43 protein-coding genes, 2 tRNA genes and 1 rRNA gene (1 of these 46 running past the window's edge) are annotated in these 57,671 nt (G+C 43.3%); 18 read left to right on the top strand and 28 right to left on the bottom strand.

Annotated elements, in window-relative coordinates; genetic code table 11:
- Window positions 1-125, bottom strand: partial view of a GTPase ObgE gene (gene obgE, locus AAAH86_RS00230; RefSeq protein WP_343485483.1) — the beginning only. The gene continues 877 nt to the left of window position 1, outside the view; the window shows 125 of its 1,002 coding nt (coding positions 1-125); its start codon is at window positions 123-125; its stop codon lies off the left edge, out of view.
- 80 nt (window positions 126-205) lie between these two features.
- On the bottom strand, window positions 206-1,312 hold the full coding sequence (locus AAAH86_RS00225) for an adenylate kinase (protein ID WP_343485482.1): 1,107 nt from the start codon (window positions 1,310-1,312) through the stop codon (window positions 206-208).
- A 119-nt stretch (window positions 1,313-1,431) separates the two neighbouring features.
- Here AAAH86_RS00225 and AAAH86_RS00220 point away from each other — a divergent pair, with 119 nt between their 5' ends.
- From AAAH86_RS00220 to AAAH86_RS00205, 4 genes are all read left to right on the top strand, one after another.
- Window positions 1,432-2,586, top strand: a complete 1,155-nt coding sequence (locus tag AAAH86_RS00220) for a 5-(carboxyamino)imidazole ribonucleotide synthase (protein WP_343485481.1) — start codon at window positions 1,432-1,434, stop codon at window positions 2,584-2,586.
- Window positions 2,583-3,074 carry a 5-(carboxyamino)imidazole ribonucleotide mutase gene (gene purE / locus AAAH86_RS00215; protein WP_343485480.1) on the top strand — a complete coding sequence of 164 codons (492 nt, stop codon included), beginning with the start codon at window positions 2,583-2,585 and terminating at the stop codon, window positions 3,072-3,074. Before AAAH86_RS00220 ends, purE begins: the two co-directional genes overlap by 4 nt.
- Window positions 3,075-3,223: 149 nt before the next feature.
- Entirely contained in the window at window positions 3,224-5,269 is a 2,046-nt protein-coding gene (locus tag AAAH86_RS00210) for a M3 family metallopeptidase (protein WP_343485479.1), read from the top strand.
- A 136-nt stretch (window positions 5,270-5,405) separates the two neighbouring features.
- Complete coding sequence (locus AAAH86_RS00205; protein ID WP_343486804.1) at window positions 5,406-5,960, top strand: sigma-70 family RNA polymerase sigma factor; 555 nt, start codon at window positions 5,406-5,408, stop codon at window positions 5,958-5,960.
- Between the two features lie 241 nt (window positions 5,961-6,201).
- Here the strand turns inward: AAAH86_RS00205 and AAAH86_RS00200 are convergent, their stop codons facing one another.
- Window positions 6,202-7,014 (bottom strand): hypothetical protein, encoded by an 813-nt coding sequence (locus tag AAAH86_RS00200; RefSeq protein ID WP_343485478.1) that lies wholly within the window; start codon window positions 7,012-7,014, stop codon window positions 6,202-6,204.
- Between the two features lie 121 nt (window positions 7,015-7,135).
- Between AAAH86_RS00200 and gcvP the strand changes: the two genes are divergently transcribed.
- The 5 genes from gcvP to AAAH86_RS00175 all read left to right on the top strand — a co-directional run bounded on the left by gcvP (window position 7,136) and on the right by AAAH86_RS00175 (window position 13,363).
- Window positions 7,136-9,979 carry an aminomethyl-transferring glycine dehydrogenase gene (gcvP, locus tag AAAH86_RS00195; protein ID WP_343485477.1) on the top strand — a complete coding sequence of 948 codons (2,844 nt, stop codon included), beginning with the start codon at window positions 7,136-7,138 and terminating at the stop codon, window positions 9,977-9,979.
- A gap of 167 nt (window positions 9,980-10,146) precedes the next feature.
- Complete coding sequence (locus AAAH86_RS00190; RefSeq protein ID WP_343485476.1) at window positions 10,147-11,205, top strand: ketoacyl-ACP synthase III; 1,059 nt, start codon at window positions 10,147-10,149, stop codon at window positions 11,203-11,205.
- Window positions 11,206-11,301: 96 nt separating this feature from the next.
- Window positions 11,302-11,826, top strand: a complete 525-nt coding sequence (locus AAAH86_RS00185) for a methyltransferase (RefSeq protein WP_343485475.1) — start codon at window positions 11,302-11,304, stop codon at window positions 11,824-11,826.
- Between the two features lie 186 nt (window positions 11,827-12,012).
- Window positions 12,013-12,879, top strand: a complete 867-nt coding sequence (locus AAAH86_RS00180; protein ID WP_343485474.1) for a glycosyltransferase — start codon at window positions 12,013-12,015, stop codon at window positions 12,877-12,879.
- Complete coding sequence (locus AAAH86_RS00175) at window positions 12,869-13,363, top strand: hypothetical protein (RefSeq protein WP_343485473.1); 495 nt, start codon at window positions 12,869-12,871, stop codon at window positions 13,361-13,363. The genes AAAH86_RS00180 and AAAH86_RS00175 overlap by 11 nt, the downstream gene beginning before the upstream one ends.
- A 14-nt stretch (window positions 13,364-13,377) precedes the next feature.
- Here AAAH86_RS00175 and pafA read toward each other — a convergent pair whose 3' ends face one another.
- The gene (gene pafA / locus AAAH86_RS00170) at window positions 13,378-15,042 is read right to left on the bottom strand and encodes an alkaline phosphatase PafA (protein ID WP_343485472.1); all 1,665 of its coding nucleotides are present in this window, start codon (window positions 15,040-15,042) and stop codon (window positions 13,378-13,380) included.
- A 278-nt stretch (window positions 15,043-15,320) separates the two neighbouring features.
- Between pafA and AAAH86_RS00165 the strand changes: the two genes are divergently transcribed.
- Window positions 15,321-16,058 carry an ABC transporter permease gene (locus tag AAAH86_RS00165; protein WP_343485471.1) on the top strand — a complete coding sequence of 246 codons (738 nt, stop codon included), beginning with the start codon at window positions 15,321-15,323 and terminating at the stop codon, window positions 16,056-16,058.
- Window positions 16,058-16,825 (top strand): ATP-binding cassette domain-containing protein, encoded by a 768-nt coding sequence (locus AAAH86_RS00160; protein ID WP_343485470.1) that lies wholly within the window; start codon window positions 16,058-16,060, stop codon window positions 16,823-16,825. The genes AAAH86_RS00165 and AAAH86_RS00160 overlap by 1 nt, the downstream gene beginning before the upstream one ends.
- Before the next feature lie 16 nt (window positions 16,826-16,841).
- On the opposite strand, the gene AAAH86_RS00155 is transcribed toward AAAH86_RS00160, so the two are convergent.
- Genes AAAH86_RS00155 through AAAH86_RS00145 form a run of 3 tightly spaced genes read right to left on the bottom strand, consistent with a single transcriptional unit; the run spans window position 16,842 to window position 19,992 of the window.
- Entirely contained in the window at window positions 16,842-18,305 is a 1,464-nt protein-coding gene (locus AAAH86_RS00155) for a DUF389 domain-containing protein (protein ID WP_343485469.1), read from the bottom strand.
- A 2-nt stretch (window positions 18,306-18,307) separates the two neighbouring features.
- Window positions 18,308-19,387, bottom strand: coding sequence for a mannose-1-phosphate guanylyltransferase (locus tag AAAH86_RS00150; RefSeq protein WP_343485468.1), 1,080 nt, complete (start codon window positions 19,385-19,387; stop codon window positions 18,308-18,310).
- 2 nt (window positions 19,388-19,389) lie between these two features.
- Window positions 19,390-19,992, bottom strand: a complete 603-nt coding sequence (locus tag AAAH86_RS00145) for a SprT-like domain-containing protein (RefSeq protein WP_343485467.1) — start codon at window positions 19,990-19,992, stop codon at window positions 19,390-19,392.
- A 596-nt stretch (window positions 19,993-20,588) separates the two neighbouring features.
- Here AAAH86_RS00145 and AAAH86_RS00140 point away from each other — a divergent pair.
- Window positions 20,589-22,319, top strand: a complete 1,731-nt coding sequence (locus tag AAAH86_RS00140; RefSeq protein WP_343485466.1) for a hypothetical protein — start codon at window positions 20,589-20,591, stop codon at window positions 22,317-22,319.
- 7 nt (window positions 22,320-22,326) lie between these two features.
- On the opposite strand, the gene AAAH86_RS00135 is transcribed toward AAAH86_RS00140, so the two are convergent.
- The 6 genes from AAAH86_RS00135 to porV form a co-directional block, all read right to left on the bottom strand.
- Window positions 22,327-23,007 carry an SDR family oxidoreductase gene (locus tag AAAH86_RS00135; protein ID WP_343485465.1) on the bottom strand — a complete coding sequence of 227 codons (681 nt, stop codon included), beginning with the start codon at window positions 23,005-23,007 and terminating at the stop codon, window positions 22,327-22,329.
- Between the two features lie 86 nt (window positions 23,008-23,093).
- A complete protein-coding gene (locus AAAH86_RS00130) occupies window positions 23,094-24,113 on the bottom strand; it encodes a M28 family peptidase (protein WP_343485464.1) in 1,020 nt (339 codons plus the stop codon).
- A gap of 125 nt (window positions 24,114-24,238) precedes the next feature.
- A complete protein-coding gene (locus tag AAAH86_RS00125) occupies window positions 24,239-25,891 on the bottom strand; it encodes a pyruvate dehydrogenase complex dihydrolipoamide acetyltransferase (protein WP_343485463.1) in 1,653 nt (550 codons plus the stop codon).
- A gap of 4 nt (window positions 25,892-25,895) precedes the next feature.
- A complete protein-coding gene (gene pdhA / locus AAAH86_RS00120) occupies window positions 25,896-26,894 on the bottom strand; it encodes a pyruvate dehydrogenase (acetyl-transferring) E1 component subunit alpha (protein WP_343485462.1) in 999 nt (332 codons plus the stop codon).
- Window positions 26,895-27,090: 196 nt separating this feature from the next.
- Window positions 27,091-27,582 carry a cytidine deaminase gene (gene cdd / locus AAAH86_RS00115; protein ID WP_343485461.1) on the bottom strand — a complete coding sequence of 164 codons (492 nt, stop codon included), beginning with the start codon at window positions 27,580-27,582 and terminating at the stop codon, window positions 27,091-27,093.
- A gap of 75 nt (window positions 27,583-27,657) precedes the next feature.
- Window positions 27,658-28,800, bottom strand: a complete 1,143-nt coding sequence (porV, locus tag AAAH86_RS00110; protein WP_343485460.1) for a type IX secretion system outer membrane channel protein PorV — start codon at window positions 28,798-28,800, stop codon at window positions 27,658-27,660.
- Between the two features lie 381 nt (window positions 28,801-29,181).
- On the opposite strand from porV, the gene gldJ reads away from it, so the two are divergent.
- The 3 genes from gldJ (at window position 29,182) to AAAH86_RS00095 (ending at window position 32,640) form a co-directional block, all read left to right on the top strand.
- On the top strand, window positions 29,182-30,843 hold the full coding sequence (gene gldJ, locus AAAH86_RS00105) for a gliding motility lipoprotein GldJ (RefSeq protein WP_343485459.1): 1,662 nt from the start codon (window positions 29,182-29,184) through the stop codon (window positions 30,841-30,843).
- Window positions 30,844-30,907: 64 nt separating this feature from the next.
- Window positions 30,908-32,185: a UDP-N-acetylmuramoyl-tripeptide--D-alanyl-D-alanine ligase gene (gene murF / locus AAAH86_RS00100; protein WP_343485458.1), complete on the top strand. Its 1,278-nt coding sequence runs from the start codon at window positions 30,908-30,910 to the stop codon at window positions 32,183-32,185.
- 83 nt (window positions 32,186-32,268) lie between these two features.
- Complete coding sequence (locus tag AAAH86_RS00095; RefSeq protein ID WP_343485457.1) at window positions 32,269-32,640, top strand: DUF393 domain-containing protein; 372 nt, start codon at window positions 32,269-32,271, stop codon at window positions 32,638-32,640.
- Between the two features lie 376 nt (window positions 32,641-33,016).
- On the opposite strand, the gene AAAH86_RS00090 is transcribed toward AAAH86_RS00095, so the two are convergent.
- The 14 genes from AAAH86_RS00090 to nhaD all read right to left on the bottom strand — a co-directional run bounded on the left by AAAH86_RS00090 (window position 33,017) and on the right by nhaD (window position 49,820).
- Window positions 33,017-33,091 (bottom strand) — tRNA-Val (locus tag AAAH86_RS00090).
- Window positions 33,092-33,125: 34 nt separating this feature from the next.
- Window positions 33,126-33,536, bottom strand: coding sequence for a 6-carboxytetrahydropterin synthase (locus AAAH86_RS00085; protein WP_343485456.1), 411 nt, complete (start codon window positions 33,534-33,536; stop codon window positions 33,126-33,128).
- A gap of 92 nt (window positions 33,537-33,628) precedes the next feature.
- Window positions 33,629-35,008 carry a RagB/SusD family nutrient uptake outer membrane protein gene (locus AAAH86_RS00080; RefSeq protein WP_343485455.1) on the bottom strand — a complete coding sequence of 460 codons (1,380 nt, stop codon included), beginning with the start codon at window positions 35,006-35,008 and terminating at the stop codon, window positions 33,629-33,631.
- Window positions 35,009-35,022: 14 nt separating this feature from the next.
- Window positions 35,023-38,043, bottom strand: a complete 3,021-nt coding sequence (locus AAAH86_RS00075) for a TonB-dependent receptor (RefSeq protein WP_343485454.1) — start codon at window positions 38,041-38,043, stop codon at window positions 35,023-35,025.
- Between the two features lie 301 nt (window positions 38,044-38,344).
- Complete coding sequence (locus AAAH86_RS00070; RefSeq protein ID WP_343485453.1) at window positions 38,345-39,049, bottom strand: hypothetical protein; 705 nt, start codon at window positions 39,047-39,049, stop codon at window positions 38,345-38,347.
- A 74-nt stretch (window positions 39,050-39,123) separates the two neighbouring features.
- On the bottom strand, window positions 39,124-40,545 hold the full coding sequence (locus tag AAAH86_RS00065) for a RagB/SusD family nutrient uptake outer membrane protein (protein ID WP_343485452.1): 1,422 nt from the start codon (window positions 40,543-40,545) through the stop codon (window positions 39,124-39,126).
- A 17-nt stretch (window positions 40,546-40,562) separates the two neighbouring features.
- Window positions 40,563-43,589: a TonB-dependent receptor gene (locus tag AAAH86_RS00060; protein WP_343485451.1), complete on the bottom strand. Its 3,027-nt coding sequence runs from the start codon at window positions 43,587-43,589 to the stop codon at window positions 40,563-40,565.
- Window positions 43,590-44,119: 530 nt separating this feature from the next.
- Window positions 44,120-44,599 carry a helix-turn-helix domain-containing protein gene (locus tag AAAH86_RS00055; protein ID WP_343485450.1) on the bottom strand — a complete coding sequence of 160 codons (480 nt, stop codon included), beginning with the start codon at window positions 44,597-44,599 and terminating at the stop codon, window positions 44,120-44,122.
- Window positions 44,600-44,843: 244 nt separating this feature from the next.
- Window positions 44,844-44,918 (bottom strand) — tRNA-Val (locus AAAH86_RS00050).
- A 131-nt stretch (window positions 44,919-45,049) separates the two neighbouring features.
- On the bottom strand, window positions 45,050-46,261 hold the full coding sequence (locus AAAH86_RS00045) for a folylpolyglutamate synthase/dihydrofolate synthase family protein (protein WP_343485449.1): 1,212 nt from the start codon (window positions 46,259-46,261) through the stop codon (window positions 45,050-45,052).
- Window positions 46,261-47,172: an energy transducer TonB gene (locus AAAH86_RS00040; protein WP_343485448.1), complete on the bottom strand. Its 912-nt coding sequence runs from the start codon at window positions 47,170-47,172 to the stop codon at window positions 46,261-46,263. Before AAAH86_RS00040 ends, AAAH86_RS00045 begins: the two co-directional genes overlap by 1 nt.
- Window positions 47,173-47,334: 162 nt before the next feature.
- On the bottom strand, window positions 47,335-47,721 hold the full coding sequence (locus AAAH86_RS00035) for a biopolymer transporter ExbD (protein ID WP_343485447.1): 387 nt from the start codon (window positions 47,719-47,721) through the stop codon (window positions 47,335-47,337).
- 9 nt (window positions 47,722-47,730) lie between these two features.
- Window positions 47,731-48,423, bottom strand: a complete 693-nt coding sequence (locus AAAH86_RS00030) for a MotA/TolQ/ExbB proton channel family protein (RefSeq protein ID WP_343485446.1) — start codon at window positions 48,421-48,423, stop codon at window positions 47,731-47,733.
- 50 nt (window positions 48,424-48,473) lie between these two features.
- Window positions 48,474-49,820 carry a sodium:proton antiporter NhaD gene (gene nhaD, locus AAAH86_RS00025; protein ID WP_343485445.1) on the bottom strand — a complete coding sequence of 449 codons (1,347 nt, stop codon included), beginning with the start codon at window positions 49,818-49,820 and terminating at the stop codon, window positions 48,474-48,476.
- A 220-nt stretch (window positions 49,821-50,040) separates the two neighbouring features.
- Here nhaD and AAAH86_RS00020 point away from each other — a divergent pair, with 220 nt between their 5' ends.
- From AAAH86_RS00020 to AAAH86_RS00010, 3 genes are all read left to right on the top strand, one after another.
- Window positions 50,041-51,183, top strand: coding sequence for an acyl-CoA dehydrogenase (locus AAAH86_RS00020; RefSeq protein ID WP_343485444.1), 1,143 nt, complete (start codon window positions 50,041-50,043; stop codon window positions 51,181-51,183).
- A gap of 192 nt (window positions 51,184-51,375) precedes the next feature.
- Entirely contained in the window at window positions 51,376-55,881 is a 4,506-nt protein-coding gene (gltB, locus tag AAAH86_RS00015) for a glutamate synthase large subunit (RefSeq protein WP_343486803.1), read from the top strand.
- 56 nt (window positions 55,882-55,937) lie between these two features.
- On the top strand, window positions 55,938-57,404 hold the full coding sequence (locus AAAH86_RS00010; RefSeq protein ID WP_343485443.1) for a glutamate synthase subunit beta: 1,467 nt from the start codon (window positions 55,938-55,940) through the stop codon (window positions 57,402-57,404).
- Between the two features lie 176 nt (window positions 57,405-57,580).
- Here the strand turns inward: AAAH86_RS00010 and rrf are convergent.
- Window positions 57,581-57,671: ribosomal RNA gene (rrf, locus tag AAAH86_RS00005) — 5S ribosomal RNA — on the bottom strand; the annotation flags it as partial.

Below are 57,671 nucleotides of genomic sequence, written 5' to 3'. Positions count from 1 at the left end.
CCATCACCACCGTCAGGCCCTCCCCGAGCAACATATTTCTCTCTGCGAAGATGCGTGGAACCCTGACCACCTTTGCCTGAGGCCACATGAACTTTTACATAGTCGACAAAATTGCCTTCAGTCATGTTTGTGGGGGTTTATAGGTTTATAGGTTTGAAGTTAAATATGTCATACTATAAATACATAAACTTCTTAAACATATAAACTACAAGGAATCAATCACCTTACTCAATCTTTTGGTCACCTCATCAATTTCACCAATGCCGTTTACAGAGTGAAACTTGCCTTGAGCCTCATAGTATTTGCGAAGTGGAGCCGTTTTTTGATTGTACTCTTCAAAACGGTTCCTGATTTTTTCTTCATCTTGGTCATCGCTGCGTCCGCTTTCTTTGCCCCGCTCCAAAAGACGTTGCACCAAAACTTCATCATCGGCCTCTAAGGCGATGGTGGCATCGACTTGCATATCCTTTGAATCCAAGAAATTATCCAATGCTTCTGCTTGTGCTGCTGTTCGTGGAAAACCATCAAAGATGAAACCAGCCGCATCAGCGTTCTTTTCTACCTCGGCCTTGAGCATGTCAATGGTCACTTCATCGGGTACCAAATCACCCCTATCGATATACGACTGGGCCAATTTGCCCAATTCGGTGCCATTTTTCATGTTGTAGCGAAACACATCACCGGTAGAAATGTGTTTCAAATTGTATTTTTCTTTCAGAATCCCAGCTTGGGTTCCTTTTCCTGCTCCTGGCTTTCCAAAAAGCACTAGGTTGATCATATCTGTTTGGTTTAGTTGGTAAACTTCTCTCAAATTGCGCCCCAATTCGTTGTAATCGAGACCATAGCCGACGATGAAACTACTGGGTATCTCCAATCCCACATAATCGATATTGTACTCCCCGTTGTAGATTTCCGATTTATAGAACAACGAGGCGATTTTGAACTCTTTCACATTGGTATTTGAGAACAGGTGTACCAATTGCTGTAAGGTTCTGCCCGTATCGATGATATCCTCTAAAATAATGACGCTTCGCCCCTCGATATCCTCAGAAATGTCAAGCAAGGTTTCTACAATTCCCGTTGATGTCAATCCCTGGTACGAACCCATCTTGACAAAAGTTACCTCGCAGGGATGCGGATATTGTTTCAAAAAATCGGAAACAAACATAAAGGCCCCGTTAAGCACCCCAACAAAAATGGGTGTCTTGTTCTTGTAATCACGGGCTACCTCATCGGCGATTTTTTTGACAGCCTGTTGTATATCAGCCTCGCTCAAAAAGGGTTTGAATTGTTTGTCGTGCAACTTTATCACGTGTTCTCAATTTTTTGGGGTTGGCAAAGATAACATTTTGCAGCGTTCTTTTTGAACAGTATTACTGAGCGTTTTAGGATTTCCATGTATTTTTGCGAACACTTGAAAGTGGCGTTCTTATGAACTATTTTTCTTCGGATTTCAAACTCGGAATTTTAGGCGGCGGACAATTGGGAAAAATGTTGCTGTACGAAACCCGAAAATGGGACATTTACACCAAAGTGATGGATGCCTCTGAGGAAGCCCCCTGCAAAATCGCCTGTAACGAATTTGTTTTGGGTAATCTGTTGGATTTTGATGCCGTGTACAATTTTGGGAAGGATGTTGATGTACTCACTATTGAAATCGAGAATGTCAACATAGATGCGTTGGAAAAGCTGGAAGCCGAGGGAAAGAAAGTGTATCCACCGACAAAAGCATTACGGACCATTCAGAACAAAGCCGCTCAAAAACTATTTTACACAGACAACAGCATACCCACAGCGCCCTTTACCCGATTTGCCTACACTTCTGAAATTGAGGATGCCATAGAGAATGGCGGGGTCAATTTGCCTTTCGTTTGGAAAGCGGCACGTTTCGGTTATGACGGTCAAGGCGTAAAAATTGTTCGCAAGCTCGAGGATTTAGAAGGGTTGCCACCAGGGGAATGCATTGCAGAGCAGTTGGTCAACTTCAAGAATGAATTGGCTGTCATCGTGGCAAGAAACACCCATGGCGAGGTCAAAACCTACCCTGTGGTTGAGATGGAGTTCCATCCCGAGGCCAATCAAGTGGAATATGTCATCTGTCCAGCTCGAATTCAAGAAACCGTCGCCAAAAAAGCACAGGAAATAGCTTTAAAAGTTTCAGAACATATCGGCCATGTGGGTTTATTGGCGGTTGAGCTTTTTCAGACCCAGGATGATAAAATCTTGGTGAACGAAGTGGCCCCCCGACCCCATAATAGTGGACATTACAGCATTGAAGCCAGTTATACCAACCAATTTGAGCAACATATCCGTGCCATTTTGGGGCTGCCGTTGGGAAAAACCGATAGCAAGTTAGCTGGCATTATGGTCAATTTGGTCGGTGCCGAAGGGTATACGGGAGAAGTGGTGTATGAAAATATTGAGGCTATTCTTGGGAAAAGAGGAGTGACGCCCCATATATATGGCAAAAAACAAACGCGACCTTTCAGAAAGATGGGGCACGTAACCATTGTCAATGAAAATATTGATAGGGCACGTGAAATAGCGCAACAAGTAAAGGAAAAAATCAAAGTAATCAGCAAATGAGCAAAATAGCCATCATCATGGGCAGCACCAGTGACCTACCGGTCATGCAAGATGCCATTGATATCTTAAAAGAATTTGACATTGAGGTCGATGTGGACATCGTCTCCGCCCATCGCACCCCTGAAAAGATGGTCGAGTTTGGCAAAAACGCCCATAAAAACGGATATGCTGCCATCATTGCAGGTGCAGGCGGTGCCGCACATTTACCAGGAATGGTGGCTTCACTGTCGCCGCTTCCGGTTATCGGGGTGCCTGTAAAAAGCTCCAATAGCATTGATGGTTGGGATTCGGTGCTTTCTATCCTTCAGATGCCTGGTGGTGTGCCCGTGGCAACCGTAGCGTTGAACGGGGCAAAAAATGCAGGAATACTGGCCGCACAGATCATTGGCAGTTCAGATGCCGCAGTATTACAAAAGGTCTTAGACTATAAAGAAGGTCTGAAGAAGAAAGTGATTGAAGGGTCTAAATCTGTCCGAAATTCCAAATGACAAAATCCAAATTCCAAGTTTTTCATTTGTGCAAATTCGTGAAATTAGTGTCCTATAAAGCAATAAGCAAATGAACACCTTTAACCTTTAACCTTTAACCTTTAACCTTTAACCTTTAACCTTTAACAAAGTAAACCCAAGACAAAATTATGTCCCAAGACATCAATAACAATCCTTTACTACAACCCTTCGACCAAGCCCCATTTTCACAAATAAGGAACGAGCATTTTAAACCAGCTTTTTTGGAAGCCATTGAAATGGCGCGAAAAGAAATTGATGCCATTGTTGAAAATCCAGAGCAACCGACTTTCGATAACACCATTGCTGCACTCGATTATTCTGGGTATCAACTGGACCGAATTTCCAGCGTGTTCTTCAACCTCAACTCTGCTGAGACCAATCAAACAATACAGAAAATTGCCCAAGAGGTCTCCCCCCTACTCTCGGAGTTTGGCAATGACATTACCCTAAACGAAGACCTATTCAAAAGGGTAAAAACGGTTTGGGAACAGCGCTCATCGCTTGATTTGACCCCTGAACAAGCTACCTTGCTTAAAAAATGCTATAAAAGATTCAGTAGAAATGGGGCAAACTTGCCCGAAGAAAAAAAGAAACGGTTACGTGAAATCGATGCGGAGCTTTCAAAACTCAAATTGACCTTTGGAGAAAACGTGCTGGCCGAGACCAACAAGTTTGAGATGCACCTGACCAATGAAAATGATTTGGATGGACTTCCGGAAGGGGAAAAAGAGGCGGCGGCACAATTGGCCAAATCCAAAGGAAAAAAAGGCTGGTTGATCACATTGGATTATCCGAGCTACATTCCCTTTATGAAATATGCCAAGAATCGAAACTTACGAAAAAAACTGTCATTGGCCTTTGGGAGCAAAGGGTTTCATGGGGATAAGCTTGATAACCAAGAAAATGTGCTCAAAATTGCCAACCTTCGTCATGAACGTGCCAATCTTTTGGGATATGCGACCCATGCCCATTTTGTGTTGGAGGAGCGCATGGCCGAAACCCCCGAAAAGGTGAAGGACTTTTTGAACGAACTGCTCGAAAAAGCAAAACCAGCGGCTAAAAGTGAATTTCAAGAACTGGAAGCCTTTGCCCATGAACTGGATAGTATTGACCGACTACAGAAGTGGGATGGTGCCTATTATTCTGAAAAACTGAAACAACAGAAGTTCGACCTCGATGATGAAAAGCTCAAGCCGTATTTTAAATTGGAAAATGTCATCGATGGTGTTTTTAAAGTGGCCGAAAAACTGTTCGGACTCCATTTCAAAGAAGTTTTTGATGTGGATACCTATCATGAAGAGGTCAAAACGTATGAAGTTTTTGATGGAGATGGAAATTTCGTATCCCTCTTTTATGCCGATTTTCATCCACGGCTCGGAAAACGTGGCGGCGCTTGGATGACGTCTTACAAACCGCAGTTTAAAAAAAATGGTGAAAATGTGCGTCCGCATATCTCAAACGTGTGCAACTTTACACGTTCTACCAAGAGCAAACCATCATTACTGACCTTCAACGAAGTCACTACGCTTTTTCATGAATTTGGCCACGCACTGCACGGTATGTTGGCGGATACGACTTATCCTGGACTTTCAGGTACTTCAGTCTATTGGGATTTTGTGGAACTGCCCAGCCAAATCATGGAGAATTGGTGCTATGAGAAAGAAGCTCTTGAACTTTTTGCCCATCACTATGAAACAGGTGAAATGATTCCGATGGAGCTGGTTGAGCGAATCAAAGCTTCCTCAAATTTTCAAGAAGGGATGCAGACACTCCGTCAAATCAGCTTTGGTCTGTTGGACATGGCTTGGCATGGTCAAAACCCATCTGAAGTGAAAGGTGTAAAAGCCTTTGAAACCAATACCTTTGAAGGCACACAGCTATTTCCTGATACTCCCGAGACCTGTATGAGCACTGCTTTTGCCCATATTTTTCAAGGCGGGTATTCGTCAGGCTATTACAGCTATAAATGGGCCGAAGTGCTCGATGCTGATGCCTTTGCACACTTTACAGAACACGGCATCTTCAATCAGGAAATTGCCAATAAGTTCAAGTTGCACGTACTTTCAAAAGGAGGCACAGAAAACCCCATGGTACTTTACAAACGCTTTCGTGGCCAAGAACCACAGTTAGAAGCTTTGTTGGAACGGGCGGGGTTATTGAAAAAGTCAGCTTAGGTCATTGATATTGTATTTTGTTAACATTTCCCCAAAGTATTGGTTTGCAATCATTTTGTGATATTTCAAGGGGTTCTTTGTTGCGTACAGAAATCATGAACTAAAAACCGTAATTTTGAGACTTGTTAACCGACAAATGCCCGCACACGAGCTACATCCTGAAACTTGGGTCGACCAATACGCCGACTACCTTTTTAACTATGCAGTTGCCCGTGTGAGCGATGCCGAGATTGCCAAAGATTTGGTGCAAGAGACTTTTTTTGCAGGATTGAAATCTGCTGAGAACTTTAAAGGCGATGCCGCTGAACGTACGTGGCTCATTGCCATACTCAAAAGAAAGGTCATTGACCATTATCGCAAAATCAACTCAAAAAAAGGCAAGGCCGAAGTCAAGATGAGCTACAGCAACCATGATGATGCAGAAGGTGATTGGTTAGAAGAGCGTGTGGCTGACCCTTTTAACCAAGGCGGTGATGGTGCCATAGAAAATGAGGAACTGGGCATGGCCATACAAGATTGTATCTCAAAATTGCCCAAGAAACAATCGCTGGTCTTTAACATGAAAACCATTCAGGGCATGAGCACCGAAGACATTTGTAATGAATTGGGCATTAATCCGTCAAACCTTTGGGTAATGATTCATAGGGCACGAACCGCCTTGATGGGTTGTTTGAATCAAAGTTGGTTTTAGTTATGATGATATCTTGTGACGAAGCGTCAATAATTTGCAACAAATCCCAATATGAAGAGGCTTCTTTTTGGGAGAAAATGAAGCTAAGACTTCATTTGTTCATTTGTAAGAACTGCGCGCGTTTTACCAAAAAGAACACACAATTGACTTCTCTGTGCCAAAAGGCAGAGCTACACTCCCTTTCTGAAAGGGAAAAAGAAATCATGAAAAAGAGCCTTGAGAAAAAAAAATAAGACCTTGATTATAAAACCTGTAGGAGCAGCCACCAAAAAATGGGAACGGCCTCTACCCAGAATGAGGCAAAGTATCTTGACTGTTTTTCCTTTGTGTATTTGAGTAAAAAAACAACGGTCACCATTACCAAAAATCGGGTGACAATTTCCACTGTGCCTATTTCATCCTTTAGAAAAGTAAATCCGAAAAAGAGCAGCAATACGGTATAGCCTATTCGCTTTGTCTTTTCCAACCCCAATCTTTGCGGTATCGTTCGAACCTGGGGGGCATCAAACTTCATATCCCGTATCTCAAAGGGCAATATCAATGCCAAGACCAATAAAAAGCGTTGTAGGCTAACAATAAAAACATCCCAAGTGAATGGAATCTTATTATCCATTATCGGTAGAATGACGGTAAATCCCATCCAGACCAAAGCCACAATAAAAATTTTTAAAATTCCTAGAGAGCGAAGATTTTTTGCTTGGGGCAAAACGGGCAACGCATACACGCCAGAAAGCAATGTCAAAATAACGATTGCTGCCCAAATGGGCATATCAAGGTGCCATCCACAATAGATAATCGGCAAAAAGCAGAGAAAACTGAAAACCTGTATAATTCTGTGGTAGCTGTTGGAGACAATCAAATATTTTTCAGCCTCTACCCCATACTTCACGAAGTTGTAACAAACAATGGTGCTGAAACCAATGAATGCCATCAGATAACCATTGTAATTCAGTTGAGAAAGTTCAACCGTAACGGCATATAACGATACCACTGCCAGAGCTACATGGATACTGGCATCCAAATAAAAATCAAAAATGGATTTTAACCCCCGCATCTATCCGAGCACTAAATTGCAATAGGTTAAATCTCGGTTGAAAACTTTGGATTTGACCATCTTCAAAGGTGCCATTTTTCAGCAAATTAATCGTTAATTTTGTGCACTTTATTGATAGCTTATGAATACCGAATCTTTTGCCCTTCGCCACATTGGCATCACTGAAAGAGACCTTTCAACAATGTTTACGACCATCGGTGTTGATTCGATGGAACAGTTGATTCAAGAGACCATTCCCGATGACATTTTGTTGAAAAACCCTTTAGATTTGCCCAACGCCATCAGCGAACACGAATTTTTATCGCATGTTCAGAAGTTGGGAGAAAAAAACAAGGTCTTCAAATCATACATTGGGTTGGGCTATCATGAAAGTCTGACGCCATCGGTCATCAAACGCAATATTCTTGAGAATCCGGGCTGGTACACAGCCTACACCCCTTATCAAGCAGAGATTGCCCAAGGGCGCTTAGAGGCACTTCTTAATTTTCAGACCATGGTCTGTGACCTTACCGGTATGGAGATTGCCAATGCCTCACTGCTCGATGAAAGCACAGCAGCTGCCGAGGCCATGACCATGCTTTTTGATGTGCGCTCGCGTCAACAAAAGAAAGACGAGGTCGTCAGGTTTTTTGTTTCTGAGGAAGTGTTGCCACAGACCTTGAGTTTATTGGAGACACGTTCAACCCCGATAGGTATTGAGTTGGTAATAGGAAATCATAAGGATTTTGATCTTTCGGATGATTTCTATGGAGCTTTACTGCAATATCCCGGAAAACATGGTCAAATACATGATTATTCCGGTTTTGTTGAAAAAGCACAAGAACATGACATCAAAGTAGCGGTTGCTGCTGATATCATGAGTTTAGTACTTCTCACTCCACCTGGGGAATGGGGCGCAGACGTAGTTGTGGGCACGACACAGCGTTTGGGCATTCCGTTGGGTTATGGAGGCCCACATGCTGCCTTTTTCGCAACGAAGGAAGCCTATAAACGCAACATCCCCGGACGTATCATCGGTAAGACCAAAGACACGGATGGCAACGAGGCACTGCGGATGGCGCTTCAGACCCGTGAACAACACATTAAAAGAGACAAAGCGACCTCGAACATCTGCACGGCACAGGTACTTTTGGCGGTAATGGCAGGAATGTACGCTGTGTACCATGGCCCAGAGGGGTTACGGTTCATCGCAAACAGCATTCACAATAAGACCAGACTGCTTAACAACTTCTTTAAAAAAGCGGGTATCCAACAGCAAAACGATGTCTATTTCGACACCTTGGAAGTGAACGTAGGCAACCTGGCCAAGCTTAAAGAATCGGCTGAATCCTTAGAAATCAATTTTAATTACACCGCCAAAGACACCGTCACGATTTCACTGAATGAGGCAACAAGTTTTGAAGATTTGTTGGCCATCATGAAGTGTTTCTCAAAAGTGGTCGGTTATACCTCAGATTTTGAAATTGACCTTTCTGAACTTGAAACGGTCATCTCTGAACCGTACGCGCGCCGATCTGATTTTCTGGAGCATGAAGTCTTTAATTCGTACCATTCTGAAACCGAATTGATGCGGTACATCAAAAAGTTGGAACGCAAAGATTTGGCATTGAACCATTCTATGATTTCTTTGGGAAGCTGCACCATGAAACTCAACGCGGCCTCTGAAATGTTGCCTTTGAGCTGGGGCAACTGGGGCAACATCCATCCTTTTGCACCAATTGACCAAGCTGAGGGGTATCAAATGATGCTCAAAGAATTGGAATCACAGCTCAATGAAATTACTGGCTTTGCCGCCACTTCGTTACAACCCAATTCTGGGGCCCAAGGCGAGTATGCCGGTTTGATGACCATTCGGGCCTATCATGAATCAAGAGGTGAGGGGCATCGAAACATTTGTATCATTCCCGCTTCGGCCCACGGAACTAATCCTGCTTCAGCGGTCATGGCCGGTATGAAAGTGGTGGTCACCAAAACCGATGAGCGTGGCAACATTGATGTTGCTGACCTCGAAGAGAAAGTAAACCACCACTCTGAAAACCTGGCAGCTCTGATGGTCACATACCCTTCAACGCATGGGGTATTTGAATCCTCCATTCGTTACATCACAAAACTGATCCATGATAACGGTGGTCAGGTATATATGGATGGGGCCAACATGAACGCACAGGTCGGATTGACCAATCCTGCGACCATTGGTGCCGACGTATGCCATCTGAATCTGCACAAGACGTTCTCCATCCCACATGGTGGTGGTGGGCCTGGTGTGGGGCCTATCTGCGTCGCGGAACAGTTGAAACCCTTTTTACCAAGCAATCCCGTAATAGAGACTGGTGGTGGTGAGGGGATTACAGCGATTTCATCTGCCCCTTGGGGTAGTGCCTTGGTATGTTTGATTTCTTATGGATACATCAAAATGTTGGGTGCTCAAGGAGTGGCCGACGCCACAAAGTATGCCATTTTGAATGCCAACTATATCAAAGAAAGACTGAACGGCAAATACGATGTGCTCTACACTGGTGAAAAAGGTAGGGCAGCACATGAAATGATCATTGATTGCCGGCCGTTCAAGGCGTATGGTATCGAGGTGACCGATATTGCCAAACGCTTGATGGATTATGGTTTTCACGCACCGACGGTATCATTTCCCGTGGCGGGCACCATGATGATTGAACCCACTGAAAGTGAGAGTTTGGCCGAGTTGGACCGTTTCTGCGATGCCATGCTAGCAATTCGTGAAGAAATCGACGAATCAGACAACAGTGTGCTCAAAAATGCGCCGCATACATTGGCCATGGTCACCGCAGATGAATGGCCTTTCAGCTATAGCAGGGAAAAAGCCGCTTTTCCGCTGCCTTATGTAGCAGAAAATAAGTTTTGGCCTACCGTACGCAGAACTGACGAAGCCTTTGGCGACCGTAATTTGGTTTGTACCTGTGCCCCTATTGAAGCGTATGCAGAGGCATGAAACATCAGTGTTCATAGCGTTTGAAAAGCTTTTTTAAAAAATTTTCCCACAAAAACGGCAATAACGTGGAAATTAAAAAAGCCATATTGAGTATCGTACAATATAGTATGCGAGCATAGTATTTGGATCCATTCGTTTTATATTAGCTTAACGTTAAGATAACCGTTATGAGAATCGGTATTACCGGAACAGGCAGTTACATTCCCTCTTTAATCACAAAAAACGAAGACTTTTTAGAACATAATTTTTTTGAAGTGGATGGGTCGTCCTTTGAATATCAAAATGATGTCATCATTGAAAAATTCAAAACTATCACCGGTATTCAAGAACGCCGCTATGCCAAGCCAGAATTCAATACTTCAGATCTTGGGCACTTAGCCGCAGAGCGTGCCATAGTTGATGCCAAAATTGATAAAGAGTCATTGGACTATATCATCTTCGCGCACAATTTTGGTGACGTTTCCCATGGAAAAATCCAAGGCGATACCCTGCCCAGTCTGGCCACAAGGGTAAAGCACAAATTGGGCATCAAAAATACGGGATGTGTGGCCTACGACATGCTTTTTGGTTGCCCCGGTTGGCTCGAAGGTGTCATTCAGGCCCATGCCTTTATCAAAAGCGGTATCGCCAAGAAATGTTTGGTGATTGGCGGTGAAACCTTATCTCGAGTAGTTGATGAGCATGACAGGGATAGTATGATCTATTCCGATGGCGCGGGTGCCGCTGTCATTGAAGCCCAAGAAAACAATGGCGAAATACTATCGCATATTACCGCCACGCACGCCAATGGGGAAGCCTATTATCTCTATTTTGACAAGACCAATGATCAAGAGGGTTGCACCAATACCCGATACATCAAAATGCATGGCAGAAAAATCTACGAGTTTGCCTGCACCCATGTTCCCAAAGCCATGAAAGATTGCCTTGATAAAAGTGGCGTGCCCATTGAAAGGGTCAAGAAAATCTTTATTCATCAAGCCAACGAAAAAATGGACGAGGCCATTGTATCACGTTTTTATGGTCTTTATGGAATGGAAATGCCATCTGACATCATGCCGATGATCATCGATACCATGGGTAACAATTCTGTGGCCACGATTCCAACATTGTTAGATCAGGTGAGAAAGGGCGAATTGCCCGAACATTCATTAAAAAAAGAGGATGTGGTCATCTTTGCCAGCGTCGGCGCGGGCATGAACATCAATGCCATTGTGTATCAAGTATGATACTAAAATTCCAAATATCAAATTCCAAAGTCCTCTTAAGTAGATTTATTCGCTAAATATTGGAATTTGTAATTTGTTTTTTGGAATTTGGCACCTATGTACGAAGGCAAATATCCCCATAAGCGTTATCGCTTGACCCTTGATTTTTTAAAAAAGCACATCTCGACCAATGAATCCATTCTTGATTTGGGTGTCGAAAACCCCTTTTCAGAAATCATGAAATCAGAGGGGTATACTGTTACCAACACTTCTGGTGAGGATTTGGATGTGGGTTTCAGCTCCGTTCAAGGTTCAGGTGCAGAGGTCGTCACCGCTTTTGAGATTTTTGAGCATCTGGTGGCCCCCTTCAATGTATTGAAAGAAATAAAAGCTGATAAATTGGTGGCCAGCATTCCGTTACGATTGTGGTTTGCTTCGGCTTACAAGAGCAAAACAGACCCCTGGGACAGGCACTACCATGAATTTGAAGATTGGCAATTTGATTGGCTGCTCGAAAAAGCGGGATGGGAAATCAAAGATTCGATGAAATGGACCAATCCCACCAAAAAAATTGGCCTAAGGCCTTTGCTCCGTTACTTTACCAATCGCTATTATATTATTTATGCGGAGCGAACAAGTTGATGGCTCCCCCTCCCTAGTCAGGGAGGGGTGGCTTTAGCGAAGCTATAGACAGGGTGGGTGGTCAACAATCCCTTCCGTCATTTCCCTGCCGAAAGCAGGTCAATGCCACCTCCCCTTAACCAAGGGGAGGAGTTGAATTTTATTTCTTTATTGGGATTTATAGTATGAAATTAAGAATTTTAGCAAATGTATATTTGCATCATCATCCCCGCACACAACGAACAACAATACCTTCGGGATTGTCTCGATTCCTTCGTCAGCCAAATCCAACCACCGAATGAGCTCATCGTTGTTGATGACAGCTCATCTGACAACACTTTTCAAATTGCTTCCGAATTTGCCGATAGTCATTCATGGATAAAAGTGTTAAAACACAACAGTTTTGACGAACACCGACCAGGGGCCAAAGTGGTCAAAGCTTTTAACCATGGTTTGAAACATGCATCTGAATATGATTTGATAGGAAAGTTTGATGCGGATATCATCCTTCCACCCAACTATTTTGAGCAAATGCGCAACCATTTTCAAAGCGATTGGAAATTGGGTATTTGTTCAGGCCTTCTACACATCAAGAAAAATGGAAAATGGATTTATGAAAACATTGCGGACAAAAGCCATGTTCGCGGCCCCATCAAATTGTACCACAAAGCGTGTTTCAATAAAATCGGAGGGCTCAGGGAAGGTGTGGGATGGGATACCGTTGATGTACTTTTGGCCCAATACCATGATTTTCATGTCAAGACCGATACGCAATTAAAAGTAAAGCACCTGCGCCCGACCGGGCATGGTTACAGCACCAAGAATTACCGCTCAAAGGGCATTGCGCTCTATAAAATGCGCTACGATTTGCCCTTGGCCAAAATCGCCCTCTTAAAAATGGCTTGGCAGGCCAAAAACACCAGATTGTATCTGCAAGCGGTATTTGCCTATTTGGGGGCATGGCTCAAGCAAGAACCCCGTTTTGTGACCAAAGAAGAAGGAAAATTTATCAGAAAACTACGGTGGAAAGGGGCTTTGAAAAAATTGAAAATAAATAATCTTAATGAACGATAGAAAAACAAAAACTTGGTTAACCAATAGAATAAAAGGAACTGTCGCTGAGGTAATAGCAGAACAGTTATTTATTTCTTTGGGCTTTAAAGTTTTCAAATTTGGTATGGAACATTCAGTACCTCATAGTATGGAAGAAATTCAGCAAATGGATGGTAAAGTTGCTAAAAACATTCGGCAAATGCCTGATTTCATTGCTCTAAAAAATGGGAAAGCATTTTTAATAGAAGTAAAATACCGGTCAAGTGGCAAATTTTCTATTAATGATATAAAAAATTCTGATGTCTATCCTTATAAAGAAGCATATTTTCTTTTGTTATCAAAAAGACATATAAAATGCTTATCCTTTAGGGATTTAAAAAAAGGAAAGTCTTTCACTGAAAGTTGTAGAAACTATTTAGGCTCAGTAAAAGAATTTGAAATTGACAAGGAAATCGTTATCCCCTATTGTAAAGAAGCCTTAAAATTTTTCCAAAATATTGATTAAAATCGATATTCCTATCACTCCAACATCTTAACAATCGGTTTTCCTGTAGTACCATTCGGGAAAGCAGTGCCCAACATCACGGCCAATGTCGGTGCTATATCGGGTATTTCAGTTCGATGGGCCGTGCTTCCTTTTTTGATACCAGCACCATAGAACAACAATGGTACGTGGGTGTCATAAATCATGGGGGTGCCATGGCTCGAACCTGTTCTCGGATATGATATATGGGCAGGCTTGGTCACATACAGTACATCGCCTGAACGCTTTTGGTGCCAGCCGTTCTGTAAAATATAGGGTATGCCAGATGTGTATTCATTTTGCCACATCTGGTACCCCGTATACACTTTGTCAATCATATCATAACTTAAAATTTCGGCCGCAATCTCTTCTTGCACATCGTCTAAACCCATATCTAGATTCTTGATGATCTTGTGGTCCAAAAAAATCTGATTGTTGCTGACATTCTTTAAAATATCGGTTGTACCGTAACGGTACTTAAGAAAATTGGTGAAGTCTTCCTTCATTTTTTCATTATCCAGATATCCTGCGGGCACTTTTTCATCTTTTAGATAGGCGGGTACGTTGATGGCTCCGTGATCTGCGGTCAAGAAAACCATGTATTGACCTGCCCCTACTTGAGCATCCAAAGTATTGAGCAATCGATCCAACTCTAAATCCAATCTCAGATAAGTGTCCTGAACTTCTTTGCTATTGACTCCGTATTTGTGCCCGATATAATCGGTACTCGAAAAGCTGATTGCCAAAAAATCAGCAATGCCATCCTTGCCCAATTGTTCCGCTTCGATTGCCGCCAAAGCAAAATCAGTCGTAATACTGTTGCCATAGGGGGTATATTTCAAGATTTCAAAATCTTTTTCTTTGTTCAATAAATTTGGGGTGCTGTGCGGAAAAGTAGGAGCAATCTCTGTCTCGAACAAACCTTCATAGGCATTGTTGTCTGGCCCACTTTCCAGATAAGAACTGATATTCTTAAGGGTTGTCCACGCTTTTTTATATGATTTTATTTTACCTGAAGCATTAAAGTTGTTCACCCATTCGGGCAGTGCATCCATATAGTAGCTACTCGATATCCATTGGCCCGTATCACCCCCTTCAAACCAATACGCGGCATTGGCGGTATGCCCCCCAGGAAGCACGGCCCCCCTATCTTTCAATGCCACAGCAATGACTTTACCGCGCATTTGGGTATGCAGGCGCAGTTGGTCTGTAATGGTCGTGGTCAGCATGCGATGGGGTGACATTTTACCGTCATCGGTCGTGGTGCCCACGGATTCAAATGCGTCATCTGAGGCACAATAGACCATCTTATCCTCAGTCTTGCCATACCAATGGTTTCCTATAATGCCATGGGTTGCAGGGGTTGTACCCGTATAAACAGAAGCATGCCCTGGCCCTGTACTGGTCGGTGCATAGTTGAAATGGTGGTTTTTGCAATTAAAACCTTGGTTGGCCAGTCTCTTGAAACCGCCTTCCCCATAATGGTTCCAAAATCGGGTTAGATAATCATAGCGCATCTGATCAACAACGATACCCACCACAAGTTTCGGTCTATTCTGGCTTTCTTTAGGGTCATGGTTTTTACGGTTCTTTCGTTGTGCATCCACGGTAAGAATCCCCAACAAAAAAAAGGGTAGCAATAAGAACGTAATTTTTTTCATAAGCCTTGAAAATCTTCTCTTGAAGCAACAAAACTATTCATTTATTCCATTTAAAGATGAATTCAAGGTTAAGAGCTTAATAGATTTTATCGTGCAGTCTTGTAATGAATCCGTTTCCGTCACTTTTTGTTGCCAAAATACTCTTTTGGTACTGCCAATCTCCGTTTTTGAAGCTTCGATTGACTAAAAGATACCCTATAACAAATTCTAAAAACAAAATCCATATAAGCACTAATGAAACTATTGTGCTATTTTTACCCCCTCGACTACCATTTTGCATGAATTACCTAGCTGATATTGGTCAATACTTCATTATGATTTGGGAGGTTTTCAAAAAGCCCACCAAATGGCGCATCATGAGATCATTGATTTTGAAAGAGATTGATGAACTCATCTTTAATAGTTTGGGCATCATCGTCTTTATTTCATTTTTTATCGGGGGCGTTGTGACGATACAGACGGCACTGAATTTGACCAATCCGTTGATTCCAAAAAGTTTGATTGGGTTTGCGACACGACAGTCGGTAATTTTAGAGTTTGCCCCTACGTTCACTTCCATTATCATGGTGGGTAAAGTGGGTTCGTATATCACCTCGAGCATTGGCACCATGAGGGTCACCGAGCAAATTGATGCGTTAGAAGTGATGGGCGTGAATGCGTTGAACTATCTGGTTTTCCCCAAAATCATTGCGATGTTTTTATACCCTTTTGCGGTGGCCATAGCCATGTACATGGGCATTTTGGGTGGATGGGTCGCTGCCGTATTTGGTAATTTTGCTCCCAGCGGCGATTTTGTTGAGGGGCTACAGACTGATTTTATCCCTTTTCATGTGACCTATGCCTTTATCAAAACCCTGGTATTTGCTTTTATCATTGCCACCATACCCTCATTCCATGGTTTTTTTATGAAAGGAGGCGCCCTTGAGGTCGGTAAGGCCAGTACCACCTCTTTTGTGTGGACCAGTGTAGTCATCATTATTCTAAACTATGTGTTAACCCAATTACTGCTTGGCTGATGATAGAGGTGGACAACATACACAAGTCATTTGGTGACACCAAGGTTTTAAAGGGCATCAGCACTGTTTTTGATGAAGGAAAGACCAATCTCATCATTGGGCAGAGCGGATCGGGCAAAACGGTACTTATAAAGTGCATGCTTGGTCTTTTTGAACCAGAGGAAGGAAGCATTTGTTACAGCGGTAAACGGTATTCAGAACTTTCTTTGGACGAAAGGCGCAACCTCAGACAAGAGATGGGTATGGTCTTTCAGGGCAGTGCCCTTTTTGATTCGATGACCGTTGAGGGCAATGTCATGTTTCCTTTAGAGATGTTCACCAAACAGTCACGGGCCGAGATGCAAGATCGGGTCGATTTTGTTCTCGAACGGGTCAATCTTATCGATGCGCATAAAAAGTATCCCGCAGAAATTTCGGGAGGCATGCAAAAGCGAGTGGCCATTGCCAGAGCCATAGTGATGAAGCCCAAGTACCTTTTCTGTGATGAACCCAATTCAGGATTGGATCCCAAGACCGCCATTTTAATCGACAACCTTATTCAAGAGATTACCCAAGAATACAATATCACTACTGTGGTCAACACCCATGACATGAACTCGGTCATGGAAATCGGCGAGAAAATCATTTTTCTGAAGAATGGCATCAAAGAATGGGAAGGCACCAACAAAGAAATATTCAAGACCGACAATGAGGCGGTGACCAATTTTGTGTATTCTTCAGAATTGTTCAAAAAGGTTCGTCAAATGTACATCGAAGAACGAAACTAGGGCGTATTGACACGCCCTAGTCAGCGACACGTTTCACCTGAATCTTATCATTCTGCAAGCGCAGCTTCAACCAATCAGATAACTTTTTTTGGTCTTTTTCCAATTGCCCTGAACCAATGCCTTTTTTCCATCTGACCTCAAAAAGTGGTATGGTATCCAGCTTGTTAAAATCCGTTTGTATTCGGTATGAAAAACCCAATCCGGATAAATTTTCATAATTGGTTCGAGCCTCGGCACTGATCTCGCGAAAAGGAATCTGTTGCGAGGCGTTAAAGCTTAAGTTGGCCAACTCGGCTTCCAAGACCCTAATGCGTTCATCTTTGGTCAAGAGTTCCGCCTTTTTTGCCTCATACAATTCACTGACGTAGTTGAATTTTTCTTCTGAATCGTCTCTACCTCCTTGCAGCAATCGCAAATCAGCATCTTTGAGCTTGCTGTATTGGTTCTTCTTGGCGCGCCAAGTATTCACCACATTTTCGGGAATTTCTTCATTGCCCATGCAGACAACTTCGATATACGGATTCTCACCCCCTTGGTATTCAATCTCGGTGAGATTATCGACATAGCGGCCATTTTCCGCAAATTCATAGGTTTCAATGGTTTCTGATAAAAACTCTTGGGCCTGTTTTCTGAACTGTGCTTCTTGTAGGGCAATGTAAAAGGTATATCCGGCAGGAATCATGACTGCAAGCCCGACCACCGAGGCGACCCTTGCAATAAACCGTCGTTTTCTTGAATTGGCGTAGCGCACCATCGGAAACCGCAAGTATTTGATGACCAAAAATGTGGCAAGACCTATGAATATGGTATTGATGATAAAGAGGTACATGGCGCCCGCAGCATAAAGGGGCTTGCCAATAGCCAATCCGAACCCAACGGTGCATAAAGGCGGCATCAGCGCGGTTGCAATGGCGACACCAAAGATGACACTGGCAATGGTACCCCGCTTAGCTCGGGCGATCACCAGGGCCAATCCACCAAAAAAGGCAATCAGCACATCGCGAATATCAGGTTTTGTTCGTGCCAACAATTCTGAGGACTCATCCCGTAAGGGAAAGAAATAAAAGAAAAGAAAGGCCGTCACCACACTGAGTACGACCATGACCGTGAAATTTTTCAACGAACGCCGCAACGTATCAATATCATTGATGGCGAGAGACATGCCCATGCCCAAAATCGGGCCCATCAAGGGGGAAATCAACATCGCACCGATAACAACGGCAGTAGAGTTGGCATTAAGACCCACGGATGCAATAAAAATGGAACATACCAAAATCCATGAGGTATGCCCTTTAAAAGGAATATCTGCGATTATGGAGTCTTTGGTAGAGGCAGGGTCGGTATTGCTCCTGATTTCAAGAAGGTTGTACAGAAACTTTCTGATACTGCCCAAAAGGCCCTTAAAATCTTTTTTTACCTCATTGCCCTGCTCTTTGTCAGAGGTTGGGGTGATGTTATCTTGGTTCAGGTTTTCTTCCATACTTAAACATGTTGGTCACCAAAGGTATCTTTGACCTGACCACGTACTTTTTTAATGTCTTGTTGTTTGGCTTTGGGATAGATCAACAGCACATCTTCGTTATCCACGATGATGTAATCCTCTAATCCATCCACTACAATAATTTTTCCATCGGTAGAACGAACCATATTTCCTTTTGAATCTTCAAAAAGCGTTTTGGCGTTCACCACGGCATTGTGATTGGCATCTTTATCCAACTTTTCATAGAGTGCGCCCCAAGTGCCCAAATCGTTCCAGTCAAACGTGGCGGGCAGGGTAAAAATGGCTTCAGAACGTTCCAAGATAGCATAATCGATGGATATATTTTCAGCCTTTGGATAGTTCTCTTTGATAAAATCGGTCTCTTCTGCCGTGTTATAGCATGATATTCCCCCTTCAAAAAGATGGTACTGTGTAGGCTGGTGTGCTTTGAATGCCGCTACAATGGTATTGACACCCCACATGAAAATACCCGCATTCCAGAGAAAGTTGCCTTGTGCCAGAAATTCTTTGGCGGTTTCTAAGTCAGGTTTTTCCCGAAACTGCACCACCTTTTTTAATGGGCTCGAATCGGCTTTCTCAAATTCAATATAGCCGAACCCGGTATTCGGGTGTGTGGGTTGAATGCCCAAAGTACAAAGCACCGCTTCTTTTTCGCACTTGTCAAAACACGCCCTGACATCATTTTCAAAAGCTTGCTCGTCTTCAATCCAATGATCGCTGGGAGCCACAATCATCACTGCATCGGGATTCATCTTCTGTATTTTCAAGGCAGCATACAAAATACAAGGGGCCGTATTCCGCATGGCAGGCTCGAGCACCACCTGCTCCTGTTTTACCTGTGGCAGTTGTTGCAAGACCAAATCATTGTAACGTTCATTGGTCAAAATCAAGATGTTCTCAGTGGGGATGAACTTGTTCAACCGGTCAAACGTTTTCTGGATCAAGGTCTTTCCTGTGCCCAACATGTCATGAAATTGCTTTGGATAGGCCTCGGTGCTCACTGGCCAGAACCTCGAGCCCACGCCCCCGGCCATCAATACGGCATAATAGTTTTTGTTCATATTTATTCTTTGACCAATTCTACCTCTGCATTTGGCTGGAACAAATATAATCTACCCGTCGTCAATTCAATACATTCGTAGCGTTTTACCCGCTTTTTTCCTTTTTTGAACAATTTGCCGTTGTACAGTCGAAATGTGCTGCCCATGGGGAGTTCAAAAACATAGCTTTTCTGTCGTTCTTCGGGGTCAAATGCCTGTAAGGCTATGGAAAGTCGGGCATCAGTTGAACTACTTGCCTTCGGGTTCTTAAAATGGTTGGCAATCAATGGCAATAACTGTGAGGGAAAAACCTCTGGGCGAATAAAGGGAAGCATCAGTTGCTGAAAAGTGCGCTTCCATTCCACCCCATGGGGTTTAATGCGTCGCCCAAACTGTTCAAAAGCCACCAAATGGGCAATTTCATGTACCAACGTAATCAAAAAACGGTATTTGTTCAGGGAAGCATTCACAGTGATTTGATGGCCACCATTGGGCATTTTACGATAATCACCATGGCGGGTCACCCGGTGGTTGACGATTTTTAGGTGCACCCCGTGGGCCTTTATCAACTCAAAACAGGGCTTTGCCGCTTGTTCAGGAAGGTATTTTAGCAACACTTCATTCACAGGAACAAAAATAGCGGTTTTGGTTTTGGGCAGATGAACAAATGAATATTGAAGTATATCGGTTTTCTACTAAATTAGGATAATAAACTACATCAGTGTATAAGAGTTGTCGTTAGTTTTGATAAAATGAATCGCAGAATAAAGATTGGATTTATTGTACTAGTGGTAACAGTTCTTTTAAGCAACATCCTTCCTGTTAGATTATTTATTGAAGGTTTGTTCATTCGTTATCATTTTGAAACTAAGAATTCTGAATTTCAATACACCTTAATTGCTAATAAAGATAAAGTTGAAGGGATGAAAAATCTATTCAAAGAATTTCTTAAAAACAACCCACAAACCAATGATACCGTGCTATATAGAACCTTTAAGAGAAATCCGCTAAAATTTTGGAATTGGCGATTCTACATGACGAGCGATATGTACGATTACAAATTAAAAAACTAACCACAGCACTGCCATAATCATTGCGACTTTTCGTTAACTTCGAAATCCAATTTTTCACTACCTTTAACATCCTTGAAATTAGGGCATTTTAAGCAGTTCCCTCCCAAACGGATACGTTCCTTACAACATATCATTACAAAACAACCACCATGAAAAAAAGACAACTGTTGCTTTTAGGGGCAATGACCCTATTGGCCGTCACCGCCTACATCTTTTCAAAAGCAAAACAACAAAGCACCCCCCGACCCCAGATGGCCTCGATGAACTTTATCAAATGTACCGTGGCCAAATTTATGTTGAAAGATGTGGACACTACCCAACAGATTGCCCCGCTTTTTTCTGGGCTCGGTGATTTGACCCTGCCCATCACCACTGAGAAACCAGAAGCGCAGACCTTTTTTGACCAAGGTTTGAAGCTGCTCTATGCCTTTAACCATGCCGAGGCCCATCGCTCTTTTATGGAAGCCTCGCGAAAAGATGGCAATGCCGCCATGACGTTTTGGGGACAGGCTTACGCCCTTGGGCCCAATATCAATGACCCCCTACCCGACACCGAACGAAAATTAAAGGCTTTTGAAAGCCTGAAAAAGGCGCAGAAGGCAGCTGTAAACGTTACACCAAAAGAGCGAGCCTTGATTGAAGCTCTGGCCTTACGCTACAGTGCGGATACTACTATCGAGACAGCTGCTTTGAACACCGCATATATGGAAGCCATGGCAGAGGTCGCTCAAAAGTTTCCCAATGATGCCGATGTACAAACTTTGTTTGCCGCCTCGGTCATGAACACTGTGCCTTGGAATTACTGGGATAAGGAGGGAAATCCATCTCCCAACATCCCAGAAGCCAAAAAGGCGTTGGAAAAGGCCATTGAAATCAATCCCGACCATCCGGGAGCGCACCACTATTATATTCACATGGTTGAGTTGCCACAGCCCGATTTGGCGGTGCCAAGTGCAGACCGTTTAAGAACCTTGATGCCATCGGCGGGCCATATCGTTCACATGCCCTCGCACATCTATATTCGGGTCGGCCGCTATCTTGACGCGGTCGAGGCCAATCAGGAAGCCATCTTGGCCGATGAGGATTATATCTCGCAATGCTATTCACAAGGCTTGTACCCGCTTGGCTATTACCCCCATAACATCCATTTTTTATGGTCAGCAGCCAGTTTGTTAGGTGACAGCGAAATAGCCTTGGATGCCGCCAAAAAAACAGCGGAAAAGGTACCTGTTGGAGAATTAAAGTCATTACCCTTTTTGCAAAATTTTTCGGCCACACCACTTTTGGCCTATGTTCGATTTGGCAAGTGGAACGAAATTTTGACCACCCCAAGTCCAAACAATGAAATCAAACATTTGAAAATGATTTGGCATTACGCCCGTGGTATAGCCTTTATCAGAAAAAATAATGCGACCGAAGCCAAGGAAGAATTGCAGGTCCTTAAAAACATGATTGATGACCCAGAAATGCAAGAACTTATTGCTTCTGGTTTTGACCCCAGCTCGGCATTGGCAGAAGTGGCACACGAAGTGGTCGCTGGTGAGTTGGCACTTTTGGAAGGAAAACATGATAAAGCCATCACACACCTTGAAAAAGCAGTGGAATTGGAAGACGGGCTCACCTATACGGAACCATCGGCTTGGTACATTCCACCCCGTCAAAACTTGGGCTCAGCCTTACTGAAGGCGAAAAAATACACCGAAGCGGAAACTGTTTACAGAAAAGATTTGGAAAAACTACGTCAAAATGGCTGGTCGTTGATGGGGCTCTACCAAAGTCTTAAAGCCCAAGGCAATCATGATGAAGCCAACAATATCAAAAAAGAGTTTGACAAGGCTTGGGAACATGCTGATTTGACCATTGAAACATCCGTTCTGTAGCAAGAAATCATGGCGTACTATTGCTGACCTGTAACAACTTTCCATTGTAAAGTTCATGGCCCGTCAAGGCAAAGTCTTTGATGTACCCTGCCATTTGTTTGGCAGTGAACGGTGCCTGATACCCCGGAAAAGCCTCTTCAAGCATTTCAGTCTGTACGGCACCCAAGGCTAAAACATTGAATGACGGACCGGTTTCTTTAAATTCTTCGGCCCAAAGCTCGGTCAGGGTGATGACAGCGCCTTTGCTCGAGCTATAGGCTGATAGCCCTGAAAATTTCATGCTGCCCTGTACCCCGCCCATACTGCTGACGGTCACTACATGACCGCTCTTTTTCATTTTGGGGATGACCAATTTGGTCAACTCGGCCACACCAAAGACATTGACCTCATATACCGCTTTGAATTCTTCTGGGGATGTTTTTAAAAAAGGTTTGTTCAGCAGGCTTCCCGCATTGTTGATGAGTATGTCGACGTTTTTCCAGGCTTCCAATATATCGGAAACCTTATCGTAATCTTCAGCATTTCCCAAATCAAAAGAAAAAGCAGTGACATTTTCGAGCTTTAAATCAACACAGGGGTTTGCGTTGCGCGAAAGTGCCAGTACCTGATGTCCGTCCGCGGCAAAAAGTTTGACCAGTTCAAAGCCGATGCCTCGGCTTGTGCCTGTAATGATGATGTTCTTTGACATATCAGAAATTGTCCCCTTGAGGAGCCCGATAGCTATCGGGGTTAGGGGTGTTACATCCCCCCTTTTCTCCCCCTTCAAAGGGGGAATTAATTCATTTTTATTTCTTGATTGGGAGCATTGGCTATCCCTTCCAAAACGGGAATCATTTTATTGACGACCTTGGCCATGTGTTCGAAATCCATTTCTGAGACCTCATCCCCCGGTTTGTGATAGTAATCAAAATTGGTAAAATCAAAAGCACAATAAGTGTGGGAAGGCACCCCAAATTCTTTATAAAACGGATAATTGTCTGAACGTTGAAACAAATTATATTGCTTGGCAATCAATGAGCGGCCTATCAATTTCTCATTGGCATAGTTGTTACAAATCTCAGCAAGATTGGATTTGCCGTACCCTGTAATGTACAAAAAATGGTCTTTGACACGTAGCGGCACCCCGGTCATCTCAAAATTGAGCATGGTGTACAGGTTCAAATCGGCTTCATGCAACTTTTTGGCCAAATGTTTAGAGCCGTAAAGTCCCTTTTCTTCAGCACTGAACAAGGCAAAAATCAGACTACGCTTGTTGGATTTGTTAGTACCAAAATAGCGGGCCAGCTCCAATACCGTTGAAGTCCCTGAAGCGTTATCGTTGGCGCCATTGGCGATATAATCACCATTTTCAGGTTTGACCACACCTATATGGTCGTAGTGCGCACCAATTAGTATGTACTCATCTTTCAACTGCGCATCGTTGCCCCCAACAAATCCAACAACGTTGTAAGCCGGTTTTTTATAATTGGAAAGTGTATCGTGATACGATTCATAATATGGTTCCACACCATTATTCTCAAAAAGCTTCTCGATATATGCTGCTGCCATTTCAATGCCCTCGCTGCCGGTATCCCTACCTTTAAGCTCATCGGAAGCCAAGTAGTTCATGTGTTCACCAATAGTTTTGGCATCGGTAAAGCCAATGCTAGCTATTTTTTCAGTATCCGCCTTTAATCCATCCGGACCTGAAGGAGCTGGTGGTGGGGAAGGAATAACATCACTGGTCTGAACCATTTTCGTGGAACCACAGGCCAAAGCCAATGAAACTAAAATCAAGGATATAAATTTCTGCATTCTGTGATATTTTAGCACCTACTAAAGATAGAAAAAGCATCCTGATCGGGATGCTATATATTTTAGTTTGGTAAATAGGGGGCTGGAAAAACACCCCTAAAGTCCCCTCAAGGGGACAATCTTGTTTACGCCAACATGGTCACCGGGTTTTCCAGATAGGCACGAAGCGTTTGTAAAAACTTTGCCCCTGTGGCACCATCAACGGTACGGTGATCATTTGCCAAGGTTATCCTCATGGTACTACCTACGACTATTTCGCCGTTTTTAACAACTGGTTTCTCCTCAATCGCACCAACGGACAAAATAGATGAATTGGGTTGGTTGATGATTGAGGTAAACTCTTGGATGCCGAACATGCCCAAATTGGAAACAGTAAATGTACTGCCCTCCATCTCGTCAGGCTTTATCTTTTTGTTTCGGGCACGACCCGCCAAGTCCTTAACGGAAGCACCTATCTGTGTCAGGCTCATCTGGTCCGCAAATTTTAGTACCGGCACGACCAGGCCTTCATCCACAGCGACCGCCACACCCATGTGAACATGATGGTTGTAGATGGTGGTATCGCCATTCCAAGTGGTGTTGACCTGTGGATGCTTTTTCAGTGCCATGGCGCAAGCCTTCAATACCATATCATTGAACGAAACCTTGGTATCGGGCAAATCATTTATCTGTGCCCGCGAAGCCTTGGCATTGTCCATGTCAACCTCAATGGTCAGATAGTAGTGCGGTGCCGAGAATTTCGATTCCGCCAGACGTTTCGCAATGACCTTGCGCATCTGCGAATTCTTTACCTCCTCCCTACTTTCTTCGCCAACAGGAAGGTTTACAGGCGCAACAGAAGCTGCGGGTGCAGATGATCCTTGTGTTTCAGGCTTGGCAGGTTGTGCCGATGGCTTGAAATTTTCAACATCGCGTTTTACAATACGACCATTGTCGCCCGAACCATTTACCTGTGATAAATCGATGCCTTTTTCCTCAGCGATTCTTTTTGCCAATGGTGAGGCAAATATTCTGCCACCGTCACTGGCCGTTGTCGCTGTTACGGTTTTTTCTTCTGATTTTTCGGTTGTGGTTTCCTCTTTCTTTGTAGTATCTTTTTCTTTGGATGGAGCATCTGAACCACCGCCTGCGTGTGCTTTCAAGACAGCATCAATATCTGTACCTTCAGGGCCGATAATGGCTAAAAGGGAATCGACAGGTGCGCCTTCACCTTCTTGTATACCAATATGCAACAACGTTCCGGAATAGAACGATTCAAATTCCATCGTGGCTTTATCGGTCTCGATTTCGGCCAAAATATCGCCTTCTTCAATCGTATCACCCACTTTTTTCAACCACGAGGCCACGGTGCCTTCTTCCATGGTGTCGCTTAAACGTGGCATGGTCACAATCTCGACCCCTTCAGGAATCTTGCCAGCATCTTCAGTAGCACTATCATCGGCAACAGCTTCCTCTTTTTCTTCTTTGGATGTTTCTTTCGGAGCATCTTCCGATTTGCCTGAGCCTCCACTACCGTTCAGCAATCCTGAAATATCCTCACCTTCGTCACCAATAATGGCCAAAAGCGAGTCTACCGGAGCCCCATCACCCTCATCGATGCCGATGTGCAATAGCGTTCCCTCATGAAAAGATTCAAACTCCATTGTAGCTTTGTCAGTCTCGATTTCAGCCAAAATATCACCTTCTTCAACTTTGTCACCAACCTTTTTGAGCCACTTTGCCACGGTTCCTTCTTCCATGGTATCGCTCAGTCTCGGCATGTTGATCACTTCTGCCATCTACTTATAATTTATGTTCTAAAAATGGATAATCTTCTTGTTCGTAAACCATGTCGTACAGCTGCTGCACTGGTGGAAAATCAGATTCCTCAGCAAACTTCTCGCATTCTGACACCAACTCTTTTACCCGTTTATCAATCTTTTTGATTTCTTCTTCTGTGGCATACCCCTTTTCTAAAATCACGTCTTTCACCTGCGTGATAGGGTCTATTTTTTTGTATTCCTCGACCTCATCCTTAGTACGGTAATGTTGTGCATCAGACATGGAGTGGCCACGATAGCGGTATGTTTTCATTTCCAAAAATGTGGGGCCGCCACCGGTTCTGGCACGTTCAACCGCCTTGTCGACCTCTTTGGCAACAATCGCTGGATCCATACCGTCAACAGGGGCACACGGCATTTCATAGCCCAAGCCCAATTTGTAAATCTCAGTTGAATGGGATGTTCTCGCTACCGAGGTACCCATGGCATACCCATTGTTTTCGCAGATAAACACGACCGGAAGCTGCCATAGCATTGCCAAATTGAAAGTTTCGTGCAATGAGCCTTGACGTACCGCACCATCGCCCATATAACAGAGTGTTACAGCATCACGTTTGAAATATTTATCGGCAAAGGCCAATCCGGCACCCAAGGGAATCTGACCCCCGACAATACCATGGCCGCCATAAAAACGGTGTTCTTTAGAAAAAATATGCATTGAACCCCCCATACCCCTTGAAGTTCCGGTCACCTTGCCGTACAGTTCGGCCATGACCTTCTTTGGGTCAACGCCCATGCCAATGGGCTGCACGTGATTGCGATATGCAGTGATCATACGGTCTTTGGTCAAATCCATCGCATGCAGTGAGCCTGCCAATACGGCTTCTTGGCCATTATAAAGGTGGAGGAACCCCCTCACTTTTTGCTGAATATAGACCGCGGCCAGTTTGTCTTCAAATTTGCGCCAGAAGAGCATATCTTCGTACCACTGCAGGTAAGTCTCTTTCGTGATTTTTTTCATGTGTTTAAAAATTTGAGAGCCCATGTGACCATTCGTTACACTCGTTCTCTCATGAATTTATTTTAATCATTGTACCATGTGAATTTTTGATTAAAAAAATTCATATTCGTTTCATCAATAGATACGTTATGTGAGCACCCTTTTTACAAGGGGAAAACAAAAATACATATATATCTGTTTTGTGTACAACTTTGGATTAAGAATCACCCAAAAAAGAATTATCAAAACCTAAAGGCAGTATATCGGCCACCGAGCTGCACCTGTAAATGGGGCCTTTCTCTCCCTGGAACAACAAAACAATGGGCGACTTCTGCTTTTGTTCGTATTCGGCAATGGACTGACGACAATTTCCGCAAGGTGCTGCAGGCCGCATTACCGTATACGTATTGGAAGCCGCACTGATGGCAACCAAAGTTATGGCAACGCCAGGATACTTGGCACCTGCTTGAAACACGGCCACGCGCTCTGCACACAAACCCGAGGGATAGGAAGCATTTTCTTGGTTGTTGCCGATGACAATCTCATTGTTCTCCAAAAGAACGGCCGCACCGACCTGAAAATTGGAATAGGGCGCATAGGCATTTTTTCGTGCCTTTCTGGCTTCAACCATCAACTTTTTTTCTTGGTCACTTAACTCGTTTTCTGAGTCAAAAACTAGCAGGTCAAAACCTATGTGCTCTTTTTTCATCGAATGGTTTGATATGTCCTAAAATAAGAAAACCCATCCAGATGGACGGGTTTTCATTTTTATATCGTAAAATGTTTAGTCGTTGAGAAATTCTTCCCCCAAATTAAATGTTAGTGAGAAGCGCAACGTATTCTCTAAAGGATTCCGGACTTGGGAAGTAGAAAACAGGTACGAAAGGTCTATCTGGGCAGACTTGAACTGAAATCCGGCACCCAATGTCAGAAACTGACGTGACCCTTTATCTTGGCTTTCGTTGAAATAACCGGTGCGTAGCATAAAGGCATCCCTATAACTATATTCAGCGCCCAAAGCCCACGTAATCTCTTTCAACTCTTCACCAAAACCATCGGGGGCATCGCCAAACGATTCAAAAACACCGTTCAAAAAGCTGATGTTTTGGTATTCGTCGTTGTCTTCAGCGTCTATATCACCATCCCCATCAAAATCCCTTGGGGTGGGCACCAATAACTTATTGAATTCAGAATGCAGGCCCAACTTGTTATCCGCATCAAAGATAAAATCAAATCCCGCACCAAATTTCAAATTAGTAGGGAGGAAGTTTTCTTGGCCCCCGGCATCGTACTGTATCTTTCCGCCAAGGTTTGAGATGTTGAAGCCAGCTCTCCATCGGCCATCAAAAGCATCGTAAGCGATTTCTCGAGAGCGATAGAATCCGGCAACATCAACCGCAAATGCATTGGCAGCCTGCGAGTCTTGTGTACCGTCTTGAAAGCGAAGGTTCGAACTGATAAATCGACCGCCAACGGCCATAGAGAAGGTCTCGCTCAATTTCAGGGAGTATGACCCATCAATGGCAAACTCATTGGGTTTTGTGATGCGCGCCTCCTCATCAATGGTCTGGCGCAGCTCAATTTCACCCAAACCAAAATACCGGAGACTAACGGCAAAGGCACTTCTGTCGTTTAATTTGTTGTAATAGCTGGCCCCCAATAACGAGACATCGTTGACAATGCTCTCAAGATATGGGGTGTAACTCACACCAATGCCCATTTTTCGTTCTGCAAAGGCGAATTTGGCGGGGTTCCATTGTTGTGAATACGCATCTACCGAAGTGGCAACGCCCATGTCGCCCATACCCGATGCCCTTGCATCGGCGGCGATGGTCAAAAACGGAACTGCAGTGGTGATTACCCTTTCTTGTTGGGCGGAACAGAATGGCGCTATGGCCAAAAACCCAGCTACTAGTAATTTCCTCATTGTTTTCATTTAAGTTACTAATGGTCTCAACACCCTAAATCACCCCAATAAAATTCAGATGTATGACTTGTTAACGGTCATTTGACCAAATTCTTATAAAGTTTTTACACTTTTTTAAGTTTTCATTTTGATGTGATGCAACAATAGCAAAAGTGTTTTTGTATTAAATAGGTGTTTTGGTAAATCTAAATAAGTGGAACCATACTATTTTAATTCCTCTTGCGTTATACTTTTCACAGGCCATCGCGAAAATTGCATGCTTATTTTAAAAGCAATAAAATATATCGTGCAATTCTTCGTTTTATTGGCGGTGAATAAAATCAAAAAGAAACAAACGACTGACAGGCCAAGCCAACAGTCTAAAGTATTCAAGCCCAAATTATGAAAAAGCACTTTATCAAAGTCGTACTTTCTTGCGCTGTGATAGTTGGAGGAATCTCGAGCTGTAAGAATTCTTCTTCGTCTTCCTCAAAGAATGTTTCGAGAGCCACAGGATGGAAAATCAATTCAAAAGAAGGTGGCTTTCAATACAATTCAGACTTTAAGGAGCAGGAAACTCCCCCAGGAACCGTATTTATTGAGGGTGGTACCTTTACCAAGGGAAAAGTTCAAGACGACATCATGCACGACTGGAACAACACCCCAACCCAACAGCATGTTCAGTCATTCTATATGGATGAGACTGAGGTTACCAATAAAATGTACATGGAGTACTTGGATTATCTGAAAAAGGTATATCCACCAGAAAACCCGATGTACGAAAACATTTATAAAGGTGCATTGCCAGATACTTTGGTTTGGAGAAACCGATTGGGCTTCAATGAAACCATGACCAACAACTACCTGAGACACCCCGCTTATGCAGAATATCCTGTTGTTGGTGTGAACTGGGTACAGGCCACGCAATATGCCGAATGGCGTACAGACAGGGTCAACGAGATGCAATTGGCCCAAGAAGGCTATATACAGGAAGAAGCATTATATAAAGTATTGAATGGCGAATCTGAGGGCACGTTCAGTACCGAGGCCTATTTGAACAATCCGGAATCCGTGTATGGAGGTGAGATTGATTCCTTACAAGGAAAACAGAAAAAAGATTCCATCAGCACTTTTGCAAAGAGAAGTAGTGGTGTCATCATGCCCGAATACCGTTTGCCCACTGAAACTGAGTGGGAGTATGCCGCACAGGCGCTTGTAGGTACTCGAGAATACAATAATTACCGTGGTAGGAAGAAATACCCATGGGAGGGTGATTATACCCGTAACGGCCAACGTGTGGGTCGTGGCGATCAATTGGCCAACTTTAAGCAAGGTAAAGGTGATTATGGCGGAATCGCAGGCTGGTCAGACGATGGTGCAGACATTACAGCACAAGTAAAGTCATACAAGCCCAACGATTTTGGTCTCTATGACATGGCCGGTAATGTTTCTGAATGGGTAGCCGATGTCTATCGCCCGATTGTTGATGATGAAATCAGTGATTTCAACTACTATCGCGGAAACATTTACATGAAAAAGGCCATTGGCGAAGATGGTAAGGTAAAAGTATTGAGTGACTCCATTGTCTATGATACCCTACCCAACGGAAAGATTGTTGCAATGAACCTACCGGGTGAAATCAAGGAAGTTCCCGTTGGCGAAGAAGAAACCTATTTGAGAACCAATTTCTCAAAAAGTGACAACCGTGGTTATCGTGATGGCGATCCTGGTTCTTCAAGATTCTTTGAAAGATTCAGTGATGATGCCGATGACAACCGAAAAATGTACGATTCACCTAAACACAAAGTTGAGCGTGATTCTACCGGTAAGATTTTGAGACAGTACGACACCTCAAACTACAGAACTTCCCTCATCAATGATGAAGTTAGGGTTTACAAAGGTGGTTCTTGGAGGGACAGGGCCTTCTGGCTCGATCCTGCCCAAAGAAGGTATCTGCCACAATACATGGCAACCGACGACATTGGCTTTAGATGTGCCATGTCACGTGTGGGCTCAAAATCAAAGACCAAGAATAAAACTGTTCGCCATAAGAAGGCACGGTAAAAATCACTTCTGAAAAAGATACGACCCTGACGTTGCCGTCAGGGTTTTTTTTATCTTCGAATCCATGATTTTGAGTGAACTACACCAGCTGTTTTTAAGGTACCCAAACGCTTGTACCGATACACGAAAAATTACCAAAGACTGCATTTTCTTTGCGTTGAAGGGCCCCAACTTCAATGGCAGTGAATTTGCGCAGGAGGCATTGAAGAAAGGTGCGGCGTATGCCGTGGTGGATGAGAAAAAATTCAAGACGGATGAGAAAGTCATCTTGGTCGATGATGTATTGCATACCCTTCAAGAGCTCGGCACCTATCACCGAAACCACTGCAAGGCCAGAATCATTGCCCTAACGGGAAGCAACGGCAAAACCACCACCAAAGAATTGATCAATGCCGTGCTCTCTAAAAAATACAAGACCGTTGCCACCCAGGGCAACCTCAACAACCATATCGGGGTTCCCTTGACCCTTCTTTCCATCAAAGAAGAAACGGAAATCGGCATCATTGAAATGGGGGCCAACCATCAAGGTGAGATCGCTTTTCTTTCAACGCTGGCCCAACCCGATTTTGGTTATATCACCAATTTCGGAAAAGCCCATTTAGAAGGTTTTGGCGGCGTTGAGGGGGTCATCAAGGGCAAAAGCGAACTTTACACCTACCTTATCGACAATAAAAGAATTGCATTTTTGAATGCCGATGACCCCATTCAAAAAGAAAAATTGCTGCATTACGTCAAAAAATATGGGTACAGTCAAAATGATCATGAATATTTTACTATTGAATTGGTTCAATCCAACCCTTTTGTGGAATTAAAAGTGGAAGGAACCATAATCTCTACACAACTCATTGGGGCCTATAATTTTCAAAACTGTTGTGTGGCCGTGTTGATTGGCAAATATTTCAATGTCCCAATGGATGCTACTAAGGAAGCCATTGAAAGTTACGTACCAAAAAATAATCGATCACAATTGATAGAAAAAAAAGGGAAGAAAATCGTTCTTGACGCCTACAATGCCAACCCGACCAGCATGCGCGCCGCTTTAGAAAACTTTGATGCCATGGACGCCAATCCTAAAATTGCGTTTCTGGGCGATATGTTTGAATTGGGCGAAGACGCAGCGGCAGAACATCAGTCCATTGTTGATTTGGTGTCAGGCATCGATATTGCTTCCGTTTTTTTGGTGGGGGATAATTTCTCAAAAACAGATTCTACCTATCAAAAGTTTCAAGACTTTGAATCCTTGAAAAAACACCTACAACAATATCCGATACAAGAAGATGCCCATATTTTCATCAAGGGCTCAAGGGGCATGGCCCTAGAGCGACTTCTTGACATCCTCTAAAATAAAGGGTTTTTGGAAAAATTTCCGTTAAATTCTCAAAGTTTGAGAAATGATTGCCGCCTGTCTTCGACCAAGGAAGCATCATGGAAAAAAACATCATCATATTTGATGGCGAATGTAACCTCTGCAACGGTGTGGTCGGTTGGTTGCTCAAATTTGCCCCTGAAGAATTGTTCGAGTTTGTCGCTTTTCAATCCCCGAAAGGGCAAAACCTGCTGAAGGCCCATGGATTCCCGACCGAAGCCCTAGAGACCGTTATCTTATTTGACGGTAACGGAGTGCACACCCATTCTGACGGATTTCTCGAAATTGTGGCCAAAATACCCAAATGGAGGCTTGTGGCCGCCCTGTTAGCTTTTGTTCCCAGAATTATCAGGGATACCATTTACAATCTGGCCTCGAGAAATAGGGTACGTTGGTTTGGAAAGTCGGCGACCTGCACCGTTTCTTTTTGAAGAATTTGTGGAGTATACTGTCCCGATAGCTATCGGGGGAACCAGTGAACTCTTGCTCCGCCAGAGGCGGACAGCGCTAGAGCACTGCCTTGTGGAGTATACTGGATTCGAACCAGTGACCTCTTGCTCCGCCAGAGGCGGACAGCGCTAGAGCACTGCCTTGTGGAGTATACTGGATTCGAACCAGTGACCTCTTGCTCCGCCAGAGGCGGACAGCGCTAGAGCACTGCCTTGTGGAGTATACTGGATTCGAACCAGTGACCTCTTGCTCCGCCAGAGGCGGACAGCGCTAGAGCACTGCCTTGTGGAGTATACTGGATTCGAACCAGTGACCTCTTGCTCCGCCAGAGGCGGACAGCGCTAGAGCACTGCCTTGTGGAGTATACTGGATTCGAACCAGTGACCTCTGCCCTGTCAAGGCAGCGCTCTAAACCAACTGAGCTAATACTCCGTAACTTGATTGGGCGGCAAATATCGGAAATTTGTTACCAATCACCATACTCTGCAGCATTCTTTTGTGTTTCATGCAACGTGATATGAAGTTTGTGCGACGCATTGATACTTTGCTTCAAAATATCATAGATGATTTTTACAAAATTCTCTGTCGAAGGCATCAGACCCTCAAATTCAGGGCAGTCTTCATTGAGGTTTTTATGATCAAAGCGTTCTTCAACTTCGTTTTTGATCAGTTGCCCCAGTTCTGCCAAATCCATCACAAAACCTGTGTCTTGGTTTACCTCTCCCCTGACGCGAACTTCTAAATCAAAATTGTGGCCGTGATAGTTTACACTATTGCACTTGCCAAAAACTTCACGATTCTCCTGATCGCTCCACTCAGGGTTGTGCAATCGATGTGCGGCATTGAAATGTGCTTTTCTGCAAATGGTGACAATCATGCCACAAAAATATGAAAGTGTCGCCCAAGAATCATAAAAAAGAAGACCATCATATAGACGGCCTCCCTAATAATTCAAAATCAATCAAGTTCTTAATTGTATCCCGGATTCTGCTCCAACAGCGGATTTCTATCGCGTGCCGATTGCGGTATTGGAAATACCAACCGATTATCATCCCATGAAAGCCCGCCAATATCGCGCTGCGTTCTTTTATAGTCGTGCAGCGTGAATCCTTCAAAGGCAAGCTCCAACTCCCGTTCATTCAAAATCAAATCAAGGGTCAGTGCTGCCAAAGGTGGCGCCGAAGACCGTGCCCTGAGTGCATTGATTTCATCAAGCGGCGGCAAGCCCACTGACGTACCCAATCTAAAATTGCTTTCAGCACGGATCAAGTGCATCTCTGCAATCCTGATATGGGTCGCATTGGCAAACTGCCTGGCAAATTTTGAGGTAAGCGTAAACCCATCACTGACCCCTTCACCAGGGTAGGTGAAGTTTCTTCTTTGGTCTGTGGGCGTATCAAATTTATCAAGATAGGTTTGGGTCACGGCAATGTCGCCACCCCGACCGCCTAACGCTTGTGTGGCATAGTGCGTATTTGACTCATTGGTACCCTCTTGAACGGTGACCACCCATGAAAAAATAGTCTCTATGGGATTATCATCGGTATCAAATGCTTCGGCATAGGTAGCCGTCAAAGTGTGGCCACTATCCTGAAGTACCTCATTAGCAGCATCACGGGCAGCAGCAAAATTGCTTTGTTGTAGATATACACGTGCCAATACCGCCAATGCAGCATATCGATCCGCCCTAGCACCATTGCTTGCCGGCAATAAGGATGCTGCATCGGTCAAGTCACTAATGACCTGTGCATAGACATCTTCAACCGTATCTCTTGGTACGGCTCTGCTCACATCGGGCGGCAGCAATACAATCGGAACACCAAGTTGGCTATTGTTGCCGCCAGGGTTGTACTGCTGGCCAAAAACCCTGACCATATCAAAATAAATCAATCCCCTTAAAAACTTGGCTTCACCCTCAACACGATTTTGTTCTGAGGTATCTTCAAACTTATCCAAATTTGCCAGAACGGTATTTACATGCCCAATCATGGCGTAACTGTCTGCATAAAAATTTAATGCACTCAAATTGTCATTGATAAGCGCCTTGTTGAACAAATCTCTAAGATTTGAGAATGTACCGTTCCAACTTACTTGGTCGGTATTGCCCAAAAGATCGATAGCAATATTGATTTGGCCACTGTAAAGTCCGAAATATAATGGCGCTACATTGTCTGGACTTGTGTTTCTACCAATATCATACGCCTCTAGCAAGATTGCATTGACGTTTTCAGGGGTGGCCGTTGCCGCATCAATGCTAATACTCTGTTGTGGCTGAAGGTCCAATTCTTTTTCACAGGAAACAAGACCTGTCAATAGAACTGATATAATTAGAATCTTTATGTATTTCATAACGTATTTTTTATTTAAAATCCAAGGTTTAGACCCAATGTATACACACGAGCTTGTGGTGCCGAATAAAAAGTGGTGCCTGAATTGGTATTTGAAATCGAGGCGTCATCAGATGATTCTGGATCATACCCTCTGTAATCCGTAAAGGTTAAAAGGTTTAAACCACTTACGTAAATGCGAATACGGCTCATTCCAATCCGTTCCAATACCTCTTGTGGCAACGAGTATCCTATCGCGACATTACGCAATCTGATAAAGTCTGCATCTTGCATATAACGCGTACTTTCTGAATGCCCATTATTGACGAACAATCTCGCTTGGGGCACATCGGTAATATCACCCGGGTTTTGCCACCTGCGATCAAAGATGATTTGGTCTTGATTATCCAATCCATTTCCCAAACCTGTTTCTTGAAAACTTCCTGCGTTATTATAACGCTGACCGCCCCATTGGCCTTGAAAAGTGAAGGAAAAATCAAGACCTTTATAGTTGAAATTACTTGAGAGACCAGCTATTACATCAGGATTAGGATTACCCGCTACAATTCGCTCTGCTGCTGTTGGATCGTTGGTCGTACTCTTGTCTAAAGTGCCATCTGGATTTTCTGTGTTGAGCACGTAGAGCGCGTCACCATTTGCCGGATCTACACCTGCATACTCTATCAAGTAAAAGGAATTTATAGGTTCACCTTCCCTAAGAATATTCCTCGTTGTAATCAAATCTTCACCATTGGGAAGATTTGTGATTTTATTTTTATTGATCGCGAAGTTCAGATTGGTTTTCCATGACAAGTTCTGTGTCTGTATGTTGGTGGTGTTCAGTGAAAATTCGAAACCTTCGTTTTCAAGATTTCCTACATTTTGTAACACTCGATGTGATGGCAACAAAGCTTCAAACGGAACCCGGGTATTGAACAACAAGTCTTTGGTTTTCTTTTTGTAGTAATCGATTTCTCCTGAAATTCGGTTATTCAAGAACCCAAAATCAAGTCCGAAATTGATTTGTTCGGTTTCTTCCCACTTCAAATCGGGATTTGCCCCTTGGGTAAACTCCAATGCTGATTCTCCATTATAACTAGCACCCCCGAAGAGCCCTAGACTACCAAAGTTGGCAATGGGTGTATTACCATTGATACCCCAACTGCCCCTTAACTTCAAATACGAAAGGGTGCCACTACCTGACAAGAAATCTTCCTCTGAGATGATCCATCCTGCCGATGCTGCCGGAAAATATCCAAATTGATTTTCCGCACCAAACCGAGATGAGCCATCACGCCGAATGCTTGCCTTAAACAGATACTTGCCTGCATAATCGTAGGTAACCCTTGCAAAATAAGACAACTGGGCCCAGTTGGTAAATGTACCATCACCTGCTGAAATTAGAGCTGCACTGGCCACTGACTTAAAATCATCCGTTGGAAACCCATCACCGGTGACCGAGGTGGTCCTATTTTTAAACCTGGTAAAGTTAGAACCCAATACAAACGTAAAGTTAGAGGCCTCACCAAAAGTAGTATCATACGTCAGATAGTTATTGGTAGATATGATTTCGGCACCATCATCTGATGCAAAGGTCTGCCCATTGGTAGATTGAAAAGGTGCCAACCTACCTGTATTACGATCCACGGTTTGATTTAGATAATCGTAGCCTAGTTCGGTTTGAAGCCGTAATTTTTCCAATAACTTGATTTCGGCAAAAACTTTACCTAACAAACGCCGTTGTTTTGTAGTTCGAAATGAAAATCGATCCTGCAGTAAAAAGTTGGCGTACAAGGTATTTCCATTGATATCACCGTTTGATAAAAATGCCGGTGAAGTCGGTATTTGTGCTATGGCCTGCATCGGTGTCAAAAAGGAGTTATCATTGGCTATTCTATCAATAATGGTACTGGAATAACTCGAATTCAATCCCAAATTCAACCAGTCATTGACCTTATGATCAATATTGGCACGAACCGAATAGCGCTGTAAAGCGTTGCCTCTTACAATACCCTCGTTGTCTGTATACCCACCTGATATGAAACTTTTCGTTTTCTCATTGCCTCCTGAAACAGATAGGTTGACATCTTGTATATAGCTGTCTTGAAATGCAAATTCTTGCCAGTCGGTATCAACGTTTCTGAAATCTTGATCACCCGCAAAACCTTGGAGCAACCCGTCGACAGTCAATCCTATGGAGTTTAAAAACCCACTATTGGCCTCAGCTTCTTCCAAAAGTGTGATGTAATCTGCAGCATTTAGCCAATCTCTTGTATTGGAAGGCTCTCCATAACTCGTAGACACATCCAGGGAAATTGAAGATTTGCCCTGTTTGCCTCTTTTTGTTGTGATCAAAACAACGCCATTGGTGCCCTTGGCCCCAAAAATGGCAGCAGCGGAAGCATCTTTTAGAATGTCTATGGATGCAATATCGTTCGGGTTGAGAGCCAACAGCGGATTTGTAGGTGCTGTGGTCGAAGAGATGTTGTTGTTGTTCATTTCAATGCCATCAATCACAAATAAGGGTTGCTGTGATGCCGTGACCGAAGAAAGGCCTCTGATGGTAATGTTCAATCCGCCATCCAATTTACCGTTGGTCTGGGTAATCTGAACGCCTGGGGCCTTACCTATCAAAGCCCCTTGAAAACTAGGCGTTGCTATACCGCCAATTTCATCAGCTTCTATTTTTGCGATGTTATCGGTCACTTTTCGTTTGATTTGGGTACCAAATCCGACCACAACCACTTCATCAAGGGCTTGGGCATCTTCTTGCATTTGCACATTGATCGTATTTTGTGCACCGACAGTTACCCGCTGTGTTCTTTGACCGATGTACGTGAATACGAGCACTTGGCCCTGTGCGGCACTAATGGCATAATTGCCATCAAAATCGGTTTGGGTTCCGGTAGTGGTGCCATCAACAAGAATATTGACACCGGGCAACGGAACTCCTGCTTGGTCTGTAACCGTGCCCGTAATGGTGTTCTCTTGGGCCTGTAGTGTTGTGAAACAACATATTGCCAATGCAATGGCCCACAATCGTAGTTTTACCTTCATAAAAACATGGTTTTGTTAGTATTTTGAGTCAGTGCAACTGAGAAAGGTAGGCGGTAGAGGTTTATGATAGCTAATTCAAATAATACCTCTGTGTAGAAAACAAAACTTAATGGAATGTTGCTTTGGTCAAGAAGTAAGACCTCTCACCGCCTTACCTTTACAATTGCAGAAGTAAAGCAACTACAACAAATTTTAGTCAAGGTACTTCTTAAACGGCAAGGGCTTTATAAGAATAGTCGCCCATCAGAACAAACTCTTTTTAACGAAAAAGTATGCTTAAGGTGATTAATGTGGTGCGAACTTAAAGTTCTATATAGTGATTTATGATTTTTACCAAGTGGGTGGCCGAGTCAAAATCTAAATCATTTTTCTTTGCAAACTTTTCTATGGATGGATATTCTTTTCCAAAGAATTCTTTTAGTTTTTTTCTTTTTCTGGGAATCTTTACCAACTCTTCTGAATTGTCATCCTTAAAATCCAAATAGAAGGCATCTGGTAGCCCAACAAACTTTGCCGGCTTTTCTGGTTCATAACTACTTTTGGCAGGTTTTGCCTCTTGAAACTTGATACGTTCTTTTTTGAACAGTTCAAAATATTCATTGGCATACATCTTCTCAAAAAAGGTGTTGCTTGATTTGCCGTAGTCATCAATAAACTTTTTGGTAACGAACACCCTACTGCTGCCATCTTGCAATACAATACTGTATTCCTTTTCTGCTGAAAGTCCTTTGGTCTCTCTCTCACTATCCTTGAATTCTATGATGTTATCTACCACATCGAAGCGTACGGCATGGCTGGTTTTGACTTGATTGATTTTTGCTGGCACGAATTCATCAAAAAGATATTTTGATCCCTCGGCCCCTGCATACTTAGAATTGTTGACTTCTACAAAGAATCCTAAATCATTGAGTGTGCCAAGTGTAGCATTATTGTTCTGTGCTATTTGCGCATTCAGTGAACAAACGAAAAAACACGCTATCCAATTGAAAACAATGCTTTTATTCATGCTCTTGAATTTTATAGTTAAAAAACCGCCATTGAAAAAAGGTCAACGGCGGCTTTGAACAATACATGATAATTTTAAAAATTACCTGGGTTTTGGGTGATATTCGGATTGTTGGCGATTTCGTCATCAACAATCGGAAAAATAACCTTGTTGGCACCAGGTGCTGACTCAGATCCGCCACCCGGTCTCAAATTAAGATTGTTTCGCAACAAATCCATACGACGGTGGCCTTCAAAGCAAAGTTCTTTTCTGCGTTCGACAGCAATAGCATCTAAGTCGACCGATCCGAGGTTTGGCAGACCTGCCCTATTACGAATCGTATTGATATCGTTGAGCGGTACATCACCAACCGAAGAACCATTCCTAAAATTGGCCTCTGCACGAATCAAATACATTTCAGCAATACGCAATTCCATTCCGTCAGAAGCATTGTTCACGATATCTGGATATTTGGTGGTGAAAAAGGTGCTGTTACCCCCAGCATCGTTTGCTGCTTGCGAAAGCTCATCAAATCTTCTGTCCCCTGGCTCTGCTGCAAAAGCATCAATCAAATCTTGACTAAATGGTGCATCACCACGTCCACCTGGTGCCGGGTTGTAAAAATTCACATACACCTCATCTGATCCAGGAACAGATTCGTCTTGAGGTCCATCTACAGGAGTATTTATAACCACAAATATATGTTCAGAAGATGTTGGATTATCGTCATAAAAATCGAAATCAGTGGCTAGCGTATGGTTTCCACCAGAAATTACCTGGTTGGCAAAATCCGCTGCCTCCGTCCACTGTTCACGATACAAGTACAAACGTGCCAATAATGCCCTGGCAGCATCAGCATCAGCCCTCACCCCATTCTCTTCTGGCAAAGCCGCGACAGCATCCAACAAATCTTGCTCAATGAAAGCATGCACGTCATTAACTGTTGCTCGCTCTTGTTGAAACTCAGAGATATCTCCTCCCTCAAAAGGCATCTCTACAATGGGGACCCCTAAATTGGAACCGCCTGCGACCTGAAAGGGCTGCGCAAACAAATTAACCAATCGAAAATGGGTTAGCGCCCTTAAAAACTTAGCTTCGCCGACAAATCTAGTCTTATCAGCTTCAGTAAGCCCAGTAACATCTACAGTACTTACATCAGGAAGGTTGACTATAATATTATTGGCCGCCCCAATCAATTCGTACGCATCCAACCAAATATTATCAATCGTGGCATTTGTGGCCAAGGTTTCAAACTGATCTATATCTTGCAATGAGGGGAAACTACCCACAAAGTTAACATTATCAGCCATAAAATCAGATATTAATTGTGGGTTGCCATTCAAATCACCACTCTGGTTCTTACTATATATACCCACGACTGCACCGTTGATTGTCGCAAAGCTGCCAAAAACGGTATTCGATGCCACATTATCTTCAGGCACTACTTCCAATTGGTCCTCACATGAGAAAAACAGAATCAGGCCAATCATCAATGTTATTGCTTTTATCGTTTTCATATTTATCTTTTTCATTATTAAAATTGTAACCTAGCTCCGAATGAATATAACTGGGCTTGAGGTGCCGTAAAGAAAGATTCTCCTTGAAATCTTGGGTCTATATCATCGGTCACCTCGGGATCAATACCTTTCATCTCATCCTTCTTCAAGGTAAACAGGTTGGTTCCTGTAAAATAAAAGCGTATGCCCGTGAATATTCCACCTAGTCTATCCAAAGCCTCTTGAGGCAAATTATAGCCTAAAGTCACATTTTTAACCCTCAAATAAGATGCATCCAATTGTTGCTGGGTTGACCTTTGATTGAATAGGTTGAATGTTGAGCTAGTAGGACTTGGCAGAAAGGCATTATCGCCTGGCTGTCTCCAAAAATTAAGGTTTTGTCTCCTAATATTTACAATTCCGCCTATGGCATCATTTCCATCGGCAAATCGCAATCCGTCAATAACAACTTCATTACCGTATGAATAGTTCACCAAGACCGAAAGATCAAAATTTTTGTAATTAAAGGTATTGGTCATACCCCCTGAGAAATCTGGTAATGGACTACCGGTCACGACACGATCTGTAGAACCAGGATTTAGAGTGATGTTGCCATCGGCATCCAGCCATTCTGCGTCACCTGTCTGTGGATTGACACCCACATATCGAATCAAATAGAAATTGTTCAACGACTCCCCTTCAATGGCACGTTGAATAGCTCCATCGATGATTCGCCGTCCTTGGGGGTCCGTAGCTGCGTCTTCGTTGAGCTTTAAAATCTGGTTGTCGATAGTGGTCAAGTTGAAATTGGTCCGCCATTGAAAGTTCTCAGACCTAACATTTACGGTGTTCAACTCGAACTCCCATCCTGTATTCTCCATTTCTCCAATATTTCTACTGATAAAGGAAAAACCTGTTTGCGGTGGCAATACCTGATTCAATAGCAAATCACTGGTCGTCTTTTTAAAATAAGCGGCGTTAAAGGTGATTCGCCCGTTCAAAAATGTAGATTTCAGGCCGATATCAAGGGTTTCACTTTCTTCCCACTTCAAATTAGGATTTTCAGGACTTCTAGCAGGAACTACACCAGATTCTCCGTTGTAGTCACCAAATCCACCCGCATTGAACAATCCAAGAGATGGGAAGGTACCCAATCGATCATTACCCACGGTACCAATACTTGCTCTCAATGCCAAGAAATCAAAGAAATTCAAGTCTTGTATGAAAGATTCTTCAGAGAGTGTCCATCCAGCAGCAGCCGACCAGAAATAACCGAAACGGTTATTGGCCCCGAAACGGGAAGAACCATCACGTCTTAAAGATCCTTCAACCAAGTACTTGCCTTTATAATCATAGCTTACCCGTGAAAATAGACCAAACAATCGTGATGGAAAACGATCACCATTCAACACTTGGGGTGTCGATCCAGAGCCCAGATTTCTTAAGTCATCGGTCAAAAAACCAGTGGATTGAATATTTGACCTTGTCCGCAATGTTTCCTCATAGTTTAGTCCCACAAGAACAGATAAGGTATGATCTTCGCCAAACGTATTATTGTAATTCAAGGTCTGGTTGGTCAACCAACGGTCTTCATTTACGAAAATCTGTTGGGCAAGCCCACCCGGAGTATTGAACTCGGCCTGTCTTATAAATTCTTCTAAATGTAGTTTATCGATACCAAATTCAGACCGCCACGTAAACCCTGGAAAGGGTGAGATTTCGGTAAAAGCGTTACCAATAACCCTAAAAGTCTTTAGTTCATCTGTATTCAATGCTACCCGTGCAAATATGTTAGGAATAAAAGAACCTGACTGAACAAAATTGCCCTCATCATCAAAAGCAGGCACCACCGGACTTTGCAAGAAAGCAGTGGTAAAAGGTGCATTGATATTATTTTCAATACCTACCCTATTCAATCTATTGTTTGTCACACCAAGGTTCATACCTGCCTTCATCCAATCAGTGATATCGGTATCAATATTGATTCGCGCACCGGCCCTCTGTTGATCATTACCAATAATGAAACCGTCTGTATCTTGAAAATCCAATCCAAAAAAGAAGGAGGTTTTTTCGCCACCACCCCTTATACCTAGGTTGTAATTCTGTGAAATACCGGTTCTTTGAACTCCGCCCAACCAGTCTGTACCTCCAGAACCAAGGGCACCAAGTCCTAAATCTTCAGGCGATACGGTGACTCCTCCATTTTGGATCGTTGCCACTTCCGACTTAAATTGTCGGAACTCATCTGCAGTCAAGATATCAGGCACATCCGTTGATTGAGAAAATTGTGTGTTCACATCAAGGGTCATTGTCGTTTTAGAATTCCTTCTACCCTTCTTTGTGGTAATCAAAATAACACCATTGGCACCCCTTGATCCGTAGATGGAAGTTGCACCGGCATCTTTAAGTACCGTCAACGATTCTATATCGTTTGGATTGACAAACGACAAAGGGTTAATTCCAGTATTACCACCCCTGTTCAAAGTATTGCCTGCAGTATCAGTAATGGGCACACCATCAATAACAATCAAAGGTTGGCTACCAGAGTTTATAGAGTTCACACCCCTAACCCGAATTACGGCAGCAGACCCCAAGACACCTGAAGCATTCACAATCTGCGTACCAGCTGATTGCCCCTGTAATAATTGGTCGGCAGAGACCACCTGTAGGTTTTCAATAGCCTCTTCTTTAACAATACCTACGTTTTGAATGATTTTTCGTTCCTCTTGGTTACCATAACCGATGACCACAACTTCTTCCAATGCCTGTGCATCTTCTTGCATCTGTACATTAATTGTGTTCTGGGGCCCTACCGTTCGACGAACATCAGTTTGTCCGATATACGTGAAGAGCAATACTTGACCTTCACTGGCACCAATCGAATAGTTGCCATCAAAGTCGGTTTGGGTACCATTTGTAGTACCCACAACCACAATGTTAACACCTGGTAATGGTATACCATCTTGGTCAGTAACCGTACCGGTAATTGTCTTTTCTTGGGATTGGGCAAATGCAAAGCAAAAAAACACTGCCGTAAAAACCCCAAACAATCGCTTAAATTTCATAGAGTTAAAAGTTTCGTTAGTAATTAAAATCAGTGCAACTGGGAAAGGAAGACGGCAAGAAGCTAATTGATAGCTAATTCAAATAATACCTCTTAGTGTAGAAAACAAAACTTAATGGAATGTTTTAGTCATGTAGTAAAGCCTCTCACCGCCTTACCTTTACAATTGCAACACAAAACAACCCCAATGAGATATAGAAACAGTACTCTTAAAACGGCAAATACTTTAAAAAATAGGGATGCCCATCGGCGAAAACCTTTTTTAACATCAACAGAATTAAATTCAACAATGGTGGTATAAAAAATGTTTGGCAAATAAAAGTATGCCACCTTGAAAGCCTGGTATAAAATGTAGAGTTTAAAATTTCATATTTGCTTTGAAATACGACCGAAAGTGTTGTAATAAAACATCAGAAGAAGAAACGCCAAGACCTAATATATTAATGGCTCACCACCATTAACAAATGCCAAACGATTTCAATTCAAAATTCAAAGAAGAGAGAAAATAGTAGTGGAGCTATTATTTTAATATCAGTGAAACTGAAGTCTAGAATTTACACCATCTTCATAAGCCCACATGCTCCTGAAGTCATTTGGACTCAGACCAGTATCTTTCTTAAAGGCGTTATAGAAACTGTTCTTACTGTTGAAACCGACTTCATACATGACAGCTTTCACGCTTGAAAATGGTCTGGATATCAAAAGCTCTTTGGCTTCTTGAATACGGTAATGGTTCAACAAGGCATAGAAATTTTTTGAGAAATACTTATTGATTACTTCCGATACCTTATAACGATCAAAATCAATGTAGTTTGAAAGTTCGACTAGACCGAGATCGTTTTGCCGGTAGATCTTGTCCTCTTGAAAAGCAAACTCAATACGTTCTTTAATAATGATGGCTTGCTCAAGTGTCAAACCTGACTTTCGGTATTTCTCGCTTAGCCTTGTCGATTCTTTCTTTTTATTCTCTGGAAAATACCTTTTTACCAAACCTGTTACTAATCCTTTCATTTTGACTGATTTTTTCGATTGACAAGTATATAATTAGTCTAAAAGTCTTGAAAATCAGGGTTTCCCGATAAGAGTTTACGGATAAAGGAAGAAAATCCGACAAGGGTTTACTCACTTATGGTTGCCATTTTACCGTGGCGAAGTAATCAAACTCTTTTGAAATTGGGACCGAAAAAATCTGGGATATGTAAAGTCATAAAATAAAAAATCCCAATGAAGAATTACATTTGGATTGTGCTTGATGTGGGCGCGAAGGGATTCGAACCCCTGACCCCCTGGGTGTAAACCAGGTGCTCTGAACCAACTGAGCTACGCGCCCGATATTTTTTTCAGGATTCGGAAACCTGACTCTCCCGATATAAAATCGGGATGAGCTACGCGCCCGTTTGTAAAACGGAGTGCAAATATAATGTGATTTTTCAGATGCAGAAAGAAAAAAATGATAAATCATCAGACCACTTCGGCTACCACGAACGTACTGCCCCCAATGAAAATAAAATCTTCTTTTTTAGCGGTTTGTAGCGCGGTTTTCACACCTTTCTCCACAGATTCGTAACTCTCTCCTTTCAGGTTGAATTCTTTTGAAATTTCTTTTAATGAAACTGCATCCAGTCCTCTTGGCATATTGGGCCTTACGAAATAGTAGGCCGCCTTTTTCGGAAACAATGGCAATATCTCTCCCAGTTTTTTATCATCCACAAAACCTATGACCATGTGTAGCTTCTTGAAATCGTATTGTCTCATCTGATACATTACAGATTTGATTCCTTCCGGATTATGAGCCGTATCACAAACGACCAACGGTTTTTTATGCAAAACTTGCCACCTGCCCAACAATCCAGTATTTTTCACCACCTTCTTTAGGCCTTTGACAATATTGTTTTCACTGATGCCGAATGCTGCCAATTGATTCAGGCAAGTGACCACACCCGCAATATTTTTCTTCTGGTAATGGCCCAGTAAATCGGTTTTGTATTCCTTTTTTACATTTTCGTCAGCGAAGAAAATCGGAGCATCTTTTTGTGCAGCAATCATTTTGAAAATAGCCTCAGTCTCTGTCTGACGCTCGCTTACCACTACGGGCATGCCACGCTTAATGATTCCTCCCTTCTCTAGGGCTATTTTTTCAAGGGTATCGCCCAAAATATGGGTGTGGTCATAACCGATATTGGTAATCAAACTTACTTCAGGACAAATGATGTTTGTAGAGTCTAATCTTCCCCCCAATCCCACCTCGATTACGGCAATATCAACTTTTTCTGAAGCAAAATGCTCGAAGGCCATGCCCACGGTCATCTCAAAAAAAGAAAGTTGATGCTCTTCTAGAAAAGATTCTTGCTCTTTAATAAAGGAAATCACTGATTTTTTGGAAATAGTTTTACCATTGATTTTGATACGTTCCCTAAAATCTTTTAAATGGGGAGAGGTGTAGAGCCCAACTTTATAACCAGCTTCCTGCAAAACGGAAGCCAGCATGTGGCAGCTTGAACCTTTACCATTGGTGCCCGCTACGTGAATGCTTTTGAATTTTTGATGCGGATTATCCAAAACAGCACAGAAATTTTGGATGTTCTCCAATTTGTTGTTCAGCGCAGAAATTCCTTTATGTTGGTACATCGGAAGTTGGGCGAACATCCAATCCAATGTCTGCTGATACGTCACTATTGGCCCAGTTTGAAGTTGACCACCACAAAACCTATCTGCTGGGCAGGAGCTTTCGAATCCGGATTCCAACGATGCATCATTGCAGTCTTTCGTGCTGGCTCTAAGAGACAGGCTGCATTGTTGGTGGTACCTTTTACACCAGGGGTGGCCTGAACAACCTTGCCATTTCTGTCTACAACAATTTTGACCACCACCCGGCCATCTTCATTGCATTCTTGCTGTACCTTGCCCTTACTGGCCAAAGAGCGGCCGCTGAGACCATAACCACCACCGCCAGAACCGCTACCCGGCGCACCATAATACGTAGTCGCATACGGATCGCCATCAGGTTGGCCCTTATCGCCCGGTGTGTTGTCATTGCCCTCACTACCGCTGGCATTGCCATCAGACTTTCCAATACCCCCGATCAGGGCATCCAACTTTTTCTTTTTATCAGCTTCTTCTTGACGCTTGCGTTCAGCCGCTGCTTGTCGTTCTTGTTCTTTTCGTTCAGCTTCTGCCTTTGCTTTTTTGGCAGCCTCTTCAGCCTTTCGCTTTGCTTCCTTTTGCTGTTTGATTTTGATGGCTTCCTCAGATTCTTGGGTCAACAACTTTTCTGAGGGCTGCTCTTTCTCAACAACTTCTTCTTTTGCGGTTTTCTGTTCAGGAACCTCCTCTTCCACTTCCTCAACCTTTTCAGGAAGATTGGGAACTTCTGGCTTATTTATGGGCTCAGACTTGATTTTTTCCAATGGTTGAACAGTACCACTACCAAAATCCATAGTTCCGAAATTTACCGCAATCCCTTTTTCCTCAGGCGGGTCAAGATAGGTCAGGCCGATATAGAAAAGTAACAGCACCAAAATGCTCAAGAGCAACGTGGTCAATGTGAAGGATTTTTTCTTGTGTCTCGTATCTAAAAATGACATTATGCCAATTCAGTTTTAAAATCTCGTACTTTTAATTTGAATTATTTCTTGTTCAGATGATACAAAAAATATCAGCATAGCCCTGGCTAAGCTTATCTTTTTTGGAGAAATATGAGCGAAAAAGAAACAAATTATGTGCGTTATTTTAATGCTGAACTGGCATCAATTCGGTCGCACCGCCAAGATAACCTTGTAATTGTTCTTATTGGCAATATCCATAACGTTGACCGCTTCTTTGATGGCAACGCTTTCTTCTGCCCGTAGAATGATGGTAGGCTTTTCTTGGCCCTCAAGTGCTTTTCTTAATTCAACTTCAATGTATTCTCCGTTAATCTGCTCGTTGTTCACGTAGTATTTCAGGTCTTTGTCAATAGTGACCGAAACGTTTTGCGTGTTCGTCGATTTTCCTTTTGCCTTGGGCAATAGCAAATCCAAAGCATTGGGGGCATTTGAGGTCAACATAAAAAATACCAACAACAGAAATACAATATCCGTCATTGATGACATGCTAAACTCTGGACTCACTTTGTTTCTTCCCCTCAGTTTCATATAAATATCTTATGCCGGTTCGTTCAACAGATCCAAGAACTCAACAGCATTGGCCTCCATTTTGTGAACCACTTTATCAGTTCTGACCACCAAGTGATTGTAACCAATGTAGGCAATGATACCTACAATCAGACCGGCAACGGTTGTGGTCATGGCCGTATAAATGCCTGAAGCCAAAAGCCCCATTTCGGCCTGGCCGCCACTGCTCGCCATCTGATGAAACGCTAAAATCATACCAATTACGGTACCCAAAAAGCCAATCATGGGTGCCGCACCGGCAACAGTGGCCAAAATACTGACATTTCTTTCAAGTTTGTATACTTCAAGTGTACCGGCATTTTCAATAGCAGTATTGATATCGTCTAAAGGTTTCCCTATGTGGGATACTCCTTTTTCGGTCAATCTGGCCACAGGCGAATCTGTCTGTGCACACAAGAGCTTGGCAGCCTCGATTTTTCCGCTCAAAACATGGTCGCGAATCTGGTTCATGAAGTTCTTATCGATTTTCGAAGCGGCCTTAATGGCAAATATGCGTTCGAAATAGATATAGAGTGCGACGAAAAGCAATACAAAAAGCACAGCGATGATAACAACGCTGCCCGTACCGCCATTGACAATCAAATCAACAACTGAAAGGGTTTTCTCTTCCGAAATAGACGCAGCTACGTCAGACCCTTCTACCGAATCTTGAAATAAAAACATATAGATCCCCAATTTTGAGTTGCAATAATAACGGAGATTTTTGGATTTAATTATCCGCCGAAGATAAAATCACGCATTGCGATGAATACAATTGCTCCAGCAAAAAATCCTGCAAAGGCAAGCCAGGCAATTTTTTTCAGGTACCAGAAGAAGTCGATTTTTTCCATTCCCATGGCTACAACTCCTGCAGCAGAACCGATAATCAACATACTGCCCCCCGTACCCGCAGAATATGCAATAAAATGCCATAAAGAGTGATCTTGGGGCTCTGAGAACATACCCATACTTGCCGCCACCAAAGGTACATTGTCAATTATGGCAGAGCCTATGCCCAATAACATGACCACAATATCTGTTTGTGGAATAGCTTCATTCAATTGTTCGGCATAATTAAAAAGAATACCCAACGATTCCAATGCGGCCACGGCCAATAAAATACCCAAGAAAAAAAGAATACTGGGGAGTTCTATTTTGGTCAAGGCGGAATGTACTGGACTATGGTGCGCTGCTTCATGGTGCTCATCATGTTCTTCGCCCGTAGCGGAACTGATACTGAACTTCGCACTACTGTAGATTTCAGCAAACGTAGCAACCACGGCCAATGAAAGCATCATGCCCACATAGGGAGGTAAATGTGTGATGGTCTTAAAAAAGGGCACAAAAACTATCGAGCCCAGACCTAAATAAAGCATTGTTGGGCCATAAGGAGATTTTGGTGCATCTAAATCCTCGGGCTCTTTTTCAATCATTCCCCTAAAAACCTTGAACCTGCTCGCTATGAGGGTAGGCACAATGGTACACGCAATAGAGGGCACCAATACCCTGAGCACCAGTGAACCTGCCTCGACCTTGCCAGCTATCCACAACATGGTGGTGGTCACGTCTCCGATGGGTGACCAAGCTCCTCCCGCATTGGCGTTGATGATGATGAGACCTGCAAACCACAGACGGGTGTTTCGATCACGGATTACCTTTTGCAAAATGGTCACCAATACTATGGTCGCCGTTAAATTGTCAATGATAGCTGAAAGAATGAAGGCCAGAATAGAGAAAATCCATAATAATTTGGTTTTACTCCGGGTCTTGATGTACCCCTTAATGGTGGCAAAACCATCAAAATAGTCAATGATCTCAACAATGGTCATTGCTCCCAATAAGAACACTAGAATCTCAGCGGTCTTCCCCAGATGGTGCAATAGAATTTCATCGATATGGGTGGGCTCAAGTTCCTTTAGCTGTGCATTGACCTCAAACACATCTAAATGTGCCAAGGCAATAATGGCCCAAAGAATGGCCATCATGGCCAGTGCTGGTATCAGCTTATCAATTTTGAGGTTGTGCTCTAACGTGATTGCCAAATAGCCTGCAAGAAAAACAATGATAATAATGGTCTCCATTGGTCAGTCGGTTATGAATGTTGTTTTAATCGTTGTTCATGGTAGAAATCTAAAGATATTAAAAATGATGGTTTGCCAAAGCTATACCATGAGTAAAAATTTTTTATGACAAAATATACGACTGCAGTATTGAACAATTCACATATTTAACCAATGATTCTTAAATAATCCGCACCGTAGCGTTATATTTGTGCTGCCTTTTTATTTACTTTTCATTATTATGGATTTTACACTTTCTGAAGAGCAACTGATGATTCAACAGGCAGCCAGAGATTTTGCTCAAAATGAATTGTTGCCTGGTGTCATAGAACGAGACGATAATCAAGAATTTCCGAAGACCCAAGTTCAAAAAATGGCAGAATTGGGATTTATGGGGATGATGGTCGACACAAAATATGGAGGAAGTGGTTTGGATACCCTTTCGTACGTCATTGCCATGGAAGAGCTCTCGAAAGTAGATGCTTCGGCCTCAGTAATCGTATCAGTGAACAATTCACTGGTCTGTTGGGGGTTGGAAACCTTTGGTACGGAGGAACAAAAGCAAAAATACCTGACACGGTTGGCTTCTGGCGAAATTATTGGGGCATTCTGCCTGTCTGAGCCTGAAGCCGGTAGTGATGCCACCTCACAAAAAACGACTGCCCTAGATAAAGGAGACCATTACGTACTGAACGGTACCAAAAACTGGATCACCAATGGCAATTCAGCCGAAGTATATTTGGTCATCGCACAGACCGATGCCGATAAGGCACATAGGGGCATCAACGCGCTTATTGTTGAAAAAGGCATGGATGGCTTCGAAATTGGGCCAAAAGAGAATAAATTGGGCATCCGCGGTAGCGATACCCATTCACTGATTTTCAACGATGTCAAAGTACCAAAAGAAAATCGCATCGGCGAAGATGGTTTTGGGTTTAAATTCGCTATGAAAACCCTTGCAGGTGGTCGCATCGGTATTGCAGCGCAAGCACTGGGTATAGCCGCAGGAGCTTACGAACTCTCATTAAAGTATTCGAGAGAACGAAAGGCATTCGGTACTGAAATCGGCAACCATCAAGCCATCGCCTTTAAATTGGCCGATATGCACACCAAAATTCAGGCGGCAAGACATCTAGTATATAAAGCTGCCTGTGATAAAGACAATGGAGACAATTATGATCTTTCAGGTGCCATGGCCAAATTATATGCCTCTGAAGTTGCCATGGAGACCGCAGTTGAAGCGGTTCAGATTCATGGCGGCAATGGCTTTGTAAAAGATTACCACGTAGAACGATTGATGCGAGATGCCAAAATCACCCAGATTTATGAGGGCACCTCAGAAATTCAAAAAATCGTCATCTCACGAAGTATTCTCAGAGATTAGTTTTGAGATTACTTGAACTTTCAAAGAATTTGATAAGTGACGATTGAGAATATGGCAAAAATGGCCATAGTAAATTATCATATTAAATTTTTTGTATCATTCTTATTCAAGTACTGATTATTTTATTTCAAAAGTTTCCGCGAGCTGAGTTTTGTTCATATTTTAGGACGTTTATCAAAGAATTTCCTAATGATGAAACCAGAGAGACAGGGCTTGTATTTGCCCGAATTTGAACATGATAATTGCGGTGCCGGATTCATTTGTAGCCTGAAAGGAATCAAGTCAAATGACATCATTCACAAGGCACTGGAAATTTTGGACAAACTTGAACACCGGGGGGCCGTCAGCGCCGATGGAAAAACGGGCGATGGGGCAGGAATCTTGATTGATATTCCGCATGCCTTTTTTCAAGATGTCTGTGCTTTTGAGCTTCCAGAAGCGGGAAGTTATGCCGTCAGCAACGTATTTCTTCCCCAAAAAGAAAACCAGCGAAACTTTTGTATCTCACTTTTTGAGGAAAACATCAAAAAACAAGGGCTTGAACTATTGGGCTGGCGTGATGTTCCCGTAAACAAATCGGTTCCTGGGCGCATAGCAGCCGAAACTGAGCCTTTTGTGAAACAAATTTTTATCGGCAAGGGCAAAATCAAAGATGCTTTTCAATTTGACCTAAAACTTTTTATAGCAAGAAAGACGACAGAACACACCATAATCGCTTCAAAACTTTCTGAAAGTGCGTTCTTTTACGTTCCCAGTCTCTCTACACGGATCATCATCTTCAAAGGGCTGCTGATGCCCAATGACATCAGCCTGTACTACAAAGATTTGCTTGACCCCAAAGTGGTTACGCGCTTGGCATTGGTACATCAACGTTTCTCTACAAATACCTTTCCCACTTGGGATTTGGCCCAGCCCTTCCGCTATATGTGCCACAATGGTGAAATCAATACACTACGGGGTAATGTGGCCCGAATGCACTCTCGTGAAGAACTGCTGAAAAGTGATTGGTTTGGTGAAGAAATTAAAAATATCCTTCCAACGGTCCTGCCAAAAAAATCAGATTCTGCATCCATGGACATGGTTGTTGAACTCCTTTTAATGACCGGCCGGTCATTACCTGAGGTTATGATGATGCTCGTGCCCGAAGCATGGGAAAAGAACACAGAAATGTCTGCTTCTAAAAAGGCGTTCTACGAATATCATTCCTGTGTTATGGAACCTTGGGATGGCCCCGCGTCAATACCCTTCACCGATGGCAAATACATCGGTGCTGTCTTGGACCGGAATGGCTTGCGGCCATCACGATATTCAGTGACCAAAAATGGGTATGTCATCATGTCTTCAGAAACCGGGGTGGTCGATTTGCAGCCTGAGGATATTGAATTTCATGGACGTTTAGAGCCTGGAAAGATGTTCTTGGTCAATATGGAGGAAGGTCGCATCGTCAACGATGAAGAAATCAAAGAAGCCATTGCCAAAAAACATCCCTACGAAAAATGGCTTAAAAAGAATTTGGTGCACTTGAAGGACATTCCCTATAATGAATGCCCGGTGTTCTTGGGTGAATTTCCGCTGGAAACACGTCGTGCCGCTTTTGGCTATACGTTGGAAGATATCAACACCATTATCCTGCCCATGGCCAAAAATGGAAAAGAGCCCATTGGTTCTATGGGTTCTGACACACCGATTGCAGTACTTTCCGAAAGGCCACAGTTGATTTATAACTATTTCAAACAGTTGTTTGCCCAAGTAACCAACCCCCCGCTTGATGGTATTCGGGAAGAATTGATTTGCGACATCAGTTTGACCTTGGGTAGTGACCAAAATATTTTTGAGACCAATGAGCTGCATTGTCGAAAGCTAAAAATTCAAAACCCCGTCATTTCAAAAGAGGATTTGGATAAAATCAAGAACCATGACAAAAGTCCAGATTATAAGGTGGTCTCAATTTCTATGCTATATGAAATTTCAAAAGGCCACAATGGTCTTGAAAATGCTCTGGAATCGATACTGAAAAAAGTTGAAAAGGCGGTAGATGAGGGGGCGAATATCATCATTCTCTCCGATCGCATGATCAGCAAAGAAATGGCGGCCATACCTGCATTGTTGGCCTGTTCGTATGTCAACAGCGGGCTGAGCAGATTGAAAAAACGTTCTAAGCTCAGCATCATCATCGAATCTGCAGAACCTCGTGAGGTACATCATTTTGCGCTGCTTTTTGGTTTTGGGGCCAGTGCCATTAATCCCTATATGGTGAATGAAATCATTGGGCAACAGATACAGGAAAACGATATCACGGAATACACTTTTGATGCCGCCATTGAAAACTATAACAAGGCTATCGGTAAGGGCATCCTGAAAGTGATGAACAAAATCGGTATTTCAACCCTGAACTCGTATCGGGGTTCGCAATTATTTGAATGCATCGGAATCAACACCAAGTTGGTCGATAGGTATTTCCCCAACACACCAACACGTATCGAGGGCATTGGCCTGTATGAAATTGAAAGAGAGATTGCCAAAAGACATCATAAAGCTTTCAATGTGCAGAACATTGCTGCCAACCTAGATTTGGAAATTGGCGGGGAATATCGCTGGCGAAGGGATGGCGAAAAACACATGTTCAATCCGTTGAGCATTGCAAAGTTGCAAAAAGCGGTTCGCAACAACGAACCAACCACCTACAAAGAGTATTCTGAGCTGGTCAATGAGCAGTCTAAAAATTTAATGACCATTCGAGGTTTATTTGAGTTTTCAAACTTTGACCCAATTCCTTTGGAAGAAGTCGAGCCTTGGACGGAAATTGTAAAACGGTTCAAAACCGGCGCCATGTCGTATGGCAGTATCAGCAAAGAGGCCCATGAAAACCTGGCAATTGCCATGAACCGTATCGGTGGTAAGAGCAACTCAGGTGAAGGCGGTGAAGATGCAGAACGTTTTTATAAAAATGCATCTGGTGATTGGAAAAACAGTGCTATCAAACAGGTGGCCTCAGGTCGTTTTGGGGTTACTTCAGATTACTTGACCAACGCCCAAGAGATACAGATTAAAATGGCCCAAGGGGCCAAACCGGGGGAAGGTGGGCAGTTGCCAGGGCCAAAGGTGAATCCTGCCATTGCCAAGACCAGAAACTCAACACCCTATGTGGGCTTGATTTCGCCACCACCGCACCATGATATTTATTCCATTGAAGATTTGTCACAGCTGATTTATGATTTAAAATCAGCAAACAGAGAGGCAAGAATTAATGTGAAATTGGTCTCTGAGGTCGGTGTGGGCACAGTAGCCGCCGGCGTCGCAAAAGCAAAAGCAGATGTCATTTTGATTTCCGGATTTGATGGTGGTACAGGGGCTTCACCACTGACCTCCCTAAAACACGCCGGATTACCTTGGGAGCTGGGCATTGCCGAGGCCCAACAGACACTGGTACTCAATGATTTGAGAAACCGTGTTGTGGTAGAATGTGATGGTCAATTAAAAACCGGTCGTGATGTGGCCGTTGCCTGCTTGCTGGGAGCAGAAGAATTTGGTTTTGCCACAGCGCCATTGGTGGCCTCAGGCTGTATTATGATGCGTGTCTGCCATTTGAACACTTGCCCAGTGGGTATTGCGACGCAAAATCCTAAACTGCGCAAAAAATTCAAGGGAAAACCTGAACATGTGGTCAACTACATGTATTTCGTGGCCCAGGAGCTGCGTGAAATCATGGCCAAGCTTGGTTTTAGAACCGTCGATGAAATGGTTGGTCAAGTTCAGAAGCTGGATCGAAAAAAAGCCATCGAACATTTTAAGGCTGAAGGCATTGATCTGACACCCATTTTACATCAAATCGCTGTACCTAAAAGAACAAAATTGCACAATACGACCCAGCAGCGGCATAACATCGAAAATTCAATAGAGTTTGACATCATTGCAAAAGCGCATCCAGCACTTTTCAGAAAAGAAAAGACGATGTTAGAGTTTCCGATTCACAATACCGACAGGGCGGTTGGCGCCATCATTAGCAATGAGATTTCAAAGATTTATGGGGCTGAAGGCCTTCCAGACAACACGTTAAAGCTAAACTTCTCAGGTTCTGCTGGGCAAAGTTTTGGAGCTTTTGCCACAAAAGGACTCACCATGGTCGTCAATGGCAATACCAATGACTATCTCGGAAAAGGATTGTCTGGAGCCAAATTGGTGGTCAAAGTTCCTTATAAATCAACCTTGAAACCTGAAGAAAACATCATCACTGGCAATGTTACGCTATATGGTGCTACTTCTGGTGAAGCCTACATCAACGGAAAAGCAGGAGAGCGTTTTTGCGTTCGTAACTCTGGGGCCAAGGCGGTCGTAGAGGGTATTGGCGACCACGGTTGTGAATACATGACCGGTGGTGTGGCCGTGATATTGGGCCATGTTGGCAGAAATTTTGGAGCGGGAATGAGCGGGGGTATCGCCTATGTTCTCGACGCCGATGGAAACTTCGCCAGCAGATGTAATGGTGAAGCCTTGAATTTATTGAAGGTTGAAGAAGACAATGACATTGCAGAACTTCGAGAATTGATTGAAAACCATTACAATGCCACTTTAAGCCCTTTGGCACAGCGTATTCTCGAAAACTGGGAAAACGAACTCCCCAAATTCATCAAAGTGTTTCCAGAAGAATACCGACAGGCATTGTTGAGATTAGAACAAGAACAATTGGAAACCCTTTAATTGTCCCCATGAGGGGGCAGCTCCGTTCATACTGAGCAGGGGTATAAAAATATAATATGGGAAAGATTACAGGTTTTATGGAGTATGAGCGACAGGTAGAAGCCTACGCCCCTGTCAAAGAACGGGTAAAAAATTACAAAGAGTTCACCAAGCCTATGAAGGAAGCTGAACTAAAAAATCAAGGGGCACGCTGCATGGATTGTGGCATTCCCTTTTGCCACAGTGGCTGCCCTCTGGGCAATCTGATTCCTGATTTCAACGATGCCGTTTATCAGGGCAAGTGGAAAAAGGCCGCCGAGATTCTACATGCCACCAACAACTTTCCTGAGTTTACGGGAAGATTATGCCCTGCACCATGCGAAGAAGCCTGTGTTCTAGGAATCAATGAAGACCCGGTTTCCATAGAAAATATTGAAAAAAATATTGTTGAAACAGCTTTTAAAAATGGATGGGTCAAAGCACATCCACCTAAGAAAAGAACAGGCAAAACAGTGGCCATAGTCGGTTCAGGACCAGCAGGATTGGCAGCAGCGCAACAATTGAACCGTGCCGGCCATACTGTGACCGTTTTTGAGCGGGATGAAAAGGTGGGTGGACTGTTACGATATGGAATTCCAGATTTTAAGATGGAAAAAAGCGTTATTGATCGTCGACTTGAAATATTGGAAGAGGAGGGCATTATTTTCAAAACAGGAATTCACATAGGCTACGATGTTAAAGCAGTTGATCTGCAAAACGATTTTGATGCCGTATTGCTTTGTGGCGGCGCTACTGTAAGAAGAAAACTGCCCATACCCGGTTCAGATTTGAAAGGCGTCGTACAGGCCATGGATTTTCTACCACAAAACAACCGCCGTGTTGATGGCATCAAAGATTTGGGTGAGGAAATTTTGGCAACTGGAAAAGATGTTATTGTTATCGGAGGTGGCGATACAGGCTCAGATTGCATCGGAACGTCAATTCGCCAAGGGGCAACAACAGTGACCAATTTTGAGATCATGCCCATGGCGACCAAAGATAGGCCAGCAGACCAACCGTGGCCCTTTTGGCCCATGAGGCTTCGCACCAGTTCATCACATAAAGAAGGTGCTGAACGAATGTTCAGTATCTCAACAAAAAAGTTTATCGGTGATAAAGATGGAAATCTAAAGGCATTGGTGACCGCAGAAGTCGAGTGGCAAACAAAGCCCGGTCAACGACCCGTTCTCAAAGAAGTTGAAGGTTCAGAAAAAGAATGGAAATGTGAATTGGCCCTTTTGGCACTGGGCTTCACGGGTTCAGAGAACACCATTGCCGAACAACTCGGATTAGAAATGGATTCAAGAACCAATATAAAAGCCTCTGAAAACAATTACAAGACCAACGTCCCAAGTATTTTTACAGCAGGAGACCAACGCCGCGGGCAATCATTGATTGTTTGGGCCATTTCAGAAGGCAGAGAGGCTGCCTATCACATTGATGAATATTTGATGGGGTTTTCTGAACTTCCGCTTAAAGGAGAAGGTGATTTGCCCAGAATTTAAAGAGACATCCTATAAACTATCTGGGCGAGCCCTGCCCATGGCGGGTCGGGCTATCAGCCATACATGCCTGCCTGTCGGCAGGCAGGGTATCTGCTTCTATCCCTCTCGCAAAAGCATTTCCCCAGATATTATATGGAATAAAAAAAGCCCCGGTCCGTTTTGAACCGGGGCCTCAAGGAAGGCGGCGACCTACTCTCCCACTCGGTGGAGCAGTACCATCGGCGCTGGCGGGCTTAACGACCCTGTTCGGTATGGGAAGGGGTGGGC

It is taken from the genome of Allomuricauda sp. d1 (assembly GCF_039592695.1).
In the GTDB taxonomy this organism is placed as follows: domain Bacteria; phylum Bacteroidota; class Bacteroidia; order Flavobacteriales; family Flavobacteriaceae; genus Flagellimonas_A.
Note: the sequence above shows the minus strand (reverse complement) of the source record. Positions and strands in the feature narration are given on the sequence as shown.

Bases quoted from the DNA above. Each gene is read 5' to 3' on its own strand.
- AAAH86_RS00220 (WP_343485481.1), top strand. From the start codon at position 1,432: ATGAACTATTTTTCTTCGGATTTCAAACTCGGAATTTTAGGCGGCGGA.
- purE (WP_343485480.1), top strand. From the start codon at position 2,583: ATGAGCAAAATAGCCATCATCATGGGCAGCACCAGTGACCTACCGGTC.
- AAAH86_RS00210 (WP_343485479.1), top strand. From the start codon at position 3,224: ATGTCCCAAGACATCAATAACAATCCTTTACTACAACCCTTCGACCAA.
- AAAH86_RS00205 (WP_343486804.1), top strand. From the start codon at position 5,406: ATGCCCGCACACGAGCTACATCCTGAAACTTGGGTCGACCAATACGCC.
- AAAH86_RS00200 (WP_343485478.1), bottom strand. From the start codon at position 7,014: ATGCGGGGGTTAAAATCCATTTTTGATTTTTATTTGGATGCCAGTATC.
- gcvP (WP_343485477.1), top strand. From the start codon at position 7,136: ATGAATACCGAATCTTTTGCCCTTCGCCACATTGGCATCACTGAAAGA.
- AAAH86_RS00190 (WP_343485476.1), top strand. From the start codon at position 10,147: ATGAGAATCGGTATTACCGGAACAGGCAGTTACATTCCCTCTTTAATC.
- AAAH86_RS00185 (WP_343485475.1), top strand. From the start codon at position 11,302: ATGTACGAAGGCAAATATCCCCATAAGCGTTATCGCTTGACCCTTGAT.
- AAAH86_RS00180 (WP_343485474.1), top strand. From the start codon at position 12,013: ATGTATATTTGCATCATCATCCCCGCACACAACGAACAACAATACCTT.
- AAAH86_RS00175 (WP_343485473.1), top strand. From the start codon at position 12,869: ATGAACGATAGAAAAACAAAAACTTGGTTAACCAATAGAATAAAAGGA.
- pafA (WP_343485472.1), bottom strand. From the start codon at position 15,042: ATGAAAAAAATTACGTTCTTATTGCTACCCTTTTTTTTGTTGGGGATT.
- AAAH86_RS00165 (WP_343485471.1), top strand. From the start codon at position 15,321: ATGAATTACCTAGCTGATATTGGTCAATACTTCATTATGATTTGGGAG.
- AAAH86_RS00160 (WP_343485470.1), top strand. From the start codon at position 16,058: ATGATAGAGGTGGACAACATACACAAGTCATTTGGTGACACCAAGGTT.
- AAAH86_RS00155 (WP_343485469.1), bottom strand. From the start codon at position 18,305: ATGGAAGAAAACCTGAACCAAGATAACATCACCCCAACCTCTGACAAA.
- AAAH86_RS00150 (WP_343485468.1), bottom strand. From the start codon at position 19,387: ATGAACAAAAACTATTATGCCGTATTGATGGCCGGGGGCGTGGGCTCG.
- AAAH86_RS00140 (WP_343485466.1), top strand. From the start codon at position 20,589: ATGAAAAAAAGACAACTGTTGCTTTTAGGGGCAATGACCCTATTGGCC.
- AAAH86_RS00135 (WP_343485465.1), bottom strand. From the start codon at position 23,007: ATGTCAAAGAACATCATCATTACAGGCACAAGCCGAGGCATCGGCTTT.
- AAAH86_RS00130 (WP_343485464.1), bottom strand. From the start codon at position 24,113: ATGCAGAAATTTATATCCTTGATTTTAGTTTCATTGGCTTTGGCCTGT.
- AAAH86_RS00125 (WP_343485463.1), bottom strand. From the start codon at position 25,891: ATGGCAGAAGTGATCAACATGCCGAGACTGAGCGATACCATGGAAGAA.
- pdhA (WP_343485462.1), bottom strand. From the start codon at position 26,894: ATGAAAAAAATCACGAAAGAGACTTACCTGCAGTGGTACGAAGATATG.
- cdd (WP_343485461.1), bottom strand. From the start codon at position 27,582: ATGAAAAAAGAGCACATAGGTTTTGACCTGCTAGTTTTTGACTCAGAA.
- porV (WP_343485460.1), bottom strand. From the start codon at position 28,800: ATGAGGAAATTACTAGTAGCTGGGTTTTTGGCCATAGCGCCATTCTGT.
- gldJ (WP_343485459.1), top strand. From the start codon at position 29,182: ATGAAAAAGCACTTTATCAAAGTCGTACTTTCTTGCGCTGTGATAGTT.
- murF (WP_343485458.1), top strand. From the start codon at position 30,908: ATGATTTTGAGTGAACTACACCAGCTGTTTTTAAGGTACCCAAACGCT.
- AAAH86_RS00095 (WP_343485457.1), top strand. From the start codon at position 32,269: ATGGAAAAAAACATCATCATATTTGATGGCGAATGTAACCTCTGCAAC.
- AAAH86_RS00085 (WP_343485456.1), bottom strand. From the start codon at position 33,536: ATGATTGTCACCATTTGCAGAAAAGCACATTTCAATGCCGCACATCGA.
- AAAH86_RS00080 (WP_343485455.1), bottom strand. From the start codon at position 35,008: ATGAAATACATAAAGATTCTAATTATATCAGTTCTATTGACAGGTCTT.
- AAAH86_RS00075 (WP_343485454.1), bottom strand. From the start codon at position 38,043: ATGAAGGTAAAACTACGATTGTGGGCCATTGCATTGGCAATATGTTGT.
- AAAH86_RS00070 (WP_343485453.1), bottom strand. From the start codon at position 39,049: ATGAATAAAAGCATTGTTTTCAATTGGATAGCGTGTTTTTTCGTTTGT.
- AAAH86_RS00065 (WP_343485452.1), bottom strand. From the start codon at position 40,545: ATGAAAACGATAAAAGCAATAACATTGATGATTGGCCTGATTCTGTTT.
- AAAH86_RS00060 (WP_343485451.1), bottom strand. From the start codon at position 43,589: ATGAAATTTAAGCGATTGTTTGGGGTTTTTACGGCAGTGTTTTTTTGC.
- AAAH86_RS00055 (WP_343485450.1), bottom strand. From the start codon at position 44,599: ATGAAAGGATTAGTAACAGGTTTGGTAAAAAGGTATTTTCCAGAGAAT.
- AAAH86_RS00040 (WP_343485448.1), bottom strand. From the start codon at position 47,172: ATGTCATTTTTAGATACGAGACACAAGAAAAAATCCTTCACATTGACC.
- AAAH86_RS00035 (WP_343485447.1), bottom strand. From the start codon at position 47,721: ATGAAACTGAGGGGAAGAAACAAAGTGAGTCCAGAGTTTAGCATGTCA.
- AAAH86_RS00030 (WP_343485446.1), bottom strand. From the start codon at position 48,423: ATGTTTTTATTTCAAGATTCGGTAGAAGGGTCTGACGTAGCTGCGTCT.
- nhaD (WP_343485445.1), bottom strand. From the start codon at position 49,820: ATGGAGACCATTATTATCATTGTTTTTCTTGCAGGCTATTTGGCAATC.
- AAAH86_RS00020 (WP_343485444.1), top strand. From the start codon at position 50,041: ATGGATTTTACACTTTCTGAAGAGCAACTGATGATTCAACAGGCAGCC.
- gltB (WP_343486803.1), top strand. From the start codon at position 51,376: ATGAAACCAGAGAGACAGGGCTTGTATTTGCCCGAATTTGAACATGAT.
- AAAH86_RS00010 (WP_343485443.1), top strand. From the start codon at position 55,938: ATGGGAAAGATTACAGGTTTTATGGAGTATGAGCGACAGGTAGAAGCC.